Genomic DNA, 55756 nt, shown 5'->3' with positions numbered 1-55756 from the left:
GCCAGCGATTGGGTGGCACTTTCAACATCTTTTTTTTGCTGAAGGACCGCATTCGCTGGCAAGCCAGCTCCCACAGGGATTGAGGTGTTTCTGTGGGGGTGATGGTGCCTGTACTGGCCTCTTCGCGAGCAAGCCCGCTCCCACAGTTGGACATCTGGCGTGTTGCGAGAATAAAAACCGGCGGGGTCTTGGGGCCGCCGCCGGGGAGGTAACCTAGATGCCGAAGCGGTCGCGCAGCGAGTAGTAGACGGCGCCGAGGGCGGTCAACGGGGCGGAGAAGGTGCGGCCGCCGATCATTGGCATGTGTGGCAGCGAGGCGAAGGCGTCGAAACGCTCGGCGTCGCCGCGGATCATTTCCGAGATCAGTTTGCCGGCCAGGTGCGAGCAGGTTACGCCGTGGCCGCTGTAGCCCTGCATGTAGTAGGCGTTTTTCTCGATGCGGCCGAATTGCGGCATGCGTGACATGGTCAGCAGGAAGTTGCCAGTCCAGCGGTAATCGATTTTCACGTCTTTGAGCTGCGGGAAGGTCTTGAGGATCTTCGGCCGGATCAGTTGTTCGATGTCGTCCGGTTCCCGCGCGCCGTAGACCACGCCGCCGCCGTACAGCAGGCGGTTGTCGGCCGTCAGGCGGTAATAGTCGAGCAGGTAATTGCAGTCTTCGACGCAGTAGTTGTTGGTGATCAGGCTGCGCGCCTGCTTCTCGGTCAGCGGTTCGGTGACGCAGATCTGCGAGCCGCACGGCATGCTTTTCGCGGTCACGCGGTTGTCCAGACCTTGCGGCAGGTAGGCGTTGCCGGCGATCAGCAGGTACTTGGCGCGCACCAGACCTTTGGCAGTCCGCACCACGTTCGGTTCGCCGTATTTGATTTCCACGGCCGCCGATTGCTCGTAGATCTTGCCGCCCAAGCGCACGATGGCGGCGGCTTCACCGAGGGCCAGGTTCAGCGGATGCACGTGACCGCCCTGCAGGTCGAGCATGCCGCCGACGTAGGCGTCGGAGCCGACTTCGCGGCGGATGTCCGCAGCGTCGAGCATTTGCAGATTTTTGTTGCCGTAACGTTCCCAGCTGCGCTTCTGCTCTGCCAGACCGTTGAGCTGTTTCTTGTTCATCGCCGCGAAGATGCCGCCCGGGCGGTAGTCGCATTGGATGTCGTATTGCTTGATCCGCGAACGGATGATGTCGGCGCCTTCGAAGATCATGCTGCCGAGGATTTCCGCGGTCTTGTCGCCGTAGCGCTCTTCGATCACATCGACGTCGCGGCTGTAGGAGTTGACCAGTTGCCCGCCATTGCGGCCGCTGGCGCCGTAACCGACTTTCGCCGCTTCGAGCACCGTCACTTTATAGCCGGCTTCGGTCAGGAACAGCGCCGAGGACAGGCCAGTGTAGCCGGCGCCGATGATGCAGACATCGCACTCGACCGCCTGTTCAAGCACCGGGAAATCGATGACTTCGTTGCGGGTGGCGGCGTAGTAGCTGTTGACGTGTTGTTGCTTCATTTTATTGTTCTCCGAGGGTCGCCGCTTGAGGGCGACCACCGTGGTAAAAGAGTTAGAGCTTGATCCAGGTCGCTTTTAGCTCGGTGTACTTGTCGAAGGCGTGCAGCGATTTGTCGCGACCGTTGCCGGACTGTTTGAAGCCACCGAACGGCGCGGTCATGTCACCGCCATCGTACTGGTTGACCCACACGCTGCCGGCGCGCAGGCCACGGGCGAAGGTGTGCGCCTTGCTCAGGTTGCTGGTCCACACGCCGGCGGCGAGACCGAAGATGCTGTCGTTGGCGATCTGCAGCGCTTCTTCAACGCTGTCGAAGGTGATCAGCGACAGCACCGGGCCGAAGATCTCTTCGCGGGCGATGGTCATCGCATTGGTTACGCCGTCGAACAGCGCCGGCTGCACATAAAGGCCGCCGGTTTCTTCGAGGGTGCGCTGACCGCCGGCAATCAGCTCGGCGCCCTGCGCGCGACCAATGCTGATATAGCGCAGCACGTTGTCCAGTTGGCGCTGATCGACCACCGCGCCGACGGTGGTCGCCGGGTCAAGCGCGTGCCCCGGTTTCCACGCTTGCAGCGCTTCCACCAGCAGCGGAATGAATTGCTCGCGGATCGAACGCTCGACCAGCAGACGCGAACCGGCGGTGCACACTTCGCCCTGGTTGAAGGCGATCGCGCCAGCGGCTGCTTGTGCCGCCGCGCGCAGGTCCGGGGCGTCGGCGAACACCACGTTCGGGCTCTTGCCGCCGGCTTCGAGCCAGACGCGTTTCATGTTGCTCTGCCCGGCATAAATCATCAGTTGCTTGGCAATCGCCGTGGAGCCGGTGAAGGCCAGCACGTCGACGTCCATGTGCAGCGCCAGGGCCTTGCCGACGCTGTGGCCAAAGCCCGGCAGCACGTTGAACACGCCTTTCGGAATGCCCGCGTCGAGCGCCAGCTGGGCAATGCGGATCGCGGTCAGTGGGGATTTTTCCGAAGGCTTGAGGATGAACGAGTTGCCCGCCGCCAGCGCCGGGGCGAATTTCCAGCTGGCCATGATCAGCGGGAAGTTCCACGGCACGATGGCCGCGACCACACCGGACGGCTCGCGGGTCACCAGACCGAGCTGGTCATGCGGGGTGGCGGCGACTTCGTCGTAGATCTTGTCGATGGCTTCGGCGCTCCAGCGGATCGCGTTGGCGGTCGCCGGGATGTCGATGCTCATGGAGTCGCTGATCGGTTTGCCCATGTCGAGGGTTTCCAGCAGCGCCAGTTCTTCCTGGTGTTGCAGGATCAGATCGGCGAAGCGGATCAGGATGCGCTTGCGCTCGGCCGGGGCCTTATGTGCCCAGACGCCGGAGTTGAACGTGGCCCGTGCGACTTCGACGGCGAAGTTGGCGTCGGCTTCATCGGTGCTGGCCACGGAGGCGAGCAAACGGCCGTCGACGGGGCTCAGGCATTCGAAGGTCGCGCCGCTGATCGCCGGGCGGTATTCACCGTTGATGAAGGCGCGGGATTCGATGTTCAGGGACTGGAAGTGTTGTTCCCAGTCGTTGCGGGTTTTGGTCATGGAGGTGGCTCGACAAGGGGGAAATGGGGGGTGTCTGGGTTATGTGCCTGGCTTGAGATGGCTGCCCTCACCCTAGCCCTCTCCCGGAGGGAGAGGGAACCGACCGGGGGATGCTGGAGAGCTCCGCCGACCTGGAAAATCTTTGCCGAATCCATAATCGACTGGATCGTTCAGGTCGCTGAATATCTCAAGACAACTCGGTCAGTCCCCTCTCCCTCCGGGAGAGGGTTAGGGTGAGGGGCTTTTTTGAAGGCGTTACACCGTATGCAGATACCAGTTGTACTCAAGATCAGAGATCGAGTTTTCGAACTCGGCCAGCTCGCTTTCCTTGCACGCGACAAACACGTCGATGTACATCGGGTCGATGTAGCGCGCCATGACTTCGCTGTCGTCCAGCTCACGCAAGGCGTCGCGCAGGTTGTTCGGCAGGCTCTGTTCGTTCTGCTCGTAGCTGTTGCCTTCCACCGGTGCGCCCGGTTCGATCTGATTGGTCAGACCGTGGTGAATACCGGCCAGTACCGACGCCATCAGCAGGTACGGGTTGGCATCGGCGCCGGCCACGCGGTGTTCGATGCGCACGGCGTCGGCTGAACCGGTCGGCACACGGACCGCCACGGTGCGGTTGTCGATGCCCCAGCTCGGCGAGTTCGGCACGTAGAACTGCGCGCCGAAACGGCGGTACGAGTTGACGTTCGGGCAGAGGAAGGCCATTTGCGCAGGCAGGGTCTCCAACACACCGCCGATCGCGTGACGCAGCGCGGCGTTCTGCTCGGGATCCTCGCTGGCAAAGATGTTGTTGCCGTCTTTGTCCAGGATCGAAATGTGCACGTGCAGACCGTTGCCCGCCTGGCCCGGATACGGCTTGGCCATGAAGGTGGTGTCCATTTCGTGGTCGTAGGCGATGTTCTTCACCAGACGCTTGAGCAGCACCGCGTAGTCGCACGCCTTGATCGGGTCGGAGACGTGATGCAGGTTGACTTCGAATTGCGCCGGGGCGCTTTCCTTGACGATGGCGTCGGCCGGGATGCCCTGCTCTTTCGCGCCTTCGAGGATGTCTTGCAGGCAATCGACGTATTCGTCGAGATCGTCGATCAGGTACACCTGGGTCGACACCGGACGCTTGCCGGACACTGGCGAACGTGGCGACTGCGGACGGCCGTTCACGTTGTCCTGATCGATCAGGTAGAACTCCAGTTCGAACGCGGCGCAGATGGTCAGGCCCAGTTCGTCGAACTTGCGCACCACATTGGCCAGCACTTCACGCGGGTCGGCGAAGAACGGCTGGCCTTCGAGTTCGTGCATGGTCATCAACAGTTGCGCGGTGGGGCGCTTCTGCCACGGCTCGATGCTCAGCGTGCCGGGGATCGGGTAGCAGATGCGGTCGGCGTCGCCGATGTCCAGACCCAGACCGGTGCTTTCCACCGTGGAACCGTTGATGTCCAGCGCGAAGAGCGAGGCCGGCAGGTTGATGCCTTTCTCGTAAACCTTGTGAAGACTGGTGCGTTCGATGCGCTTGCCGCGCACCACACCGTTCATATCCGCAATCAGAAGGTCGACGTACAAAACCTCAGGATGATTCTTAAGGAATGCGTTTGCTTCGTTGAGTTGAACGGCACGCAGAGGGACCGACATGATGCACCTATTTAGCTGTTAATTATTATGTTCACTGCTGTTTCGCCGAGCCAGTCAATCCGAAAGGCAAAGTGAAGTCAATAGCGAACACTTGGCCGCTCAGCCTTTATTTTTCGGGCTTTTTTTAACACTTGCGTGCCAACGCAGGCGCCACAAGGCCTGGAATCATGAAGATTGGATGAACGGCGTTTAGAATTTTTTACATGGCAGTTGTTAATTAAAATCAACGAGGCTAAGCTCCGGAAAAGCTCGTTCAAGTGTCAAACTTCGAGGTGAATAAAAATGGCATTCAAGCCATTGATCGGCGTTACTGCGTGCGTCAAACAGATTGGCCTGCACCCCTATCACATCAGCGGCGACAAGTACCTGCGTGCTGTCAGCGTTGGCGCGCAGGGGCTGCCAGTGGTCATTCCTTCCCTTGGCAAACTGACCGAAATCGAAGACCTGCTCGGTCAACTCGACGGTCTGCTGCTGACCGGCTCACCCTCGAACGTGGAACCCTTCCACTATCAAGGCCCGGCCAGCGCCCCCGGCACGGATCACGATCCGGCGCGGGACGCCACCACCCTTCCTCTATTGCGTGCAGCGATTGCCGCGGGCGTTCCGGTGCTGGGCATTTGCCGTGGCTTCCAGGAAATGAACGTGGCCTTCGGCGGCAGCCTGCACCAGAAGGTGCATGAGCTGCCGGGCATGCTCGATCACCGCGAGGCCGACAGCCCGGATGTCGCTGTGCAATACGCACCGGCGCATGCGGTCACGGTGTTGGCCGGTGGCGTGTTCGAAGCGCTGGAGCTGCCGGACGAATTCCAGGTCAACTCGATTCACAGTCAGGGCATCGACCGCCTCGCCCCCGGCCTGCGTGCCGAAGCCGTGGCGCCGGATGGGCTGATCGAGGCGATCTCGGTCGAGCACAGCCCGACCTTCGCCCTCGGTGTGCAATGGCATCCGGAATGGCAGGTGCTGGACAACCCGAACTACCTGAAGATTTTCCAGGCGTTCGGCGCGGCTTGCCGACAACGGGCGGCGCGACGCAACCAGCGCTGACACCACCCGCAATTTCATCACTGTTTACTGCCCCCACGGGGTCGGCGGAGGCGTGTGTGCGCCTCCGTCATCCGTGACAACAACACACCGTAATAACAACAAGTACGACCCAGGCAGCCAGGACGGCGGCGCCGACCAGGCCGGATCGGTAAGCGCGATACCCGTCAGGACAACGCAAAACCCTGTGGGAGCGGGCTTGCTCGCGAAAGCGTCGTGTCAGGCAACAACGATGTCGACTGACAGGACGCCTTCGCGAGCAAGCCCGCTCCCACAGGGGATGTGATCCGACAGGCAATGTGCTTACAGGCCTGCAATCCACTTAAGCCCGGCCACGTTGGCCGAGCGAACGAAACCTGTTGGGAGTTTCACATGGCAAACGCCTCCAGCACTTACCGGAAGGCACTTGAAGGCCACCAGCAACCGAAAAAGGTTCTGGTGAAAGTCGATCGTGTCACCAAGAAGTTCGACGAAACCACGGCCGTGGACGATGTGTCCCTGGAGATCCATCAGGGCGAAATCTTTGCCCTGCTCGGTGGCTCCGGTTCGGGCAAATCGACCCTGCTACGCATGCTCGCCGGTTTCGAGCGGCCGACTGAAGGGCGGATTCTGCTCGACGGTGTGGACATCACCGACATGCCGCCGTACGAGCGGCCGATCAACATGATGTTCCAGTCCTACGCGCTGTTCCCGCACATGACCGTGGCACAGAACATTGCCTTCGGCCTCAAGCAGGACCGTTTGCCGGCCAGCGAAATCGACGCCCGCGTCGAAGAGATGCTGCGCCTGGTGCACATGACCCAATACGCCCGCCGCAAACCCCATCAGTTGTCCGGCGGCCAGCGCCAGCGCGTCGCCCTCGCCCGCTCCCTGGCGAAACGGCCGAAGCTGTTGCTGCTCGACGAACCGATGGGCGCGCTCGATAAAAAACTGCGTTCGCAGATGCAGCTGGAACTGGTCGAGATCATCGAGCGCGTCGGCGTGACCTGCGTGATGGTGACCCACGACCAGGAAGAAGCCATGACCATGGCCGAACGCATCGCGATCATGCACCTGGGCTGGATTGCGCAGATCGGCAGCCCGGTGGACATTTATGAAGCGCCGGTCAGCCGCATGGTCTGCGAATTCATCGGCAACGTGAACGCTTTTGACGGCACCGTGGTGGAAGACCTCGAAGGTCACGCGATCATCCACAGCCCGGATCTGCAGCAGAAGATCTACGTCGGCCACGGCGTCAGCACCTCGGTGCAGGACAAGTCGATCACTTACGCGATCCGTCCGGAAAAAATGCTCGTCAGCACCACCCAACCGGAGTTCCGCTACAACTGGTCCGAAGGCAAGGTGCATGACATTGCCTACCTCGGCGGCCACTCGGTGTTCTACGTCGAGCTGCCCGGCGGCAAGATCGTCCAGTCGTTCATGGCCAACGCCGAACGCCGTGGCGCGCGGCCGACCTGGGATGACAAGGTCTACGTCTGGTGGGAAGACGACAGCGGCGTGGTACTGCGCTCATGAGAACCTTCAATCAGCAATTCCTGCGCCTGGTGCCCAGCGGGCGAAAACTGGTGATCGGTATTCCGTTCATCTGGCTGTTCCTGTTCTTCATGCTGCCGTTCTTTCTGGTGATGAAGATCAGCTTCTCGGAAGCCGCGCTGTCGATCCCGCCGTACACCGAGATCTACACTTACGCCGAACAGAAATTCCAGCTGCTGCTGAACATCGGCAACTACAGCATGCTCGGCGAAGACGAGTTGTACCTGTCGGCCTACCTCGGTTCGCTGAAGGTCGCGGCACTGAGCACGCTGATGTGCCTGGTGATCGGTTTTCCGATGGCCTACGCGATCACCAAGGCCAGCAAGGAAGCGCAAAACGTTCTGCTGCTGTTGATCATGATGCCGACCTGGACCGCAATCCTGATCCGCGTTTACGCGTGGATGGGCATCCTCAGCAACAACGGTCTGCTCAATGCGTTTCTGCTGTGGACCGGGCTCACCGATCACCCGATCGAGATCCTCAACACCAACACCGCGGTGTATATAGGTGTCGTGTATGCCTACCTGCCGTTCATGGTGTTGCCGCTGTACGCCAACCTCGTCAAGCATGACGCCAGCTTGCTGGAAGCCGCGCAGGATCTGGGTTCGAGCAACTTCAACAACTTCTGGAAAATCACCGTGCCGCTGGCCAAGAACGGGATCATCGCCGGCTGCATGCTGGTGTTCATTCCGGTGGTCGGCGAGTTCGTGATTCCGGAATTGTTGGGTGGCCCGGAGACGCTGATGATCGGTCGCGTGCTGTGGCAAGAGTTCTTCAATAACCGCGACTGGCCGGTGGCGTCTGCGCTGGCGGTGGTGATGCTGTTGATCCTGATTGTGCCGATTCTGCTGTTCAACCGCAGCCAGGCCAAAGAGATGGAGGCACGGGGATGAAACGCTTCGGTTTTTCCAAGTTCATGTTGATCTTCGGCCTGATGTTCATTTATCTGCCGATGCTGATTCTGGTGATCTACTCGTTCAACGCCTCGAAACTGGTGACGGTGTGGGGCGGCTGGTCGGTGAAGTGGTACGTCGGCCTGCTCGACAACACGCAACTGATGGGCTCGGTGGTGCGCTCGCTGGAAATCGCCTGCTACACCGCGATTGCTGCGGTGGCGCTGGGCACCCTCGCCGCCTTCGTCCTGACGCGGGTGACGCGCTTCAAGGGCCGCACGCTGTTCGGTGGTCTGGTGACGGCGCCGCTGGTGATGCCGGAAGTGATCACCGGGCTGTCGCTGTTGCTGCTGTTCGTGGCGATGGCGCAGTTGATCGGTTGGCCGCAGGAGCGTGGCATCGTGACGATCTGGATCGCCCACACCACGTTTTGTGCCGCCTATGTCGCGGTGGTAGTCTCCGCCCGCCTGCGCGAGCTGGATCTGTCGATCGAAGAAGCCGCGATGGACCTGGGGGCCAAGCCGTTCAAGGTGTTTTTCCTGATCACCATTCCGATGATCGCGCCGTCGCTGGCAGCGGGCGGGATGATGTCGTTCGCCCTGTCGCTGGATGACCTGGTGCTGGCGAGCTTCGTGTCTGGCCCGGGGTCGACCACGCTGCCGATGGAAGTGTTTTCGGCGGTACGTCTGGGTGTGAAACCTGAGATCAACGCCGTGGCCAGCCTGATTCTGCTGGCGGTGTCGCTGGTGACCTTCCTGGTCTGGTACTTCGGCCGCAAGGCAGAAGCCAACCGCAAGAAGGCAATTCAGGAAGCGATGGATCAGACGGCGAATGAGGCGTGGCAGCAGCCGCAACGTGCGGCCACTACTGCTTGACGGCTTGATGAAGATTCACTGTGGTGAGGGGATTTATCCCCGACCGACTGCGAAGCAGTCGTAAAACCATTACACGCGGAGTGCCTGACTCAACGCATGCACAGGTTTTGGGGCTGCTTCGCAGCCCATCGGGGATGAATCCCCTCGCCACAAAGGTTCTGTGTACACCTGTAGGAGCTGCGGCACGCTGCGATCTGTTGACTTTATTGTTGAAGATCAAAAGATCGCAGCCTTCGGCAGCTCCTACATGAACCGCGTAAGTCGATCAGTTTCTGGATTTTGTTTTTGAATAAAAAGAATGGAGTTTCACCGATGAAAATGTTTGGCAGGACTCTGCTGACACTGTCCTTAATGGGCGCAATCGCCACGGGCGTCCAGGCCAACGACAAGGTGCTGCGTGTTTACAACTGGTCCGATTACATCGCCCCGGACACGGTCAAGAAGTTCGAAGACGAGACCGGCATCCGCGTGACTTACGACGTGTTCGACAGCAATGAAACCCTCGAGGCGCGTTTGCTGGCGGGCAAATCCGGTTACGACATCGTCGTGCCGTCCAACAGTTTCCTCGCCAAGCAGATCAAGGCCGGGGTCTATCAGCCGCTGGACAAGTCGAAGCTGTCGAACTGGAAGAATCTCAACCCGGTGCTGCTGAAAAACGCCTCCGCCAGTGATCCGGGCAACGCTCACGCGTTCCCGTACATGTGGGGCTCGATCGGCATCGGCTACAACCCGGCCAAGGTCAAGGAAGTGCTCGGCGCCAACGCCCCGACCAACTCCTGGGACTTGCTGTTCAAGCCGGAAAACGCAGAAAAACTCAAAGCCTGCGGCATCAGCTTCCTCGACTCGCCGACCGAAATGATCCCGGCCGCCCTGCACTACCTGGGCTATCCGGTGAACGACAAGGACAAGGCGCACATCCTCGAAGCCGAAGCGCTGTTCATGAAGATCCGCCCGTACGTGGCGTACTTCCATTCCTCGAAGTACATCTCCGATCTGGCCAACGGCAATATTTGCGTGGCGGTCGGGTATTCCGGTGACGTGCTGCAGGCCAAGGCCCGCGCGGCGGAAGCCGGCAACAAGGTGCAGATCGACTACAGCATTCCCAAGGAAGGCGCCGGCAGTTTCTACGACATGGTCGCCATCCCGCGCGATGCCGCCAACGTCGACAACGCCTACCTGTTCATGAACTTCCTGATGCGCCCGGAGATCATCGCCGAGATCACCAACAGCAACGGCTACAGCAACGCCAACTCGGCCGCGACGCCACTGGTGGACGAAGCGATCCGCAACGACCCGGGTTCGTACCCGTCGCAAGCGGTGATGGCGACGTTGTATGCAGTGCCGGATCAGCCGATCGCCACGCAACGGATCATGACACGCGGCTGGACCCGGGTGAAGCTCGGTAAATAAGCCGCCAGGTCCGGCATGACGAACCCTGTAGGAGCTGCCGAAGGCTGCGATCTTTTGACTTTGATTTTCAAAAACAAGATCAAAAGATCGCAGCCTGCGGCAGCTCCTACAGAGGAATGTGCAAGGCATCAAAGATTTCCGTTCACGCAGCGCCTTACCACCGCTGCACCCTGCAATGAACGGCCTCACCTGGCACCCTCGGTCAGGTGAATTTCAGGCGCCCTCGGGCGCCTTTTTTTGTGCGTTCAATTCAGGGGCCAGTCCTGCAGGATCCGGTAGCGGCCCTTGTGCGATTCGAACAAGGCGAAACGCTCGGCACGCAGGAAGAATTCCGCCGGCGTGGCGGCTTCCGGCTCCGCGGCGCGGTAGTCCCGGGCCAGGGTCAGGTGCGGGCGGAACTCGCGCGGCGATTCTTCGAAACCGAACGGCAGCATCGCCTGTTCCAGCGCGTACACCAGACGCAACAGCGCCGGAGGTGCCTGCTCGGGCACCAGGGACAGGATCCCGGCGCGATGCCAGACCTGCAGGCGATCCAGCGCAATCCTCAACGGTTCACCCGGCGTGCGTACGTTGCCGGCCGCCTCGCAGACTTGATGGATCTGCGCCAGCGGCACGGCACCGAGAAACAGCAGCGTCAGATGAAAGTTATCCGCCGGCACCGGTTTGCCAGTGCGCAGCCCGAGATCAGCGCGCCATTGCGCGATGGCCTTGCGCTGTGCCGGTGGGCAATCCAGGGCGAAAAACAGCCGCTTGAACGGTTCATCCCTGCGCCCATCATCGGTCATGGCCCTGCTCCTTCGCTCGTCGATCGGCCGATTCTACACAGCCTGCACTGACGACTGGCGTCGCCGGTCTATAGTTCAAGGATTGCCATCAAACCGGAGGCCGCCATGCGCGAGATCCTCAGCAAAGAACCGTGGTGGGCCCGACCACCGAACGCCGGACAGGATGAAAGCGAGCTGGAATGGGGCTGGCTGGTGCATTACAGCGAAGGCGAACCGCGCTTCGAATTCGTCCGCGAACGGCCGACAGACGAGCAGATTCGTAACCGCAAGGGCTGCCGGATTACCCCCTCTTCAGAATAAATCCGGACGACTGTGGGGGCCTGTGACCACTGGCCTGATTGTGCTGACGCCTTCGCGAGCAAGCTCGCTCCCACAGGGTTTTGCAGGATGGCGACGATCACAAGCAGGCCACAAATCACTGTGGGAGCGGGCTTGCTCGCGAAGAGGCCAGCACACTTTGCATCCCCAGCACCTGACACACCGCCTTCGCGAGCAAGCCCGCTCCCACAGGGTTTTGCAGGATGGCGACAATCGCAGGCACGCCACAAATCACTGTGGGAGCGGGCTTGCTCGCGAAGAGGCCAGCACACTTTGCATCTTCGGCGCCTGACACACCGCCTTCGCGAGCAAGCCCGCTCCCACAGGGTTTTGCAGGATGGCGGCGATCGCAAGCAGGCCACAAATCACTGTGGGAGCGGGCTTGCTCGCGAAGAGGCCGGCACACTTTGCATCTTCGGCGCCTGACACACCGCCTTCGCGAGCAAGCCCGCTCCCACAGATTTTGCGGCATGGCGACGATCGCAGGCACGCGACAAATCACTGTGGGAGCGGGCTTGCTCGCGAAGAGGCCGGCACACTTTGCATCCCCGGCGCCTGACACACCGCCTTCGCGAGCAAGCTCGCTCCCACAGGGTTTTGCAGGATGGCCACGATCGTGGGCACGCCACAAATCACTGTGGGAGCGGGCTTGCTCGCGAAGAGGCCAGCACACTTTGCATCTTCGGCGCCTGACACACCGCCTTCGCGAGCAAGCTCGCTCCCACAGGGTTTTGCAGGATGGCGACGATCGTGGGCACGCCACAAATCACTGTGGGAGCGGGCTTGCCCGCGAAGAGGCCGGCACACTTTGCATCCCCAGCACCTGACACACCGCCTTCGCGGGCAAGCCCGCTCCCACAGGGTTTTGCAGGATGGCGACGATCGTGGGCACGCGACAAATCACTGTGGGAGCGGGCTTGCTCGCGAAGAGGCCAGCACACTTTGCATCTTCGGCGCCTGACACACCGCCTTCGCGAGCAAGCCCGCTCCCACAGGGTTTTGCAGGATGGCGACGATCGCAGGCACGCGACAAATCACTGTGGGAGCGGGCTTGCTCGCGAAGAGGCCGGCACACTTTGCATCCCCAGCACCTGACACACCGCCTTCGCGGGCAAGCCCGCTCCCACAGGGTTTTGCAGGATGGCGACGATCGTGGGCACGCCACAAGTCCTTGTGAGAGCGCGCTGGCTTCAGGAATCGAGGAGATTGACGAACCCGCCAAAGATCATGCGCTGTCCATCAAACCCCATCGGGTTGACGTCCGGTTGCATGCGTGGGTCTTCCATCATTTTTGCCATCCCGCTATCGCGGGTGGCTTTGTCGGGCCAGACCAGCCAGCCGGCGGATACCGTCTCGCCGTCCTTGAGTTTTACCGCCATCGGCAATGACGTAACTTTGCCCTCCGGCACATCATCACCCCAACCCTGCACCACCTCGGTTGCCCCGTATTCCTTGAACAGTTTCGCGGCGATCTCACAGTGTTTTTTGTACTGTTCGCGATTGGCATTCGGCACAGGCGCGACAAAAATATCGATGTAAGCCATGGTCATTTTCCTTGTACGGTGGGTTCGATCTGCTGAGTAGTCGATTGCGGCGGTTGCCATTCGACACGCTTCACACCCAGCCCGACCGGCGGTTGCTCGCCTGCACGGAGGCTGCCTTCGACTTGCCCGGCAATGTGCAGCGTTGCGGCCATGACCCCGGTGGTCGGGTTCTGCAGCAATTTCGCCCAGGCCTTGTCGAAGGTCCCGCCCAGGCTGCTGCGAATCAGTGCTTCGCTGTCGGGCCGGTCATTGGCCTGGAGGACCGCGCGGATGCCCGCCACGCCAATCGAGATCACCCCGCCGACCAGCTTGCCCGCCGCAGCCGCCACCGCGCTGGCCGCACCGCGCGGAGCCATTTCCGCCTCCATTCGCTGACTGGCGCGTTTGGCCACTGGCGCCATGCCGGCGTCAGTCGAGGCAATGCCCTTGCTGCCGCCCTCGGTGTGGACCTTGTCGATCAACGCGGCGTACGCCGGCAGGGTATTCAGCGGCTCAGTGCTGATGACTTGATACAGCGATGCATCCCGCGCTGGCGGCGGGCCGAGGGCAATCGCCGGGACTTTCTGCAGATGGCCATTAAGCTGGCCCAACGGCACACCATAACGCTGGGCGATGAGCGGCATCTGCTGCGCCAACAGTTGCGCGTAGAACGCCGTGGCCTGCCCTAAAATCGCGTCCGGATCGATCTCCACCGCCACCGGCGCCAGCACCCTTTCCTGATATTGCTCAAGCAGATACGCCGCCAGTCGTTTGGCTGACGCGTCCTGCTCACCGCCGGCGTTGATCGTGTACCAACTGACCTTCATCGACAGCCATTCCTGGGTCCAGTAGCTGCTGAACCACGGAATGAAATTTTCTTCAGTTTGCTGATAGACGCGAGTGCGCCAATGTTCCATCGAGCCACGGGCGAATACCTTGACCTGGTCGGTGGCTTGCTGCGAGGCGCTGAGGATGTCGCGGTCGATCTGCTGCCAGGTTGCCGGCGACACCACTACCGCCGGCGGCGCTACCGGGGCCCCGGTCGACGGGGCGCAGCCGGCCAGGAGCAGCAAGGCGGCGACGCTCAGCACACGCAGGTTCACGGTGGTGGAGTCCTTGAAGGGGGGAATGCAGATTTGAGTATAGGTGTGAGGGTCAGGCCGTTTGTCGGTTGTGCCGGTCGGGCGCCTTCGCGAGCAAGCCCGCTCCCACAAGGGGAACGCATTTCAAAGTGGGAGCGGGCTTGCTCGCGAAGAGGCCAGCACATGTACATCTTCAGAGCCTGACACACCGCCTTCGCGAGCAAGCCCGCTCCCACAGGGGAACGCGTTTCAACGTGGGAGCGGGCTTGCTCGCGAAGAGGCCATCAGCCCCGCTGGAAGATCCGGACCATCAACGCCATCGATATCCACCATCGCCACGATTGCCTTCCGCCCGCCGCCCGGCAAAGGCACGATTGACCCATCCGAGACGCAACGAGGAGTAACCATCATGATTCGCATCATCGCACTCTCCGTGAGATTCCCGGTATTCGGCAGCAACTATTACGAACAGCACGTGGTGTCGCGCAAGGCGCAGGCGCTGGTGTTCAACGAAGATTTCGACGATGTGCTGATGCCCGCCGCGAGCAATCACTTCAGCAATGAAGTGGTCGGCATCAACGATCAGTTCCGTTTTCTGAGCGACATACTCGCCACCCATTTGCTGGACCTCGAGGCCTCCGCGCCTGCGCGTTCCAGCGTCCGGGCGAGCGCTCATTTTTAATCGCCGAGGGCGTTCCCGTTGCGGGAGCGCCCTCTTGCCATTCAGTCAGTCATCATCCCGATCACGGTAGTAACGGCGGCCGTCGCGGCGACCGTCATCACGGTCATCCCAGCGCCGGTCATGGTCGTAATAACGCCCGTGATCGCGGTCGTAATGCCGCCCGTGGCGGTAATCATCATCAAAATCCGCCACACAGCCAGCCAGTAAAACAGCGGCGGATACCGTCAACAGCAAGGTTGTTGCACGCATCATTCAAACTTCCCTAACACCAAGGTCTTGACCACGGAACGGCTGTCACTGCCCACGCCTTCAGGCGCAGTGCGCGCAGCCGCAGATACGACCGGATAAAAGGCTTTTGATTCACCGCCCATCCCCCACCATTTATCGGCTGCTTTGCAGCCCGGCACGCATCCCCCTGTAGGAGTGAGCCTGCTCGCGATAACGCCAGATCACCCACCCCACGACTGACAGACTGCCCTCCCTTCTGAAGCAACGCCCTACCCACCTGCCGCCCCCCAATTGATGAGCCAAGCGCATAACTCTATAGCGCGAATCCGCAAAAACCTTTTCCCCTGCGCACAGGTCATTCCAAGAACGAGACCGGCAAGCATGCCGGCGCGCCCAATCGGGCCTTCAATCCCTGCCGTCCTGATCAAGCCAGAGAGGAATCGAAGCATGACGATTTCCCGACGAAGATTCCTGATCCTCGGTGCCGTTACCGCCACCGCATTTGCAATGCCGCCTTTTATTAGTCTCAAGGCCTACGCGGCCAGTCTGGAGCAACCGGCCATGGCCAACATCACCCTCAACGTCAACGGTAAATCGCAAGCCCTCGAAGTCGACAACCGCACCACCCTGCTCGATGCCCTGCGCGAACATCTGCAGCTGACCGGCAGCAAAAAGGGCTGCGACCACGGCCAGTGCGGCGCCTGCACCGTCATCGCCGACGGGCGACGAATCAATGCCTGCTTGACCCTCGCGGTGATGCACGAAGGCAGTGAGATCACCACCATCGAAGGCCTCGGCATGCCCGACAATCTGCACCCGATGCAGGCCGCGTTCATCAAGCACGACGGTTACCAGTGCGGTTATTGCACGCCCGGGCAGATCTGCTCGGCCGTCTCGGTGCTCAAGGAAATCCGCGAAGGCATTCCCAGCCACGTCAGCCCCAGCCTGACCGAGCCACCGCAACTGATCGCCAGTGAAATCCAGGAGCGCATGAGCGGCAATATCTGCCGCTGCGGCGCCTACTCCAACATCATCGAAGCCATCACTGAAGTCGCGGAGGTGCCGGCATGAGAGCCTTCAATTACAGCCGCGCCGACTCCCCCGCCGCAGCCGCGGCGCTGGCGATGCAGATCGAAGGTGCGAAGTTCATCGCCGGCGGCACCAACCTGCTGGACCTGATGAAACTCGACATCGAAACCCCGCTGCACCTGATCGACGTCAATCACCTCGGCCTCGATCAAATCGAAGCCACGCCGGAAGGCGGCTTGCGCATCGGCGCGCTGGTGCGCAACACCGATCTGGCTGCCGACAGCCGCGTACGCAAGGACTATGCGCTGCTGTCCCGCGCCCTGCTCGCCGGCGCTTCCGGCCAGTTGCGCAACATGGCCAGTACCGCCGGCAACCTGCTGCAACGCACCCGTTGCCCGTACTTTTACGACACCAATCAGGCCTGCAACAAACGCCAGCCTGGCAGTGGCTGCGCGGCGATTGGCGGGGTCACTCGGCAACTGGGGCTGATCGGCGTCAGCGACGCCTGCATCGCCACCCACCCCAGCGACATGGCGATTGCCATGCGCGCACTCGATGCGCAGGTTGAAACGGTCAAGCCCGACGGCAGCACCCGCAGCATCGCCATCGCCGATTTCCATCAACTGCCGGGTAATACGCCGAACATCGAAACCAGCCTCACCGCCGGTGAGTTCATTACCGCGGTGACCCTGCCCGCGCCAATCGGCGGCACGCACATTTATCACAAGGTGCGCGATCGTTCGTCGTATGCCTTTGCTCTGGTCTCGGTCGGTCTGATCCTGCAAAAGGACGGCACTGGCCGCGTGGCGGTCGGTGGCATTGCGCCGAAACCGTGGCGGGTCGAAGACGCCGAGGCGTTGCTGCCCAAAGGCGCGAAAGCCGTGAGCGAGCGCCTGCTCGACGGCGCCACGCCGACTCACGACAACCAATTCAAACTGACCCTGGTCGAGCGCACGCTCGGCTCGGTGTTGGCGCAAGCGAGGGATCAAGCATGAAGTTCGACACGCCCGCCACCACCAACCCGATCGACCAGTTAAAGGTCGTCGGCAAACCCACCGACCGCATCGAAGGCCCGCTGAAAACCAGCGGCCAGGCGACTTACGCCTACGAGCAACACCACGCCGTGGCCAATCAGGCTTACGGTTTCATGGTCGGTGCGGCGATTGCCAAGGGCCGCATCAACCACATCGATCTGGACGCCGCCGAAGCCGCGCCGGGAGTGCTGGCGATTGTCACCGCGGCCAATGCCGGCAAGCTCGGCAAGGGTCAATACAATGCGGCGCCGCTGCTCGCCGGACCGGAGGTGCAGCACTATCACCAGGCCGTGGCGCTGGTGGTCGCCGAGACTTTCGAACAAGCCCGCGCTGCCGCGCAACTGGTCAAGGTCGATTACGTCGCGGCCGAAGGCCAGTTCGATCTGGCCAGCGTGCGCGACCAGGGTGTCGAAGACAAAGAAGAGTTGCCCGACGTGACTCACGGCGACTTCGACGCAGCTTTCGCCGCCGCCCCGGTGCAGTTCGACCAGACCTACACCACCCCCGACCAGTCCCACGTGATGATGGAACCGCACGCGACGCTGGCGGCGTGGAACGGTGACCATCTGACCTTGTGGACCTCCAACCAGATGATCGCCTGGAGCGTCGGCGATGTCGCCGCCACCCTCGGTTTGCCCGAGGAAAACGTGCGGCTGATCTCGCCATACATTGGCGGCGGCTTCGGCGGCAAACTGTTTATCCGCGCCGACGCGGTCCTCGCCGCCCTTGGTGCGCGCCTGGCCAATCGCCCGGTGAAGGTCGCGCTCGCCCGTCCGCAAATGGCCAACAACACCACCCACCGCCCCGCCACCATCCAGCGCATTCGCTTCGGTGCCACGGCGGACGGCAAGCTCAGCGCCATCGCTCACGAAGGCTGGTCGGGCAACCTCAAGGACGGCAAGGTCGAAGTCGCCGCGCAGCCTAGCCAGTTGCTCTACGCCGGGGAAAACCGCCGGGTGACCATGCGCCTGTCGCCGCTGGATCTGCCGGAAGGCAACTCGATGCGCGCGCCGGGTGAAGCGCCGGGCATGATGGCGCTGGAAATCGCCGTGGACGAGATGGCCGAGCAGCTCAAACTCGACCCGATCCAGTTCCGCATTCTCAACGACACCCAGGTCGATCCGGTGAAGACCGAACGCCCGTTCTCCCGGCGCCGCCTCATCGAATGCCTGCAGACCGGCGCCGAGAAGTTCGGCTGGGACCAGCGCAACGCCACCCCCGGCAGCCGTCGCGAAGGTCGCTGGCTGATCGGCATGGGCGTCGCCGCCGCGTTTCGCAACAACCTGCTGGTGAAGTCCGGCGCCCGGGTGCGGTTGGAGCGCGACGGCAAGGTCACGGTGGAAACCGACATGACCGACATCGGCACCGGCAGCTATACGATCATCGCGCAGACCGCAGCGGAGATGATGGGCGTGGCCCTCGCGGATGTCAGCGTGCATCTGGGCGACTCGGCGTTTCCGGTGTCCTCCGGCTCCGGCGGCCAGTTCGGCGGCAACTGCTCGACTGCGGGGGTCTACGCGGCGTGCATGAAACTGCGCGAAGCGGTGGCCGGCAAACTGGGCATGAGCGGCGATGTCGAGTTTGTCGACGGGCAAGTCCGTGCCGGCGGCAAGACTCTGGCGCTGCGCGACGCGGCGAAAGATGGCGTGATCGAGGCCGAGGACAGCATTGAATTCGGCGACCTCGCCAAGCAGTATCAGCAGTCGACCTTCGGCGCGCATTTCGTTGAAGTCGCGGTGGACGCCGCCACCGGTGAAGTCCGCGTGCGGCGCATGCTCGCGGTGTGCGCGGCAGGCCGGATCCTCAACCCGAAAGCCGCGCGCAGCCAGGTGATCGGCGCGATGACCATGGGCGTCGGCGCAGCGCTGATGGAGGAACTGGCGGTGGACAAACGGCTGGGCTTTTTCGTCAATCACGACCTGGCGGGATACGAGGTGCCGGTGCACGCCGACATCCCGCATCAGGAAGTGATCTTCCTTGATGAGACCGATCCCATTTCCTCGCCGATGAAAGCCAAGGGCGTGGGGGAACTGGGGATTTGCGGCGTGAGTGCGGCGGTGGCGAATGCGATCTACAACGCCACCGGGGCGCGAGTGCGCGAGTACCCGATCACCCTCGACAAAATCCTCGATGCCCTCCCCCCCATGACCTGACCACACTCCCCTGTAGGAGCTGCCGAAGGCTGCGATCTTTTGATTTTGATTTTTAAAAAAACAAGATCAAAAGATCGCAGCCTTCGGCAGCTCCTACAGGTTCAGCGCAAGTACTGCTCCGAACTCACCTGCTCCATCCACTCCACCACCTCACCCTCCAGCACTTCGGCAATCGCAATGTGAGTCATCGCCGTAGTCGGCGCGGCGCCATGCCAGTGCTTGACCTGCGGCGCGATCCACACGGTATCGCCGGGGCGGATTTCGCGAACCGGCTGGCCCCACTCCTGCACAAAACCGGAACCGGCGGTGACGATCAGCGTCTGACCCAACGGATGACTGTGCCACGCGGTGCGCGCGCCCGGTTCGAAGGTCACCGTGGCACCGCTGACACGCGCTGCATCGCTGCCCTTGAACGGCGCATCGATACGCACGGTGCCGGTGAACCAGTCTGCCGGGCCTTTGGCTGAGGGTTGTGAGCCGTTAGGGGTGACGGTGACGCGTGCGGGCTGCGCAGTAACAGCAATTGAATTCATGACAATCACTCCAAGGTTGCACAAGACCTGTAGGAGCTGCCGCAGGCTGCGATCTTTTGATTTTGATTTTGCTTTTCAAGATCAAGATCAAGATCAAAAGATCGCAGCCTGCGGCAGCTCCTACAGGGAACTTGCGTCACTTTAGCGAGCCGTACTCTTTAGATAATCGATAGAAATTCGAAAAGAATCATGCGGGACACTCATCAATGCTTCGAGAAAATGCCAGTGATCTGCTCGCCTTCCTCGCCGTCGCCCGCGAGCGCAGTTTTACCAAAGCGGCGGCCAAGCTCGGCGTTTCGCAATCGGCGCTGAGCCATACCATTCGCGCCCTCGAAGCGCGTCTGGGCCTGCGCCTGCTGACCCGCACCACCCGCAGCGTCTCGCCCACCGATGCCGGCGAACATCTGCTGCAGACCATCGGCCCGCGTTTCGAAGAAATCGAGGTGGAACTGGCGGCCCTGAACAACCTGCGCGAAACCCCGGCCGGCCGGATTCGTATCAGCGCCACCGACCATTCGCTGAACTGGCTGCTGCGTCCGGTGCTCAAGGATTTCCTGCCCCGATACCCGGACATCGCCGTGGAGGTGATCTGCGACTACGGTTTCGTCGATATCGCCGGGCAAGGCTTCGACGCCGGCATCCGTCTCGGCGAAGACGTCGCGCAAGGCATGATCGCCACCCGCATCGGCCCGGACATGCGCATGGCGGTGGTCGGCTCACCCGCCTATTTCGCCAGATGCGCGGCGCCGCAAACGCCGAGGGATTTGACTGACCATTCCTGCAACAACCTGCGCCTGCCCACCAATGGCGGGCTGTATACCTGGGAGTTCGAGAAGGCTGGCGAAAAGCTGAAAGTGCGAGTGTCCGGGCAAGTCACGCTGAACGGCGTCTATCCGCTGCTCGACGCCGCACTGGATGGTTTCGGTCTCAGCTACATCCCGGAAAACATCGTTGCGCCGTATCTGGCTGACGGGCGCCTGGTGCAAGTGCTGGCAGACTGGTGCCCGACATTCGCCGGTTATCACCTGTACTACCCGAGCCGACGCCAGGCGGCGCCGGCGTTTGCGTTGTTGCTGGAAGCGTTGCGTTATCGCGGTTGAGCGCCTGTTACAGCAACGCAATCAACTGATGCCGCTGCGCATCGGTGAGCATCGGCCCGAACCCGGCGCCAGCATTATCGGCCATGTAGCGCGGATTACCGGTGCCGGGAATCACGCAGGTCACCGCCGGGTGCGACAGCAGGAACTTCAGCGCCAGTTGCGGCCAGCTGCTGACCTGCACGTCCGAGACCCACGCTGGCAACGGTTTGCCCTTGAGCCGCGCGAGCAAGCCGCCACCGCCGAACGGCCGATTGCAGATCACCGCCACGCCGCGTTCGCGGCACAGCGGCAGAAGGCGCTTCTCCACGCCACGGTCATCGAGGGCGTAATTGATTTGCAGGAAGTCGAGCGTTTCGGCCTTGAGCAGCGATTCGATCTCGTCGTAAGCCGAAGGCGCGTAATGGCTGATGCCGATGTAGCGGATGCGCCCCTGTTCTTTCCATTCGCGCAAGATTGGCAGATGCGTCTGCCAGTCGAGCAGGTTGTGGATCTGCATCAGGTCGATGCGTTCGGTGCGCAGCAGACGGAAGGACTGTTCCATCTGCGCGATGCCCTCCTTGCGCCCGCGGGTCCAGACTTTGGTCGCCAGAAAAGCCGGCGAGCGCGGTTGGTGAATCGCCAGCAACTCGCCAGTGGTTTGTTCGGCGCGGCCATACATGGGCGAGCTGTCGATCAGCGTGCCACCCTTTCTGAACAGCTCGTCGAGCACCGCCGGCAGCTGTTTGTAAGCGGGTTCACCGGGCGCAACGTCGAAGCCGCGATACGTGCCCAGGCCTACCATGGGCAATAGCTCGGCGCTGGAAGGGATGGCGCGGGTCTGCATGGTCTGCCCTCCTGAGGCGTTTGGCGAGGCGGCGGTGGCCAGCGCCCGGTGCAAGGTGAAAACCGCCGTCGCCCCGGCAGCCAGGGTCAGCAGGTGCCGCCGCGAGTAACCCTCAGTGTGGCCCATGCCGATACTCCTGCTGCGGCGATCTGTTGCAGGGTATGTGACCCGGCGCTCAGCACAAAACGCTGAACTACACTGCCTCAACGCACCTGCGCGTCCCGTTAAAGTTAGTCGAATATCCCGAACCGTCCTGTCACTCGAAGAAATCGCCGAGCGCCAATACCCATGGCTGCCGGTGCGGTGGATGCTCAAGGATCGCTTCGAATCTGGCCGCTATGCCGCACACATCCAGGTGCCGACCTTGCTGCTGGCGGCCAGCGATGACCAGGTGATTCCACGGGACAGCACGCAACGGCTGCTGGAGCATTTCCCCAATGGCGTGGCGACGCTGCGGGTGGTGCCGGACTCGGGGCACAACTCGATTTCCGAGCGGGAGCAGTATCTGCAGTGGATGGGGGATGCTTGAGCGTTGATCGGGTTTGATTAACAGATCTTGTGGTGTTGCGACTGGCCTCTTCGCTGGCAAGCCAGCTCCCACAGGGTTCGCGTGTGTTCACGGATTTGTGTACACCTCGGACACTGTGGGAGCGGGCTTGCCCGCGAAGGCGCCAGCCCGGACAACCCAGGATTCAGACTTGCCCTGCCCTTAGTTACACCAGCAAAAAATCCAAATCGCCAGCATGAACCAAGCCCCAAAAGCCCAGTCCTAGTGGCGCCGCATTGCGCGGCCCTCCACTTCAGCACTGTCCTTTTCCCAGAGCCTGCCGTCCCATGCGCCAAGCCGTTCGCTCACCACGCGTCGTTCCGTTGTGCCTGCTGATCCTCATCCCGTTGTTCACCGAAACCGCCCACGCCAGCGAAGAGCGGCAACTGGTGGCCGCCATCAACGACTACCGCGCCCACCCGCAACGCTGCGAGCGTCGACCGGCGCAGCGCCTGGCACCACTGGCGATGAAATCGACGCTGGCGCTGCCGATCGGCTATGGCTACGGCGGCGGTTTGCGCGAAACGTTGAAGTCCTCGGGTTATTCGGCGGTGACGGTGCGCAGCATCCGCATTATCGGGGCCGGGGATGCGGAAGAGGCGTTCGACCAGTTGCAGGACAGCCATTGCGCCGCGCTGCTCGACGCCCAATACGCCGACATCGGTGTCAGCCGTTCCCGGGGTGAATGGCAAGTGGTGCTGGCCCGACCGGTGCTCGACAGTCGGGTCGGCGACAACCGCAGCGTCGGCCAAGCGCTGCTCGCCGAAGTCAACGCGGCCCGCGCACGCCCCCGGATGTGCGGACGCCAGCGTTTCGCCGCCGCCCGCCCGCTGAGCTGGAACCCGGCGCTGGGCGCCGCCGCCCAAGGTCACAGCAAGGCCATGGCCTACGGCAACTACTTCGCCCACCGTGACCCGGACGGTGATTTGCCTGCGGATCGCGCACGGGCCGCCGGTTATCGCGGACGGCAGATCGGCGAAAACATCGCTGCCGGGCAGAGTTCACCGAGCAAGGCGATGGCCGGATGGCTGGCCAGCCCCGGGCATTGCGCCAACCTGATGAACCCGATGTTCACCCAGGTCGGCGCCGGGTTCGCCAGCGAGGCGCGCAGTGATGAGGGGGTGTACTGGACGATGGTGTTTGGCGCGCCTTGATTTGCTTCGGGATCTTCAGTGAGGCCACTGGCGTCTTCGCGAGCAAGCCCGCTCCCACATTAGTCCGGTTAACGCTAGACCAATGTGGGAGCGGGCTTGCTCGCGAAGAGGCCGGCACAGCCACCATCAATCACCGGGTTCGACACATTCCCGCCACCCCCGCAGGCCTCATCGAGCAGGCCGATCCGCGACATCCATAACAGCTGTCAGACCGGAGAAATCGTCGCCAGCATCCCGATCAGAATGGTCAAGGTCAGAAACCCACCCAGGAAAATCGCCATCTTGTTCATGCTGCTCTCCTCAATGCTGAGCGTGCGGTGCACCGGGCGCTTCGGGATGAAGGACTGCCGCGAGTGACCGTATTGCAGGGCTATTCTGAGCGCGCGACTGAACCGGTAACAGAGGCAGATCCAAGAGAAAAATACGGATCAGATGCGCATCTGATCCGCTCGGCCCATAACCCGCTATTCAGATCGCCATACAAAGGTTCGCCTCCCGTCGCTTTGGTCTAAAGTCACTGCCGTCGCGTGAAGAACAATAACAATCCCAGGAGTGGCCCGATGTCCGAACTGAACCTGCAGCCCAACGCCGCCGAATCCCTGCAGCGCTGGCACGAGATGATCCGCACCGGCAACCTCAAGGCCCTGCCCGAGCTCCTCGACCCGAACGCGGTGTTCCGCTCGCCGATGGCCCACTCGCCTTACCCCGGCGCACAGGTGGTGTCGATGATCCTCAACACGGTGTTCGAGGTGTTTGAGGATTTCAAATACCACCGCGAACTGGCGACCGCTGATGGCTTGAACGTGGTGCTGGAATTCAGTGCCAGTGTCGGTGGCAAAGAGCTGAAGGGCATCGACATGATCCGCTTCGATGAGCACGGCAAAATCGTCGAGTTCGAAGTGATGGTTCGCCCGCTGAGCGGGTTGCAGGCGTTGGGGGAAGAGATGGGCCGGCGGCTCGGCGCTTATCTGGCAAAGGCAAAATCCTGAAAGCCTGAACGCCTGAACGCTGGATAACCCTGTAGGAGCTGCCGAAGGCTGCGATCTTTTGATCTTGCTTTAAAAGATCAAGATCAAAAGATCGTCCGATCGCGGCCCGAGCCTGCGGCAGCTCCTACAGGAAGCATGAAAAAGCCCGCTGACCGTTACCGGTTCAGCGGGCTTTTGTGTGTCTGGCGACTGGTTACAGCGCCATGTCACGTGCAGCATTTTCCTTCGGCGCTACAGCTTTTTCAGCTGCAGGTGCTGCGGGAGCAGCAGCCTGACCAATCACCGGCGGGGTTGGCAGTTCGAGGATCTTGGCGGTGTACGCCCACTCTTGTGCCACTTTGGCCGGATCGCTGTTCAGCTGGGTGCCGTAGCTTGGCACGATCTGGTGCAGCTTGGTTTGCCACTCAGGGGTAGCGACTTTGTCCTTGAAGACTTTCTGCAGCACGCTGAGCATGATCGGTGCAGCGGTCGACGCGCCTGGCGATGCGCCCAGCAGGCCGGCGATGGAGCCGTCTTGCGCGGCAACGATTTCGGTGCCCAGTTTCAGCACGCCGCCCGCAGCTTCATCACGCTTGATGATCTGCACACGCTGGCCGGCTTGCCACAGGCGCCAGTCTTCGGCTTTGGCGTTCGGGAAGTATTCCTTCAGCGCGTTCAGGCGGTCTTCATCCGACAGCATCAGTTGACCGGCCAGGTACTCGACCAGCGGGTATTCCTTGATGCCGACCTTGGTCATTGGCCAGATGTTGTGGGTGGTGGTGCTGGTCAGCAGATCCAGGTACGAGCCTTCCTTGAGGAACTTGGTGCTGAAAGTGGCGAACGGGCCAAACAGGATCACGCGCTTGCCGTCCAGAACACGGGTGTCCAGGTGCGGAACCGACATTGGCGGTGCGCCAACCGAAGCTTTACCGTAGGCCTTGGCCAGATGTTGCTCGGCGATGGCCGGGTTATCGGTCACCAGGAACGAACCACCAACCGGGAAGCCAGCGTATTCCTTGGCTTCAGGAATGCCCGACTTCTGCAGCAGGTGCAGCGCGCCGCCACCAGCGCCGATGAACACGAACTTGGCGTCGGTTTCGGTCTTGGTGCCGTCTTTCAGGTTTTTGTAGCTGACGCGCCAGGTACCGTCGGCGTTCTTGGTGATGTCTTCGACTTCACTCGACAACTTCAGGTCGAAGTTAGGCTTGGTCTGCAGGTAACCGGCGAACTGGCGGGTGATTTCGCCGAAGTTCATGTCGGTACCCAGCGGGCTCCAGGTGGCCGCGATTTTCTGGTTCGGGTCACGCCCTTCCATCATCAGCGGGACCCACTTCTTGATCACAGCCGGGTCTTCGGAGTACTGCATGCCGGCGAACAGCGGGCTCGCCTGCAGCGCTTCGTAACGCTTTTTCAGGAACTTGATGTTGTCATCACCCCACACGAAGCTCATGTGCGGCGTGGTGTTGATGAACGAGCGCGGGTTCTTCAGAACGCCTTGCTGAACCTGCCAGGCCCAGAACTGACGGGACACCTGGAACGCTTCGTTGATCTCGACCGCTTTCGGGATCGTGACGTTGCCTTTGTCGTCTTCCGGGGTGTAGTTCAACTCGGCCAGCGCCGAGTGACCGGTACCGGCGTTGTTCCAGCCGTTGGAGCTTTCCAGGGCGACGCCATCGAGACGCTCGACCATTTCCATCGACCAGCTCGGTTCCAGCTCATTGATCCACACACCCAGGGTGGTGCTCATGATGCCGCCGCCGATCAACAGAACGTCGACTTTCTTCGCTTCTGCAGCATTGGCAGACGACATCCCCATCGCCAAAGCCAGCCCGAGCAAGGCTGTGTTCACTTTCTTAAACATCCGTTGCACCTATGATAAAACGTCTTCCGCCCGCCGCTGTTGTGGGTGTGAGAGCCTTTCTCGCGACCACTCAGGCCAGGGTCGCGGGCACCTTCACACTGCAAATTTTGACGGGTGGGCACACAAGGCCGATGTACCGCATCGTCCTCAGTTAATGTCCCTTCTGAACTGACTTCTTATCATTATTGGCTTCAGCTACTTGAGCGACAGGGATTCCGTCGGCCCGCCAAAAGGCAGGCCAACCGAATAGGGTCGAACCAGATTGGCGGGAAGAATATCACGTCAGGACAAACCCGCGCGTCTGATCCCGACTTGAGAGTCTTTTTCCACTCAGGACACTATCGGCCGATGAACGCTGAACATGACCCCGACGACCAGCGCTTGGAAGCAGTGCCTTATCCCGGAATTTTCTGCTAGGTTGTACGATGACTGACGAACAAGTCACCCACTCATAACAACAAGGAAATAACTTCCATGACCAAGACTCGACTCCTGATCGGTTTTCTTTGCGCTTTCAACGGCTATGCCATGGCCGCCTCTGCCCCGGCGGAAAAGGAGGTCGCCCAGGCGGTGGATCATCTGACCCAGGCCATGCTGCACAAGAACATCGCCGAGTTGAACGCACTCACCGCGCCCAACCTGACCTACGGCCATTCCAGCGGCAAGATTCAGGACAAGAAGGAATTCATCGCCGACATCGAAACCGGCAAGAGCGCGTTCAAGACCCTGGAGATGCAGAACCAGACCATCACCCTGTCCGGCGACACCGCGCTGGTGCGCCATCATTTTTCGGCGCAGGCGCTGAAAGGCGCGGAAGTGGTACCGACGGAGATCGAGAATTTTCAGATCTGGCAGAAACAGGGTGGCAAGTGGTTGCTGATCGGGCGGCAGGCGTTCAAGTTCTGATCGGGGTTAACTGACCCTGAATGGATGTTGGCCGGGCTGGCCCCTTCGCGAGCAAGCTCGCTCCCACAGGAGAAGGAGGGAGTGAGCCTGCTCGCGATGACGGCCATCCGGACAATTCACATCTTTCCGGTCACAACCGAAACCGGTCCACCGACAAAGCCAACGCGCCCGCCAGACTCGACAATTCATCCGTGGTATTGGCCGTCTGCCCGATCACCTTGCTGTTGCCCTCGGACATGCCGGCGATCATTTCCACCTGATGGGCGATTTCGTTGCTGGCGTGGCTTTGCTCGCCAATGGTGCGGGTGATGTCGTTGACCAGTTGTGTGGTGTTCAAGGTGGCGTCGAGAATTTCGCGGATCGCCCGCTCGACTTCGGCCGTGACCGCCATGCCCTTGTCGACCTGGGCCACGCCAGCCTCCATGCTGCTGACCGCCTCGCGGGTGCTGTGCTGGATGCGCGCGACCATCGCGGCGATTTCCTGGGTTGAGGCGCTGGTACGCGCGGCCAGACTGCGCACTTCATCGGCGACCACCGCAAAGCCCCGGCCCTGCTCGCCGGCCCGCGCCGCCTCGATGGCCGCATTGAGAGCCAGCAGGTTGGTCTGGTCGGCGATGCCCTTGATCACCTGAATGATGTTGAAAATGCCTTCGGATTCCTGATCCAGCGTGCGAATCACCTGCGCCGATTGCTGCGCCGAGCGGGCAATGTCGTCCATGTCGCTGACTACCTGATGAATCACCTGCCCGCCGTTTTTGGCCAGCGCTTCGGCCTGATTCGCCATGCCCAGCGCGCGTTCGGCGTGGCGGGTGATTTCCTCGATGCTGGCGGTCATCTGGCTGGCCGCGGCGGCCATGGTGCCGGCGGCGGCGCTTTGCTGCTGACTGCTGTCGGCCACCTGATGGCAGCCCTGGTTCAGTTGCTGACTCATGCCGCTGACACCTTGGGCATTGCGCCGCACCACATCGATCATGTTGCGCAGGTCGCGCTGCATGGTTGCCAGACTGCGGATCAGCGTGCTGGCCTCGTCCTTGCCGGGCGGTTCGCTGATCGGCTCGCTGAGGTTGCCATGGGCGATGCTCTGAGCGATGTGGTTGGCGGATTTCAGCGGCCCCATGATGCTGCGGATGACCCAGCGTCCTTGCGCCAACAGCAGCAACAGGCTGGCGAGCAGGACCACGACGAGCGCGATGTTGGCAGTGCGGATCGTGCTTTCCGTGGCCTTGCCGGTGTCGGCGGTATTGCCTTCGATCAACTCGCTGAGCGCGGCCATCTGCTCTTCAAGCTGGCTGAAAGCGGCGTTGAACGTGCCCAGCTCCCGTTGCGCGCTGTCCGGGTTGTCCAGTGCCTGGCCAACAATGCGCTCGGCCGCGTCGATGTAGGTATCCAGACTGGGCTTGATGTGCTCCAGCGCCGTTTTCTGCGCCGGGTTGAGCGGCAATTTGAGGTTTTCTTCCAGCACTTCACGAAAGTGCGTCGCGTGCTCGTTGATCGAATCGCGCACCTCGGCCGCCGTGCCGGTACTTTTGCCCAGCCCCACCAGCATCGCCGAATACACATCAGCACGCAGCGCGTCGTGCATCATGTCGGCTTCCATGTGATTGCGCAGCGCGGTCATGCTCACCGCATTGTCGTTCACCGCGCCGGACATGCGCGTATTCCCCACATAGCTGACCAGACTCACGATCAGCGCGGTCAGCAGGCTGGTTGCAATCAGCAACAGCAAACGCAATTTGATCGACACCGTGAGTTCCTCCTGAGGCGGGCTGGAATGCGCCTGTCAGGATTTCATTTAAGCCTATTTGGGCAAATCCGCTGTGCAAGAACGTGTCAGCAAGTATCCATCGAGCTGAATGGAACTCCGGCAAGCGGCGCCCCTCTCACATTATGTAATCCTTCCTTTTTGCTTCGCGCTTGTGGAGGACCACCGTCATGCGCAAGTTAGTGCTCGTTTCTTCTCTCCTGTTGTGCCTGCCTGTGGGCTCGGCTCTGGCTCGTGTCGATGCCGGAGACGTTGCCACTTCGGCCGGCGTTTCCGCCTCGCTGTATTCGACCTTCAAGGATCACAAGATGGTGATTCCGGCCCGTGACGACCTGTCTGCGTTCGTCGCCAGCGGCGGTGCGATTCGTGGGGTTTATCTGGAATCGGTGCTGCAACAGGTGCGCCAGGACAACCCTGGCCTCAACGCCAGCGACGAAGACCTCGCCAACGCGATTCTGGTGCATTACGAAGGCCTGAATCAGTAGCTCTCACGACTGGCGCGGCCGATGGACGGCCGCGCACAGTGCATAGGCAAAACAGTCCGACGGCCTCTATGATGGAGGCCATGACGACCCTTGCGCCTGTTGCGCCCTTGCGCTCACCCTGCCCGCCCGGCGCCTGCGATTGCGGGCGCGACGCGTTGCTGGAAATTCCCGGTACCGATCTGCGCATCCTGCGCCTGAGCCGCGATCAGGAAAAAATCCTCCTGGCGCGCCTTGAACAGCTCAAGGACCTCGCCGATCTGCGTCATTTGCAAACGCGGATGTACGAGCAACTGGGCATACGCGTCGAGGTTGCTCCAGGGTTTCATGAAGTGCGCAGCATGCTCGGCATCGAGATTCAGATCGAAGAATTGCCGGGGCTGTGCCGCAAGACACGCAAGACCATCCCGGCGGCGATTCGCCGGGGCCTGAACCAGCGTCCGGAAATCGCCTTCGAACTGCTCAACGCCCACGACTTGCTGCGCGACACCTGATCATTTTTTCAAGCCAACCCGCTTGCGCATCTCTGCGGTGATGCTCTGGCGGGTTTTCTTCAGGTCGGCCCACGGCTCGTCGCCGACCTCGTTCAGGCGCTCATGGACATTGCTGATGTTCCATTGATTGCCGCCCTTGATCTCGGCCACTTCCTCGCGGAACAACGGCACCGACACCGGCAGCCCTTCACGGGTGCGCGCCGCATAGGCACAGATGGTGGTGGCGCCCAGGCCGTTGCGCAGGTAGTCGATGAAAATCCGCCCGACCCGATTTTTCGGCCCGGACACCGCGGAAAAGCGCTCCGGCAACAGCTTGGCCATATGGCTGACCACAGCGTGGCTGAAGTCCTTGACCTCGTCCCAGCCATGCTTGCGGGTCAATGGCACCACCAGATGAATGCCCTTGCCGCCACTGGTTTTCAGGAAGGCCTTGAGCCCCAGTTCATCGAGCACGCTGAGGGTCAGCGCCGTCGCCTCGACCATGCTTTTCCATGGCAGCGCCGGGTCAGGGTCGAGGTCGAGGACGAAGCGATCTGGCTTGTCCAGATCGACCGTCGTGGCGTTCCAGGTGTGCAACTCCACGGTGCTCATCTGCACCGCACCAATCAGCGCTTCGGCGTTGTTGATCAGCATCACCGGTTGGCCGGTGACGTCTTTATCCAGCGTGGTGATGCCGGGGATCGCCAGGCGTTCGGCGTTTTTCTGGAAGAACAGTTCGCCGGCGATGCCATCCGGGGCGCGCACCAAGGCGACCGGACGATCCTTGAGTTGCGGCAGGATCCATTCGGCGACGCTGGCGTAGTATTCGGCCAGTTGCATTTTGGTGGTCCCGCTCACCGCATCAATCACTCGATCGGGATGGGTGATGCGCACCTTGCCGCTGGCGAGGCCGAGCTGCGATGGCCCGGCTTCGGCTTTTTTCGTGGCAGTGGCTTTCTTCGCTGGAGCGGTTTTTTCGGCCGCAGCGGTTTTCTTCGCCGGGCTGGCTTTGGCTGGGGTCTTCACGGATTTCGCTCGCTCCTCGGTAATGGCCTTGGCCGGTTTATCGTTGCGCAAACCATGGAACACGGCGTGGCGCACCGAACCGTCCTTGGTCATTTCGGCGAACGCCACTTCGGCTAAAAGCGTTGGTTTCAGCCAATGCACGCCTTTGGCATCGAAGCCACTTGGCGGATTGACCACCGCGGCTTTCTTCACCTGCAGCGGTTTGAGCTGGGCGAGGATGCTTTTCAGCGTGGTCTGATTGAACCCGGTGCCGACCTTGCCGGCGTAGCGTAACTCGCCGCTGTCGCGATCATGCAGACCCAGCAACAAAGCGCCGAAGGCACTGCGCGCACCTTTCGGATCGGTGTAGCCGACGATCACGAATTCCTGCCGATGCTTGCACTTGAGCTTGATCCAGTCGCTGCTACGCCGCGACACGTAAGGCGAACCGAGACGTTTGCCGATCAATCCTTCCATCTGCATCTGGCAGGCGCTGTTGAGCAGCGCATCCGGGGTTTCGTCGAAGGCTTCGGAAAAGCGCAGCAACGGCTGCTCATGTCCGCACAGCACCGTAGACAGCGCCGCACGGCGCTCTTCAACCGGTACGTCACGCAAGTCGACTCCGTTAAGGTACGGCAAATCAAACAGGTAATAGACGATGTTGCCGCTGCGCCCGGCTTCGAAGGCGTTTTGCAGCGCCTGGAAATCCGGCACGCCTTGTTCGTTAGCCACCACCATTTCGCCGTCCAGCCACGCCGACTCAAGGCCCAGCGCCGCCAGGGCTTGCGCCTGTTGCGGCAGTTTGTGCGTCCAGTCGTGGCCGTTGCGGGTGAACAGTTGCACCTCGCCGTGATCGATGCGCGCCATGATCCGGTAACCGTCGAACTTGATCTCGTAGCTCCACTGCCCTTCAGGCGCGCTGTCGACCAGCGTCGCCAGTTCCGGCTTGAGTTGCGCCGGCAGCTTGGCCTTGCGCGCGCCGGTCAGGGTCCCGGAGGGGGCCTTGCGTGGTTTGGCCGGGGCCTTTTTCACCGGTTTGGCTTGCTCGGCGGCGAGTTTTGGTTTGCTGATCAAAGTGCGATCACTGAGCACGCTGTCCGGCTCGGCGCTGAGCACGTCGTAATCATCCTGCGGGCGCGCGGCGCTGTCCTGATGCTTGATCAGAAACCAGTTCTCTTTCTTGCCCGGCATGTGCGTGCGTACCAGGTTCCAGATGCCGGAAAGCTTCTCGCCCTGCAGCTCGAACTTGAGCTTGCCCTTGGCATAGGCCTTGGCCGGATCCTCCAGCGGAATCCACACGCCGCGATCCCAGACGATCACATCGCCGGCACCGTAATGGCCTTCGGGGATGCTGCCCTCGAATGTCGCGTAATCCAGCGGATGGTCTTCGACATGCACCGCCAGGCGCTTGACCTTGGGGTCGAGTGACGGCCCCTTGGGCACCGCCCAGCTCTTCAGCGCGCCATCGAGTTCCAGGCGAAAGTCATAATGCAGGTGCGAAGCGTCGTGCTTCTGGATGCAGAATTGCAGCGCGTGTTCAGTGGCCTTGCCGCGGCCACGTCGCTTGACCGCGGCCGGTTCCGAGGTCGCCGAGAAATCGCGCATGCGGTTGTAGTCGTCGAGGTTCCTGTTCATGGCGCACCTGCCTTGTTTCAGCCAATGCGGGTCACGGTCAGCGCGACCACGGCGATCCGGTCCACACGTTGGTAGCCGGGGTTCAACAACTCTTCACCGAACACATCGGGATCCAGTTCGCGATAGGTCCAGCCGAACCGCGTCGAGTCCAGCCGTGGCACCACCGTGTCGAGAAACGGATCGCGGCCATCGACCATCGCCACACCGGTGTACAGCAGCAACGAACCACCGGGCGCGAGTCGATTGAGCGCCTGTTCGACGATGCGCAGCGACAGCCCCGCCCCCAGCGAGCCGCCGCCATGCCGGTAGGCGCGTCCGGCCGGATCGGCCATGTACGGCGGGTTGGCGACGATCAGGTCAAATTCGCCGTCGGTGCCTTGCAGCACATCGCTGGTGCGGACTTCGACATTGCTCACCTCGGCCAGGGCCGCGTTGATCGCGGTCAGGCGCAGCGCGGCGGGATTGATGTCCACCGCCAACACCTCGGCTTCACGCCGCGCGCGGGCAATCAGGATGGCGCCGACGCCGGCACCGCAGCCGATGTCCACGGCGCGCTGGATCGGCGCGAAGCTCTGTTGCAGATGCGCGTGAATCAGTTGCGCGAAACGGTAGGTGTCCGGGCCGAAAAATACCGAGTCAGCGGCATCGGTGGGGAATCCCGAATGGACGAAAAGCAGGTCATCCAGACTCGACCAGCGCACCCGGCTTTTCAGGCGACCATCGTAAACGTCGATGACCTGCGCTTCCTGCAATTGCCGCTGTTCGTCAGCGGGCAGCAGCCCCGGTTCGAACGGGCGCGACCAGCCGAACACATCGCGCAGGGTATCGGCGATCTGCCCTTCATCGCGCTGATTGACCCGCTGATGGGTCAACGGCGTTGGCGTGATGAAACGGTAGCCGTCGGCCTGCAAGCGTCGGCCGAGCTGCAACAGCGTGAGGTCGTTGGCGGACAGTTGTTCTTCCTGATTCATCGAGATTTCCTTAACGCAGACTGGATTTGAGTTCGATAAAGCGTCGCGTCGCCAACAGCCCGGCCGGATGGGCGTGACGGGCTGGCGAAAGCCACGGGATCAATGTCGCCATTTGCGCATGGCCATCCTGACCTTGCAGAGCGGCGGTCAGGCGTTGCACATCGGGATCGTGTTCGGGCACAGCAGCTTCCGGTGTTGCGACTTGACGGCTGCGACGTGGCGCCTTGCGTTGATCGGATGGCGTCCAGTCGCCGGCGATCCAGTCGTGCAGCAATTGTTTTTCATAGGGGCTGAATACGCCGAACATCGCTGCGCCGTCGCCGTCGATCAATTGCCAGAAGCGGCTGGCCTGCGGATCTTCGTTGCGTTTGATCCAGCCTTTGTCCTGCATCGCCTGCAGGAACCCAGGCAGTTGTTCAGGGCTGGCCAGCCACTGGTTGACGGTTTTGCCTTCGAAGCGGCAGTAATCGGAATGCATGTGCTGACCGAACGGACGTTTGCGTTCGAGCATCGCCAGCACTTCAGCTTCGAGATCAAAGCCTTCGATGATCGCGCGACTGCCCTGCCCCAAATCGTTGAGCCGATAACCCAGCGACACCCGGCGCAGAAACTCGGCGCGATCAGCTTCCAGCGGCAGCAGGTCGAGCACCGCCTGCACGGCTTTTTGCGCATGGCCGGTGCTGGCGTTGTCGATGGTCACGTGGAGGGTGAAGTAATACGGGTCGATGCCCAGTTCGCTGAGTTCATAGGCGCTGATCAGCAAATGCAACGGCAACTGTTCGTAGCCGAGGTTGTAACCGATCACCTCCGGCAGCAGCGCCTCGCCACAGGCACCGAGTGCCAGTTGCAAAGCGCCTTGCAGATAGCGTTCATCGGCGATTGCGTTGGCGTCCTGCAGACCGTGCTCGGCGAGCAGTTTGCGGTAGATCACCACATGATTTTGCGCCGGGTTGCCGTCACCGAGTTCTTCCAGATAGGTGCACAGCAAGCCGTCGAAACGCGGGTCGCGCCATTGCGGCAGCAAGCCGTAGAGCCACGCACCATCGACCAGTTTGGTCGGCGCCACCGCCTGCAGAAAGTACAGCGCGTGGGCCTTGTTGCTGAAGAACTGGCGCGGCCCGCCGGCCTGGCGTTGTTGCAGGTATTCGGCGTACTGCCGGGCCACCTCGGTGCAACTCTCGGCGACCCAGTCTTGCCATGCAGACGGATCCTGCGGAAGCGCTTCCGGCAACTGCGCGGCGCGCTGCAATTGATCAGCGAGAAAATCCTGCGCGAGGTTCTCCGGCGAATCCTCAAGCAGCAGGGCCTCATAAATGCGCCGCAGGTCACCGTCGGCAAGGATGGGCTGTTGCTGCGCGCTCGGCGCTTGCAGGGAAGTCAGGGCAGTCATTTCAGTCTTCTCGGTCGGTTGGCCTGTCAGGGCGTTGTTTCACGCCTCTACAGAAGCAGAGCAGCCGCTGCGCCGAAAAATTCAATCGGCATGAAAAATGCCCTGACGGACGGCCCGATCAGTGGGTTGACGAATCCCCTGTAGGAGCTGCCGCAGGCTGCGATCTTTTGATGTTGATTTTAAAAGGCAAGATCAAAAGATCGCAGCCTTCGGCAGCTCCTACATTTACATCGTGCAACTACTTGGATTCGCGCTTGGGCCTGGAAACGCTAGTGTTCAGGAACGATGGTTACGGAGGGCAATGGAATGCCTGAAGCCGCAAGCGCATGTGATTTACGCAAGGGACGATATTCGGAGGTCGGGCGGGTTTATTCGTTGACTGTAGTGGTTGAGGAACGTCGGCCGGTTTTTAGCGATTGGCGAATGGGACGCTTGTTGGTTGCACAGATGCGTGCGGCAGATGAGGCCGGCCTGGTTGAATCCTTGGCATGGGTGATCATGCCGGATCACCTGCATTGGCTGGTTGAGCTCAAACAAGGTTCGTTGGCGCAATTGATGTGTCGGGTAAAGGCTAGAAGTTGCCGATCAATCAATTTGATGTCCGGTAGTCAGGGCAGCCTATGGCAACGCGGCTACTACGACCGAGCGCTGCGACGCGATGAAGATTTGAAAGCGGCAGCCCGGTATATCGTCATGAATCCGTTGCGGGCAGGTCTGGTGCAGCGTTTGGGGGATTATCCGTTGTGGGACGCTATCTGGCTTTAAGATCAAAAGATCGCAGCCTTCGGCAGCTCCTACATTGGAATGCGTTCCTCTGTAGGAGCTGCCGCAGGCTGCGATCTTTTGACGTTGCTTCAAGCTGTGCCTTTCGCCTGTTGTTCCAGATGCACCTGCAACTCAGGATCAATCCCCAACGCAGCCGCCAGTTCGTCAAGATAATTGCGTTCAGCGTCCTGCTGATCGTCCACCAGCATCACGCTGGCCAGGTACATTTCGGCGGCGACGGCTTTATCTCCATTCGCCGACTGTGCCACTTCTCTAGCGTCCAATGGCTTGGCGACTTCAGCGTCAAGCCATTGCTGTAACTGCGGATCGTCGGTGTGTTTACCTATTTCACTACTGATCAAATGTTTCTCTGATTCATCAATACGACCATCAGCCTTTGCCGCGGCAATCAACGCCCGCAACACCGCATGACCGTGCTCCTCGACCTCAGGCCCGGCCAGCAGGTCCGCCGTCTGCGGGATCTGTTGCGGCGCCGCCGATGCCTGACTGCGTTGCCAGGCCTGATACGCCTGGAATGCCATCATCCCCAGCGAGGCCAGCGCTGCGTAGTTAGTGCCGCCTGAGCGGCTTTGCGTACCGCCGCCGAGTGCGCCACCCAAACCACCGCCGCTACCACCGCCAAGCAGTCCACCGAGCAACCCACCCAGACCGCCCAACACACCGGCCTGTGCCCCGCCGCTGCCAGAGCCGCCGCCCAACAGACCGCCGAGCAAGCCGCCCAGCCCACCCAGGCCAGCGCCAGCCGGAGCAGCACCTTGTTGTCCTGCCGAGGCCTGGCCTCGCAGCAGTTGTTCGAGCAAATCGCTGGTGTTCATGATCGTGTCCTCAAGCGTGGGCAGTGACTGCGTCAGGCAACGATAGACCGCCGCAGCCATCGCGCCAGCACCGTCTGGCCGACATCTGCGGATTTCACCGAGGTATTTTTGGTGCGGCCAGCTAAGATTCAAAGGTGGTGAACCTTATCCCGGCCAATCCGGTCGATAGCTGCAACCCGACCCGGTTTGCCGGCGCCCTTTGCCCAAGGGTGATACCCGGCATGCTGCACTTTTCTGGAGAACGCCCCCGTGATATCGACCGTACACATCGCCAGGCTCAAAGCATGGGGCGCCCATGGCTTTACCGCGACCGGCGTGGTCACCGCCTTCCTGGCGACCCTCGCGCTGCTGGAAAACCAGGCGACCCATTGCCTGATGTGGCTGGGCGTAGCCTTGATCGTTGACGGTCTCGACGGCGCCTTGGCGCGCAAGGTCAATGTGCAATCGGTGCTGCCGAGTTTCGACGGTTCGATCCTCGATCTGGTGATCGATTACCTGACCTACGTATTCATCCCGGCGCTGTTCATCTACCGCTACATTCCCCTGCCCGATTACACCTTGTTGCTGAGCGTATCGCTGATTCTGGTGTCGTCGCTGTTCTGCTTCTGCAACGTCAACATGAAGAGCAAGGACAACTACTTTGTCGGTTTCCCGGCGGCGTGGAACGTGGTCGCCCTGTGCCTGTACATCATCGGCCCCGGGCCGTGGCTCACTTTTCTGACCATCATCGGTCTGGCGCTGCTGACCGTTACCCGGATGAAGTTCCTCCACCCGTTCCGCGTGCGCCGATTCATGCCGATCAACATCGCGGTAACGGCGATCTGGCTGCTGTGCAGCCTGTCGCTGGTACTTAACCACCCGGTGATCAACCCGCTGGTGATGGGCTTGTGGCTGCTGATGTCGGCGTACTTCCTGGGCATCTGCATCTGGCGCACAGCGCTGGAGTGGTTTGACCGGGCGCAATTGAAATAACCAGCACATCCCCTGTAGGAGCTGCCGCAGGCTGCGATCTTTTGATTTTGTTTTTGCAAAGCAAGATCAAAAGATCGCAGCCTGCGGCAGCTCCTACAGGGGTTTTATGCGGCGTTCAGCGTTTGGTAATCACCACCTCCAGATACTCGCTCGGCACCACCAGCGATCCCTCCCCTGCCCGATTCGATCGGTTCAGCAGATCCGCCAGATCACTCTCCAGCGCCTGCGCGCTTTCCGGCGGTAGCGCGGCGAAGGCTTTGTGCACCGGGCCATACCAGTGGCGGAAAATGTCGATGAAATGCGCTGCCGAGCGATAGCGGAAGTTGAAGGTACGGCGCGTCACCTGCAGCAGGAAGTCACGGCCCTGAAAATGTTCGTGCAACCATTCTTCACTGCCCCAGTTCGACGGTGGCTGGGCCACGGCGGGTGGCGGCACATGGCGCCCCAGCAGTTTGAACATCTGCCCGACGAAGCCCTCCGGCGTCCAGTTCGCCAGGCCGATGCGCCCGCCCCGCCGGCAGACCCGCGCCAGTTCTGCGGCAGCGGTGGCTTGATCAGCGGCGAACATCACACCGAAGGTCGAGAGCACCGCGTCGTAACTTTCATCGGCAAACGGCAACGCTTCGGCATCGGCAACCTGAAAAATCACCTCCAGATGCTCGGCCCGCGCCCGGTCCTGTCCGCGTTCCAGCAGCGCCGCCACGTAGTCGGTGGAGGTTACCTGACAACCACGCCGCGCCGCCGCCAACGTGGCATTGCCATTGCCGGCGGCGACATCCAGCACTGCATCATCGCAGCGCAGGTCGCAGGCCTCGGCAAGGTTTTCGCCGACGATCTGCAAGGTGGTGCCAATCAGCGCATAGTCGCCGCTGGCCCAGGCGACTTTCTGGCGTTCTTTCAGGGCCGTCAGATCAATCGGAGTAGTCATCAATTGTGCTCCACTGCAGGTGGCAGAACCCATTCAATCACTATCGCGCCGAGGGTCGTCCGCGTCCCTGCCAATCGTCCGAAGAGCCAGTAAAACCAGGGTCCGGCCGATGAATGGCGGGGATTTGTAAAGCCGCCGAAACACTGCAGGGATTGCCATTCGCCACGGCAATCGGCTTTTATGCTTGCCCGTGTTCCGAGAATGGATTCCCGTCATGTCCCTGCGCCTCGAATGGCTCGTCGATCACCTGCAGCACAGCGACACCTACGCCGCGTGGATCCACCGGCAATTTGCCTATGAATACGCCGAGCAACCCTTGGCCGAGTGGCAGCGCGAGTTCGCTGACGGCCAGAGCAATGGCGACTGGCCGTGCCTGATTGCGCTGGATGGCGACCGACTGCTCGGCGGCGCGGCGCTGGCCCGTGCGGATCTGGCCCTGCGCCCGGATCTCGGCCCGTGGCTGGCGTGTGTATTTGTCAGCCCGCAGGCCCGTGGCCAGGGTCTGGCGGAACGCTTGATCGAAGGCATCAGTCAGGCGGCGAAACAGCGTGGTTTCGCGCGACTCTACCTGCACACGCAGAACAAACAGGACTACTACGCTAAACGCGGCTGGGCAATGCTGGAGCGTTTTCAGGCCTGGGACAACGAGCAATGGCTCATGGCGCGCGACCTGTGAACCATTGATCTGCGCGACCGGCGACTGCGGATGCCGATGAACACTCAGTTCTCGCTGGTGCAGCCATCGGCGAATTTGCGGTAATCCAGCACCTGGGTCTTGCCCGCGGAATCGAGGTAAGTCATGCGTGCATCGACGATGCCACAGGCGACTGAAGTGTCCTCGGTCATCGACAGCACTTTCTGCACGTCCAGGTGTGTGCCGTAAGTGTAGGTGTGCGGGGTGGTGGCGGCTTCGGCACGGGCCGACAGGGTGCAGATGTTCAGCGCGGCGAACAGGCAGGCGGCGATGACGGATTTGTTGTTCATGGCGAGTACCTCAAGGCGGTTGGGGAGTTGAGCCGAGGCAATCTGTGGGTGGGCCTCGATGGAGCCTATTTGAGGCGCGCGAGGTATCGCGTCTGTGTCTGGAAACGCCCGCTATGACTCGCTGTGTATCTGTGCCACCCGCAGATACACTGCAATACAAACCCGGGCAGGCGAACCGGCGCAGTCTCGATAGACTGCACGGCATTGCCCTTGATAGAGGTTGTGCAGCGATGGAACATGTCGATCACATTCTGATCGTCGACGACGACCGCGAGATCCGCGAACTGGTCGGCAATTACCTGAAGAAGAACGGTCTGCGCACCACGGTGGTCGCTGATGGCCGGCAGATGCGCAGTTTTCTCGACGCCAATACCGTCGACCTGATCGTGCTCGACATCATGATGCCCGGTGACGACGGCCTGCAGCTGTGCCGCGAATTGCGCGTAGGCAAACACAAGGCCACGCCGGTACTGATGCTCACCGCGCGCAACGATGAAACCGACCGCATCATCGGCCTGGAAATGGGCGCCGACGATTACCTGACCAAGCCGTTCGCCGCCCGCGAGCTGCTGGCGCGGATCAACGCGGTGCTGCGCCGCACGCGGATGCTGCCACCGAATCTGGTGGTTACCGAAAGCGGCCGGCTGCTGGCGTTCGGCCGTTGGCAACTGGACACCTCCGCCCGGCACTTGCTGGATCAGGACGGCACGCTAGTGGCCCTGAGCGGTGCCGAGTACCGCCTGTTGCGGGTATTTCTCGATCACCCGCAGCGGGTGCTCAGCCGTGATCAGTTGCTCAACCTGACACAGGGCCGCGAGGCCGATCTATTCGACCGCTCGATTGATCTGCTGGTCAGCCGCCTGCGCCAGCGTCTGCTCGACGATGCGCGCGAACCGGCCTACATCAAGACTGTGCGCAGCGAGGGTTATGTGTTCTCGCTGCCGGTGGAAATCCTCGGGGCCTCGGCATGAGTTTCAAGCTGCAGTGGCCGCGCACCTTGGCGTCGCGCCTGTCGCTGATTTTTCTGGTGGGGCTGATCCTCGCGCAGGCGCTGTCGTTCGGCGCGCAGTATTACGAGCGTTTCCAGAGCGCCCGCAGCACCATGCTCGGCAACATGCGCAACGACGTCGCGACCTCGATCGCCATCCTCGACCGCCTGCCCGCGCAGGAACGCCCGGCCTGGCTGAGCCGCCTTGGCCGCACCAACTACGATTATCTGTTGCGCGACAGCGATCCCGGCGTGCCGTTCGACCGCGCGGCCGACGATCTGCCGGTGGCGGTGAACTCGATCACCGCGGCGGTCGACGGTAGTCATCCGCTGACCTTTACCCGGTTTGCCGGCGAGCAAAAACACTTTCAGGCCCAAGTGCGCCTCAGCGATGGCAGTCCGGTGACCATCGATGTGCGCCCCGCCATGCCGCCGCTGTCGCCGTGGCTGCCGGGGGTTTTGCTCGGGCAACTGGTGCTTCTGATCGCCTGCACTTGGCTGGCGGTGCGCATCGCCATCCGCCCCCTCGTGCGCCTCGCCAATGCCGTGGAAACTCTCGACCCCAACGCGCACCCGGTGATGCTCGACGAACGCGGCCCGACCGAAGTGGCCTACGCCGCGCGAGCCTTCAACTCGATGCAGGCGCGCATCGCTGCGTATCTGAAAGAGCGCATGCAACTGCTGGCGGCCATCTCCCATGACCTGCAAACCCCGATCACCCGCATGAAGCTGCGCGCCGAGTTCATGGATGACTCGGTGGAGAAAGACAAATTGTGGAACGACCTTGGCGAGATGGAACATCTGGTGCGCGAAGGCGTGGCGTACGCCCGCAGCATCCACGGTTCGACCGAAGAAAGCCGGCGTACCGACCTCGACTCGTTCCTCGACAGTCTGGTGTTCGACTATCAGGACATGGGCAAGGACGTGCAGTTGCAGGGCAAGAGCGCGGCGGTGATCACCACCCGACCGCAGGCCCTGCGCCGGGTGCTGGTGAACCTCACCGATAACGCGCTGAAGTTTGCCGGGGCGGCGCAGCTGCAGGTCGAGACCGGCGCCGGCCTGTCGATCAAGGTCATGGATCGCGGCCCGGGGATTGCCGAAGCCGAGTTGCAGCAGGTCATGCAGCCGTTCTACCGGGTGGAAAACTCGCGCAACCGCAGTACTGGCGGCACCGGTCTCGGCCTGGCAATCGCTCAGCAACTGGCCATTGCCCTCGGCGGCTCGCTGACCCTGAGCAACCGCGAAGGCGGCGGGTTGTGTGCGGAGTTGAAGTTGCCGCTGCACTCCTAAGCAACACAAATCCCCTGTAGGAGTGAGCCTGCTCGCGATTGCGATATGTCTGGCAACTTGTTTGTGACTGACACACCGCCATCGCGAGCAGGCTCACTCCTACAGGGGATTTGCAAACCCTGCAGATTGCCCCAGCCCGGCTAGACTGATGGATGACCCAGTCGAGGGGGCTGCAGGACGCATCATCTCGCCCTGCCCGCATCCACGACCACCGCCCGGTGGCGTCTGCCTCGACCTTCACCGCCGCCGGACTGTGATCCTGTTTCAGGAGCACATGTGATGGACGAGGCCCGACTCAACGCATTCATGGGCAAACTGGTCAACGACATGGGCGGCGCCGCGATGCTGGCGAACGTCATTGTTGGCGAAGAACTCGGGCTGTACCGGGCGATGGCCGACAGTCAGCCGACCACCGCGCAAGCCCTCGCCGAAAAAACCACCTGCAACCCGCGTCTGGTGCGTGAATGGCTCAGCGCGCACGCCGCGTCCGGCTACATGGAACATCACGATGGCCAGTTTCGCCTGCCGGAAGAACAGGCGCTGGCACTCGCCGTCGAAGACTCACCGGTGTACGTCGCTGGCGGCCTCGGCGTGGTTGCCTCGTTTTTCCACGACAAGGACAAACTGGTCAAGGCCATGCGCGGCAACGGCGCCCTGCCCTGGGGTAATCACCACCCGTGCATGTTCAGCGGTACCGAGCGCTTCTTCCGCCCCGGCTACAAAGGCCATTTGATCGCTGAATGGCTGCCGGCGCTGGACGGCGTCGTAGCGAAACTCGAAAAAGGCGCCAGCGTCGCCGACATCGGCTGTGGCCACGGCGCCTCGACGGTGATCATGGCTCAGGCATTTCCGAACTCGCGCTTCGTCGGCTTCGACTACCACGCGCCGTCGATCAGCGTCGCCACCCAGCGTGCCGAGGAAGGCGGGGTCAGCAGCCGGACGCAATTCTTCCAGAACACCGCGAAAAACTATCCCGGCCGCGACTATGACCTGATCTGCTATTTCGACTGCCTGCATGACATGGGCGACCCGGTCGGCGCCGCCCGGCATGCCTACCAATCGTTGAAGGACGACGGCACGGTGCTGCTGGTCGAGCCGTTCGCCAACGATGCGCTGGACGACAACATCAACCCGGTCGGACGCCTGTTTTACGCGGCATCGACGTTTATCTGCACACCGAATTCGCTGTCGCAGGAAGTCGGCCTCGGGCTCGGTGCGCAAGCCGGAGAAATGCGCCTGCGCAAAGTATTTACCGAGGCCGGGTTCAAGCATTTTCGCCGGGCGACGCAAACGCCGTTCAACCTGATTCTGGAGGCGCGCAAATAAATTTATCTGGACTGACCTTGTGGTGAGGGGGCTTGCCCCCGTTGGACTGCGCAGCAGGCCCGCTTTTTGAGGGTTGCTCCGCAACCCGACGGGGGCAAGCCCCCCTCACCACAAAGGTAGGTGCTAATCTGCTTGGCACTCAATTGCCCCGGAGTGCTGACCATGCTCGACAGCCCGATCCGCGAAAACCTCGACACCCTGCAACAGGTCATGGCCGATGGCGGCTTTGTGGTGCTGACCGGGGCTGGCATCAGTACGCCGTCAGGGATCCCGGATTACCGCGACAGCGAGGGCGTGCGTCGGGGTCGGCAACCGATGATGTATCAAGAGTTTCTCGCCGCCCCCGAATCCCGGCGTCGCTATTGGGCGCGGGCCATGCTCGGCTGGCCGCGGGTGCGTCAGGCGCAACCGAATGCGGCGCATACGGCACTGGCCGAGTTGCAGCGTCAGGGACGGATCAGCGCGTTGATCACGCAGAACGTCGACACTCTGCACGATCAGGCCGGCAGTCAGGACGTGATCGAATTGCACGGCAGTCTGCACCGGGTGCTGTGCCTGGACTGCGGCCAGCGCAGCGCGCGTGATGAGATTCAGCAACGGATGGTCGAGGAGAATCCGTATCTGGCCGGGGTCGACGCGGTGCAGGCGCCGGACGGCGACACCCTGCTCGATCCGGCGTTCGAAGCACGTTTCCAGACCCCGCGCTGCCCTTATTGCGCCGGTGAACGGATGAAGCCGGACGTGGTGTTCTTCGGCGAGAACGTAGCGCAGCCAACGGCAGCGCGCGCCATGGACGCCGTGGAAAATGCCGACGGTTTGCTGGTGGTGGGCTCATCGCTGATGGCGTATTCGGCGTTTCGGCTGTGCCGGGTGATTGCCGATTGCGGCAAGCCGTTGATTGCGATCAACCTGGGCAAGACCCGCGCCGATGACTTGCTGGATCTGAAGATCGAAGCGTCATGCGAACAACTGCTGCCGTTGCTGACACAACGCCTGACCACCTGACCCCACAAATCCCCTGTAGGAGCTGCCGAAGGCTGCGATCTTTTGACTTTGTTTTTTAGAAGCAAGATCAAACGATCGCAGCCTGCGGCAGCTCCTACAGGGGCACCGATTCCAAATTCAGTTCAGGCTCAATGCTCAGCCTTGAGAATATCGAACAACGCCTGCGCCGCCGCCGACAGTTCATTACCCGGTTCAGTCAGCACGCCAATCGCCCGCTCCACCGAGTCATTCAAAGTCAGGCAGCACGCGCCCAGCTCGCTCATCTGCTCGGCACACAACGCCGGCACCGCACTGACGCCCAGGCCGCTGGCGACCATGCGCCCGACCGTTGCCAGTTGATGGCTTTCAAATTCCACCGGCAGTTTCAGGCCTCGGGCCTGCAGGTGTTCTTCGAGCATCACGCGCACGGTTGACGGTCGTTGCAGGGTAATGAACGGTTCCTGCAGCAAGGTCTGCCAGTCGATCTCACCGCGCTCGGCCAGTGCGCAATCCTGCGGCACCACGGCGACAAAACGATCCAGATACAGCGGGGTGAATGTCAGCGAGGTGTTCTGCATCGGCTCGAACGCCACGCCCAGTTCCACCTGGCGGTCGCGGACCATTTCCAGCACTTGCTCGTTGATCACGTCGTTGACCGTGACGTTGACGTTCGGATAGCGCGCGCGAAACGTCTTGAGGATCGGCGGCAGCAGGTTGCCGGCAAACGATGGCATGGCCGCCAGCGTCACCCGTCCGCGTTGCAGGCTGAAGCGCTGGCGCATTTCATCTTCGGCGTTGTCCCAGTCGGCAATCAGGCGCCGCGCCAGCGGCAGCAGCGACTCGCCCTCGGCAGTCAGCGCCACGTTGCGCGTGTTGCGGCTGAACAAGCGCCCGCCCAGGCCCTCTTCCAGCGCCTTGATGGTCAGGCTCAGCGCCGACTGCGACAGGTGCAGGCGCTCGCAGGCCACGGCGAAGCTCAGGCTCTGGGCCACGGCGAGAAAGGCGCGGATCTGTTTGATGGTCATACTGGATAGCGTCCCATGGTAATCGCCATACAACCTGTAGGAGCTGCCGCAGGCTGCGATCTTTTGATTTTGTTTTTAAAGATCAAGATCAAAAGATCGCAGCCTTCGGCAGCTCCTACAGGGAAATTGTCGTTGATGAACGTTTCCACAAAACGATCAAAGCGGCGAATTGTTGAGTTTTATCTATCAATCAACCTTAAAAATCAACTTAACAAATATATCTTCCAGCGCGACACTCCAGTCATTCGGCTAGCCAGCCGCCCGACAGACAATAAAAGAGGTGCATATGGCAGGTTTCGACAAGCGTGTGAGTTCCTACGAGGAAGCCTTGGCCGGGCTTGAAGACGGCATGACCGTGATCGCCGGCGGCTTCGGCCTGTGCGGCATTCCGGAAAACCTGATCGCCGAGATCAAGCGCAAGGGCACCCGCGACCTTACCGTGGTTTCCAACAACTGCGGCGTCGACGGGTTCGGCCTCGGCGTGCTGTTGACCGACCGCCAGATCAGCAAGGTCATCGCCTCCTACGTCGGTGAAAACAAACTGTTCGAAGAGCAACTGCTCAAGGGCGAGATCGAGGTGATCCTGACCCCGCAAGGCACCCTCGCCGAGAAAATGCGCGCAGGCGGTGCCGGCATCCCGGCCTTCTTTACCGCCACCGGCGTCGGCACCCCGGTCGCCGAAGGCAAGGAAGTGCGTGAATTCAAGGGTCGCAAGTACCTGATGGAAGAATCGATCATCGGCGACTTCGCCATCGTCAAAGGCTGGAAAGCCGACCATTTCGGCAACGTCGTCTACCGCCACACCGCGCAGAACTTCAACCCGCTGGCGGCCACCGCCGGCAAGATCACCGTGGTCGAAGTCGAAGAAATCGTCGAACCCGGCGAGCTGGATCCGTCGCAGATCCACACCCCCGGCATCTACGTCGACCGGGTCATTTGCGGCACGTTCGAAAAACGCATCGAACAGCGCACCATCCGCAAATAACTCAAGCCCAGACGGAGAACAACAACATGGCACTTTCCCGCGAACAAATGGCTCAGCGCGTCGCCCGCGAAATGCAGGACGGCTTCTACGTCAACCTCGGTATCGGCATTCCGACCCTGGTCGCCAACTACATTCCCGACGGCATGGAAGTCATGCTGCAATCGGAAAACGGTCTGCTCGGCATGGGGCCGTTCCCCACCGAAGACACGATTGATGCCGACATGATCAACGCCGGCAAACAGACTGTCACCGCGCGTATCGGCGCGTCAATCTTCAACTCCGCCGAATCCTTCGCGATGATCCGTGGCGGGCATGTCGACCTGACCGTGCTCGGTGCGTTCGAAGTCGACGTCGAGGGCAACATCGCCTCGTGGATGATTCCCGGCAAACTGGTCAAGGGCATGGGCGGCGCGATGGACCTGGTGGCTGGCGCCGACAACATCATCGTGATCATGACCCACGCGTCCAAGGACGGTGAGTCGAAACTGTTATCCAAGTGCAGCCTGCCGCTGACCGGCGCCGGTTGCATCAAGCGCGTGCTGACCGACCTCGCCTACCTGGAAATCGAAAATGGCGCTTTTGTCCTCAAGGAACGCGCACCTGGCGTCAGCGTCGAGGAAATCGTCGCCAAAACCGCTGGTAAACTGATCGTCCCGGATCACGTACCGGAAATGCAGTTCGCTGCCCAGTGAGGAATTCGAAAAATGCAAGACGTCGTAATTGTTGCCGCCACGCGCACCGCGATCGGCAGTTTCCAGGGCTCCCTGGCCAGTGTGTCCGCGGTTGATCTGGGCGCGGCGGTGATCCGCCAATTGCTTGAACAGACCGGTCTGGACGGCGCGCAGGTCGATGAAGTGATCATGGGCCAGGTGCTGACGGCCGGTGCCGGCCAGAACCCGGCGCGTCAGGCCGCAATCAAGGCCGGCCTGCCCCACGCCGTGCCGGCCATGACCCTGAACAAGGTCTGCGGCTCGGGCCTCAAGGCCCTGCATCTGGGCGCGCAAGCGATCCGTTGCGGTGACGCCGAAGTGATCATCGCCGGTGGTCAGGAGAACATGAGCCTGTCCAACTACGTCATGCCGGGCGCACGCACCGGTCTGCGCATGGGCCATGCGCAAATGGTCGACACCATGATCAGCGACGGCCTGTGGGATGCATTCAACGACTACCACATGGGCATCACCGCGGAAAATCTGGTCGACAAGTACCAGATCAGCCGCGAACAGCAGGACGCTTTCGCCGCTGCCTCGCAGCAGAAAGCCGCCGCCGCCATCGAAGCCGGGCGCTTCATTGATGAGATCACCCCGATCCTGATTCCGCAGCGCAAAGGTGACCCTGTTGCGTTCAAAGTGGATGAGCAACCGCGCGGCGACACCACCGCCGAATCCCTGGCGAAACTGCGCCCGGCGTTCAAGAAGGACGGCAGCGTCACCGCCGGCAATGCCTCGTCGCTGAACGATGGCGCCGCTGCAGTGATCCTGATGAGCGCGGAAAAAGCCAAGGCTCTGGGCCTGCCGGTGCTGGCGAAAATCGCTGCCTACGCCAACGCGGGCGTCGATCCGGCGATCATGGGCATCGGCCCGGTCTCGGCCACCCGCCGCTGCCTGGACAAGGCCGGCTGGAACATCGGCCAGCTCGACCTGATCGAAGCCAACGAAGCGTTCGCCGCGCAATCGCTGGCAGTGGCCAAGGATCTGCAATGGGATCTGAACAAGGTCAACGTCAACGGCGGCGCCATCGCCCTCGGTCACCCGATCGGTGCATCGGGCTGCCGGGTGCTGGTGACCCTGCTGCACGAGATGATCAAACGTGATGCGAAAAAAGGTTTGGCGACCTTGTGCATCGGCGGCGGTCAGGGTGTGGCGCTGGCGCTGGAACGCGGTTAACCATCGAGTTCAACGGCGGGCGGTGGATCCACGACATCCGCCGCTCGCTGGCGACAAAACACCCGGTGTGACTTGCGTTGCACCGGGTGTTTTTTTGTCTGTTCCAGATATTCGCTGAATGTTCTGACGCCTTCGCGAGCAAGCCCGCTCCCACAGGGGATTTGTGAACCCGATCCAATGTGGGAGCGAGCTTGCTCGCGAAGAGGCCGGCGCCGGCAACACAAAAGCTGGGTTCACACCACCATTTGCAAAATCAACCACGCATTCGCCCCACTGATCACGGCAAACAGCCCCCACGCCAAAACCCGCGTCGGCAGCCGGTTCACAAACGGCCCCATCAGTTGCTTGTCACTGGTCATGCGGATCAACGGGTACAGCGCAAACGGCAGTTGCAGGCTCAGCACCACCTGACTCAACACCAGCAGCTTGCCCACCGCGTTATCGCCCATCAGCCACACGCCGATGAATGCCGGGATCAACGCCAGGCCGCGAGTGATCAAGCGTCGTTGCCAGCAGGGAATCCGCAGGTTCAGATAGCCTTCCATGATCACCTGCCCGGCGATGGTCCCGGTGAAGGTTGAGCTCTGCCCCGACGCCAGCAACGCCACACCGAACAGCACACTGGCCAGGGCGCCGCCCACCAGCGGATCGAGCAGGTGATAGGCGTCCTGAATATCGACCACGTCGGTGTGCCCGGACTGGTGAAACGCAGCCGCCGCCAGAATCAGGATCGCCGCGTTGACCAGCAGCGCCAGGGCCAGCGAACCGATGGTATCGATGCGCGCCAGCTTCACCGCGTCCTGCTTGCTCGGCAGATCCTTGCCGATCATCCGCGTCTGCACGATCGAGGTGTGCAGGTAGAGGTTATGCGGCATCACCGTGGCGCCGAGAATGCCGATCGCCAGGTACAACGGCGCCGCATCGCTGATCGCCGAGAGCGACGGCTTGAAGCCGCCGAACACGTCCGGCCAGTAAGGTTTGATCAGCACCAGTTCGACGAAGAAACACACGCCGATGGTCGCCACCAGCACCAGCATGATTGCTTCCAGGCGGCGGAAGCCACGGTTTTGCAGGGCCAGCACCAGCAGCGTGTCGAACGCGGTCAGGGCGATGCCGAAGGTCAACGAACAACCGAGCAACAGGTGAAACGCCAGCGCGCAGCCAAGCACTTCGGCGAGGTCGGTGGCGATGATCGAGATTTCCGCCAATACCCATTGCAGGCGCGCGGTCGGAGTGCTGTAGCGTTCGCGGGACAACTGTGCCAGATCGCGCCCGGTGGCGATGCCCAGGCGCGAACACAGGCACTGCACGACCATCCCCGCCAGACTCGCCAGCAGCACCACAAACAGCAGGCTGTAACCAAACCGCGACCCGGCCTCGATGGCGGTGGCCCAGTTGCCCGGGTCCATGTAGCCAATCGACACCAGCAACCCGGGGCCGGCAAAGCGCAGCACACGCTTGAAGAACGAGGCGTTCGGGTCAACCGCGACACTGCCGGCCACTTCCGGCGGGCAGAACGGCGCGGTGGCGATTTTGGGTAAGCTGAATTTCACGCACACATCCAGAAACAAGTCAAAAAGACGCAGCTTAGACGTTTCAGTTGAAGCGTTGAAGCAGCAGTTCCGACATTGGAATGCGTTCCCCTGTAGGAGCCGCCGCAGGCTGCGATCTTTTGATCTTCAACGACTCTCACCAAGCAACTGCTCCCGCAACTGCGGATTGCGCGTACGCGGATCCAGCCAGATATCAAAAAACGCCCGGGCAAACTGCGGGTCATCAATCTCGTGCCGCAACTGCTGCCCCACAAAAAACCGTGCGCCCTGCCCCGGCAAATACACCCCGGTAATCCGCGTCCCTGCCTGCACATCGACAAACGACTGCTGCATTTGCGTCTGCCACTTCGCCAGTTGCGCCGGGCTGACACGGGCGCCGGACAGACGTTTGATTTCATCGACGCTGGCCTGCACCAGATCCTCGCGGGCGATCTTGCGCCGGTAGATCAGTTCCAGCGCGAATGGCTGTTCGGTGGACAACGGGCGTGCCGCGCTCCACAAGCGCGCGTTGTACACGTCAAACCCAAACACGCTGAAATCGCCACTGCCGATGATCTGCGCGCCGGGCACCGCGTCCTGCCAGTTGGCCCAGGTAGGTGTCAGCAGCAACGCCCATAAACCGATGCCACAACAGCCACGCAGCAACTTCGATGGTCTGCTCATCGCCGCAACAACTCCCGGTTAAACCTTGATAAGCCAAGCATAGCGGAAGCCGGCCCAGATCTTTGTATACAAAAATTGTCGACTGATGCACCAATCGGTTACCGTGGCCTTTCCCCTGCCCGAGGCCTCCCGCGTGCTCATCCTCAAACTGTTGCTGATCCCCGGTTTTCTGTTGCTGATTTCCCTGGCGGGCAAGCGCTGGGGGCCGAGCGTGGCCGGGTGGCTGTCAGGGTTGCCGGTGGTGGTCGGGCCGATTCTGTTTTTCCTCGCCATCGAACAGGGGCCGCAGTTCGCCGCGCAGTCAGCGGTCGCGGCGCTGTCGGCGATGTTTGCGATGATCGCGTTTTGCGTCACCTACGCGCAGATGGCGCAGCGCGCGAGCTGGCCGTGGGCGCTGATGGTGTCACTCTCGGTGTGGGCGTTGCTGGCGCTGGGGTTGTCGCTGATTCCACCGTCGCTGACGTTCTCGGTGGCGGCGGCGGCCACTGCCCTGCTGGCCGCGCCGTACCTGTTTCCCGCTGTGCAACCGGTGCTGAACGGCCCGGCGCCGAAGTCGGACAAACTGATCTGGCGGATGATTGCCGGGGCGGCGCTGACGCTGCTGGTGACGATGCTCGCCAGTACCGTCGGCGAACGCTGGAGCGGCTTGCTCGCAGTATTCCCGGTGCTTGGCAGCGTGATGGCAGTGTTCTCGCAACAGACCCGTGGCCCGGCGTTTACCGCAGCGTTGCTGCGGGCGACGGCGACCGGCATGTATGCGTTTTCGGCGTTTTGCCTGGTATCGGCGCTGACCCTGCCCAGCCTCGGCCTCAGCGGGTTTATCGCCGGTGTGGCGGTGTCGGTGGCGATGCTCGGGGTTACGCGCAAGCTGCTGGCCCGGCCGGTCACGGCGAAAGCACGCGAGTCCAAGGCGGACGCGAGCGTCTGACAACCCGCGCTGGAACCCCACGCACGCTCCGTGGGATCATCGCCGCCCTGGCGCGACCATTCTTCGGAGATTCACATGTCATTGCTCAGCAAAAAAGCCGTCGTCCTGATGCTGGCGGTAGTCGCCGGTCTCGGCGCAATCAACGCCCAGGCGGCCAAGGCCAAGGACAAAGCCCCGACCGACAAGGTGTCGATGCTCGACGGCAAGTTCACCTTCGTCCTGCCCAAAGGCTTCACCGCTGATCCGCTGCCCGCCGGCCCGACCGGGGCCAAGGGCACGATGTACACCAATCAGGCGACCAAGACCGTGGTGATCGCCGCGGAAAACCAGATCGCCGGGGGCACCAGCGTCAAGGACAACGACAATGAATTCCTCGACGGCAGCCTGGCGAGTTTCATCGATGACCAGCGCAAGGCCCTGCCGGACTTCAACAAACTCAGCGAAAAAAGCCTGACCCAGAAAAGCAGCGGCCTCGGTGTGCGTCAGGTCGACAGCACCGCCACCCAGGGCGGCGGCCAGACGCTCAACACCACCCTGCTCGCCGCGTCCGGCAAACGCATGGCGCTGGTCCAGGTGATTTCCCGGGCAAGCGACAAGAGCGGTCACGATGCGCTGGTGAAAACCATCCTCAAGGACAAGTGATCCTCACGGATTGAGCTGCTGCAGCCAGGCGTTCAAGTCTCGCAGTTCGGCGGCACTGATGCTGTGGCCGACGCCGGGATAGGCATGGAACTCGGGGGTGTAGGCGAGTTTCTGCAGCAGCGCATTGGCCTCGGTGCCGTCGTGATACGGCACTCGATCATCGGCAGTGCCGTGGCCGATGAAGATCTTCATCGGCAACGGTTGTTTCTGCGTCTTGAGCTCGGCTTTCAACACCGGCAACAAGCGCCCGCTCAACGCCGCGATCCCGCCCACCGCCACGGGCGGACGCAAACCCACTTCGTAGGTCATCATCGCGCCCTGGCTGAAGCCGATCAGGTACACCTTGTCCGGGCTGGCGTGATATTTCTGCGCCGCCTGCGCGACAAATTCCCGCAACTTCTGGCCGCTGGCCTTCAGGTCATCGGTTTCACCGTTGTAGGCGCCTTCGCCTTTCTTGCGAAACCACTGGAAACGCCCTTCACCCAACGCCAGCGGCGCCTGCACCGACAGGTAGTTGTATTGCGCCGGCAGCTGAAATTTCATGCCGATCAGGTCGGCTTCGTTACTGCCGTAACCGTGCAGGAAAATCACCAGCGGCCGGGTTTCCGCATCGGGGTGAACCTGGGCGAGGTACTTCAGTGGCAGGTCGCTTTGCAGCGTGGTTTGCGCATGGACGGCACTGGACGCCAGCAGGGTTAACAGGGCAAGCACCTTCAACATAAAGTCTTCCTTCACGGGGTGTCGGGTTAGCGGTTGAGCCTAACAGGCTTAACTGCCAACCCAAACCTGTAGGAGCTGCCGCAGGCTGCGATCTTTTGACTTTGACTTTGACTTTTAAAAGACAAGATCAAAAGATCGCAGCCTGCGGCAGCTCCTACAGGGGGGCGTGTTGGCGCGCGCTCAGTCGTTGATCAGTTTGCCCGCACGTATCGGCTCGCGCCCCGCGACCTTGGCCTGCCAGATCCCCGGCTGGGTGTACCGCCCGCGATCAATGGCAAACAGCACGCCGCTGGTCCCGGCGCGGACGGTGGTGAGGCGGTCATTGAGCGGATCCACCACTTCGAACAGCGCATCGCCCTGCTCGACCCATTCCCCGGCCTTGCGCAGGAAACTGACCACACCATGGTGCGGGGCGAACAGGTATTCGGTGCCTTCGAAGGGCATGCCTTCGCAACATGCCTGCGGTGCCGCCGGCCATTCGCCGCTGATGAAACCCTGTTCGGCGAGGAAGCCGAGAATCGCTTCGCAATTGGCCTGGGCCTGATCGACCCGAGTGTCGCCCATGCTGCCCAGCTCCAGGGTGGTAGCAAGGTTGGCCGGGGGAATCGCCGCGTGCGGGAACGCTCGCGCCAGCCGCAACCACGGCGACGAGCACGACTCGTCGAACGAACTGCCGCCCGAGTCTTCGCACAGCAGCGCCACGCCGGCCTTCAATCGCGCCGCCAGGGATTGCCAGCGCGGCCAGTGTTGCGGCAACGCGTAGAGATGGATCGCCGCCTCGAAATCGCAATGCAGGTCGAGGGTAATCTCGGCATCGCAGGCGTGGCGCAGCAGCAAGCGGTGCAGCGCTTCGAGTTGCGAGGCCGGGGCTGGCAGTTGATCGAGCACGTCGCCCATGGTCTGGCGGATCAGCGCGATGTTGGCCTCGGCATCGCTGCCCAGTTGCTCGCCGATTCGCGCCGCCACCGGCGCACTGAGCTCGACAAAGCTGCGGTTGAAATTCTTGCCGCTGCCCAGCTCGAAGCGGCCCATGTGGCTGCCTTGCAGGTGCTGGTCGAGACCGATCGGGTTGGCCACCGGCACCAGCTCGATCACGCCTTGCAGACGGCCCTGCTGTTCCAGCTCGTTGAGGCGTTGTTTAAGCTCCCACGCGGTGCGCATGCCCGGCAGTTCGTCGGCGTGCAGGCTGGCCTGGATGTAGACCTTGCGGCTGCCCGCGCCGTAACGAAATACGCTGAGGGAACGTTCGCTGCCCAGATGGCTCCAGGGCAGGACATGGTCGATGCGTTGCATGGGGAAACTCCTGCTGATCGGGTAAGTCTGGATCAATGAGATCCCTGTGGGAGCGGGCTTGCTCGCGAATGCAATTCGACAGTCAATAAAGATGTTGAATGTTAAACCGTATTCGCGAGCAAGCCCGCTCCCACAGTGAATCTCTATCAGTAGAAAGAGAGCACAAAAAAAGTGGCCACCGTCTGCACGGGGCCACTTTTTCTACGGCTGATTAATGGCCGTACACGTCAAAGTCGAAGTACTTGTCCTGCACTTTCTTGTACTCGCCATTGGCGCGGATTTCGGTGATGGCCTTGTTGAATTTTTCGGCCAGCTCTTTATCGCCCTTGCGCACCGCAATACCGGCGCCGCCGCCGAAATACTTGGCGTCTTCGTAGGTCGGGCCGACGAATTCGAAGCCTTTGCCGGCGTCGGTTTTCAGGAAACCGTCGCTCAGGTTGACCGAGTCGGCGAGCATCGCGTCGATACGACCGGACACCATGTCGAGGTTGGCTTCCTGCTGCGAGCCGTAACGCACCAGTTCGATCCCGGCCGGCACCAGCACTTCGGTGGCGTAACGGTCGTGGGTGCTGGCGCGCAGCACGCCGACTTTCTTGCCCTTGAGCTCGGTCAGCGGGTCTTTGACACCGGAGCCTGCCTTCATCACGAAGCGCGCCGGGGTGTGGTAGTACTTGATGGTGAAATCGACGTTCTTCTTGCGATCGTCGGTGATGGTCATCGAGGACAGGATCGCGTCGATTTTCTTCACTTTCAGCGCCGGGATCAGACCGTCGAATTCCTGCTCGACCCACACGCATTTGACGTCCATCTGCTTGCACAGGGCATCGCCGATATCGACATCGAAACCGGTGAGTTTGCCGTCAGGGGTTTTCATCGAGAATGGCGGGTAACCCGCTTCGATGCCGATGCGAATCGGCTTGGCGTCTTCGGCCACAGCGGTAAAGGACAACATCGACAGTGCCAGGGCACCGAACATCACTAGCTTCTTCATTTATTACTCCTGTGTGCGGAGGCTTTTATTGGCAGCTTTCGATTGGCGTTCGGTCATGGCCGTTGAGCAGCAAAAACCGAAGTGGCCGGCAGTCTATGGCGGCGCGCACAGGGTAAATTGTGTATAGGCGACAAATGCTTACAGAAAATCGGCGCATGCGTTGACCGGGATCAACGGTGCGCCGATATGGTGCAAAGGCTGTAGGACAAATCAGCAAAATCCCTGTAGGAGCTGCCGAAGGCTGCGATCTTTTGATCTTGCTTTTTAAAAAACAAAGTCAAAAGATCGCAGCCTTCGGCAGCTCCTACAAAAGCAATCAGCGACCCGCAATAGCGTTCAGCGTTCAGCGTTCAGCGTTCAGCATTCGCAGCCGATTGGGGCTTTGACGGTTTGCTCGACACTCAAACTGAAGCCCTCATCCAGCCACCCCGCCACACCACCGATCATCTCCTTCACCGGATAACCCAACGCCGCCAGTTTCACCGCAGCCTTGTTGGCGCCATTGCAGTGCGGGCCGGCGCAATAGACCACAAACAGCGTGCTCTTCGGATAACCCGCCAAGCCTTCGGCCGTCAGCAAGCGGGTCGGAATATTGATTGCCCCCGGCACATGGCCGCGCTCGAACGCCAACGGTCCACGCACATCCACCAGCACAAAATCGACCTCGCCGGCCTCTTGGCTGCTGAAGACGTCGGAACAATCGGTTTCAAAGGTCAGACGGTTGCTGAAGTGCATCAGGGCAATCGCCGACGGCGCGGCGGGAATTTCGCGAACCAGGCTGGTCATGCTGAGTAGCTCCTGTATCGATTGGGGTGTAAGCAGACTTTATCGGGCCGACACTTGGCGCTACAGTGGCGCGCAAGACACTCACCGGGAATTTTCCGCCAAATGCCTGATTCACCTGGACTGGTCGCGATTCTGGCCTACGACGGCCTCTGCACCTTCGAATTCGGGATTGCCGTGGAGATCTTCGGCCTGGCCCGACCGGAGTTCGATTTCCCGTGGTACGAGCACCGCATCGTCGCCGTCGATCAAGGGCCGATGCGCGCCATGGGCGGCATTCAGGTGCTGGCCGACGGTGGTCTGGAATTGCTGGCGCAGGCTCGCACTATCATCATTCCCGGTTGGC

53 protein-coding genes and 2 pseudogenes (1 of these 55 only partly in view) are annotated in these 55756 nt (G+C 61.5%); 30 read left to right on the top strand and 25 right to left on the bottom strand.

Going from position 1 to position 55756, the window contains the following annotated elements:
* Positions 1-213: 213 nt before the first annotated feature.
* The 3 genes from ACXR0M_RS15550 to ACXR0M_RS15540 form a co-directional block, all read right to left on the bottom strand.
* A complete protein-coding gene (locus ACXR0M_RS15550) occupies positions 214-1497 on the bottom strand; it encodes an NAD(P)/FAD-dependent oxidoreductase (RefSeq protein WP_458832684.1) in 1284 nt (427 codons plus the stop codon).
* Between the two features lie 52 nt (positions 1498-1549).
* Positions 1550-3040 (bottom strand): aldehyde dehydrogenase, encoded by a 1491-nt coding sequence (locus ACXR0M_RS15545; RefSeq protein WP_458832683.1) that lies wholly within the window; start codon positions 3038-3040, stop codon positions 1550-1552.
* A 255-nt stretch (positions 3041-3295) separates the two neighbouring features.
* Complete coding sequence (locus tag ACXR0M_RS15540) at positions 3296-4672, bottom strand: glutamine synthetase family protein (RefSeq protein ID WP_458832682.1); 1377 nt, start codon at positions 4670-4672, stop codon at positions 3296-3298.
* Positions 4673-4954: 282 nt separating this feature from the next.
* Between ACXR0M_RS15540 and ACXR0M_RS15535 the strand changes: the two genes are divergently transcribed.
* The 5 genes from ACXR0M_RS15535 to ACXR0M_RS15515 all read left to right on the top strand — a co-directional run bounded on the left by ACXR0M_RS15535 (position 4955) and on the right by ACXR0M_RS15515 (position 10424).
* Positions 4955-5716, top strand: a complete 762-nt coding sequence (locus tag ACXR0M_RS15535) for a gamma-glutamyl-gamma-aminobutyrate hydrolase family protein (RefSeq protein ID WP_458832681.1) — start codon at positions 4955-4957, stop codon at positions 5714-5716.
* Between the two features lie 369 nt (positions 5717-6085).
* Entirely contained in the window at positions 6086-7228 is a 1143-nt protein-coding gene (locus tag ACXR0M_RS15530; RefSeq protein WP_458832680.1) for an ABC transporter ATP-binding protein, read from the top strand.
* Positions 7229-7257: 29 nt separating this feature from the next.
* Positions 7258-8139 carry an ABC transporter permease subunit gene (locus ACXR0M_RS15525; RefSeq protein WP_458832713.1) on the top strand — a complete coding sequence of 294 codons (882 nt, stop codon included), beginning with the start codon at positions 7258-7260 and terminating at the stop codon, positions 8137-8139.
* Positions 8136-9014 (top strand): ABC transporter permease subunit, encoded by an 879-nt coding sequence (locus tag ACXR0M_RS15520; RefSeq protein WP_458832679.1) that lies wholly within the window; start codon positions 8136-8138, stop codon positions 9012-9014. The genes ACXR0M_RS15525 and ACXR0M_RS15520 overlap by 4 nt, the downstream gene beginning before the upstream one ends.
* 312 nt (positions 9015-9326) lie before the next feature.
* On the top strand, positions 9327-10424 hold the full coding sequence (locus tag ACXR0M_RS15515) for a polyamine ABC transporter substrate-binding protein (RefSeq protein WP_458832678.1): 1098 nt from the start codon (positions 9327-9329) through the stop codon (positions 10422-10424).
* Positions 10425-10669: 245 nt separating this feature from the next.
* Here ACXR0M_RS15515 and thpR read toward each other — a convergent pair whose 3' ends face one another.
* Complete coding sequence (gene thpR / locus ACXR0M_RS15510; RefSeq protein WP_458832677.1) at positions 10670-11209, bottom strand: RNA 2',3'-cyclic phosphodiesterase; 540 nt, start codon at positions 11207-11209, stop codon at positions 10670-10672.
* 105 nt (positions 11210-11314) lie between these two features.
* On the opposite strand from thpR, the gene ACXR0M_RS15505 reads away from it, so the two are divergent.
* On the top strand, positions 11315-11509 hold the full coding sequence (locus ACXR0M_RS15505) for a hypothetical protein (RefSeq protein ID WP_458832676.1): 195 nt from the start codon (positions 11315-11317) through the stop codon (positions 11507-11509).
* A gap of 1208 nt (positions 11510-12717) precedes the next feature.
* On the opposite strand, the gene ACXR0M_RS15500 is transcribed toward ACXR0M_RS15505, so the two are convergent.
* Entirely contained in the window at positions 12718-13071 is a 354-nt protein-coding gene (locus ACXR0M_RS15500) for a DUF1428 domain-containing protein (protein ID WP_458832675.1), read from the bottom strand.
* Positions 13072-13073: 2 nt separating this feature from the next.
* Complete coding sequence (locus tag ACXR0M_RS15495) at positions 13074-14153, bottom strand: hypothetical protein (protein ID WP_458832674.1); 1080 nt, start codon at positions 14151-14153, stop codon at positions 13074-13076.
* Between the two features lie 388 nt (positions 14154-14541).
* Here ACXR0M_RS15495 and ACXR0M_RS15490 point away from each other — a divergent pair, with 388 nt between their 5' ends.
* A complete protein-coding gene (locus ACXR0M_RS15490; RefSeq protein WP_458832673.1) occupies positions 14542-14814 on the top strand; it encodes a hypothetical protein in 273 nt (90 codons plus the stop codon).
* A gap of 45 nt (positions 14815-14859) precedes the next feature.
* Here ACXR0M_RS15490 and ACXR0M_RS15485 read toward each other — a convergent pair whose 3' ends face one another.
* Positions 14860-15066: a hypothetical protein gene (locus ACXR0M_RS15485; RefSeq protein WP_458832672.1), complete on the bottom strand. Its 207-nt coding sequence runs from the start codon at positions 15064-15066 to the stop codon at positions 14860-14862.
* Positions 15067-15336: 270 nt separating this feature from the next.
* Between ACXR0M_RS15485 and paoA the strand changes: the two genes are divergently transcribed.
* From paoA to paoC, 3 genes are read left to right on the top strand one after another with little or no spacing between them, the layout of a single operon-like run.
* The gene (gene paoA, locus ACXR0M_RS15480; protein WP_458832671.1) at positions 15337-16113 is read left to right on the top strand and encodes an aldehyde dehydrogenase iron-sulfur subunit PaoA; all 777 of its coding nucleotides are present in this window, start codon (positions 15337-15339) and stop codon (positions 16111-16113) included.
* Positions 16110-17066 (top strand): FAD binding domain-containing protein, encoded by a 957-nt coding sequence (locus ACXR0M_RS15475; protein WP_458832670.1) that lies wholly within the window; start codon positions 16110-16112, stop codon positions 17064-17066. Before paoA ends, ACXR0M_RS15475 begins: the two co-directional genes overlap by 4 nt.
* Positions 17063-19258 (top strand): aldehyde oxidoreductase molybdenum-binding subunit PaoC, encoded by a 2196-nt coding sequence (gene paoC, locus ACXR0M_RS15470; protein WP_458832669.1) that lies wholly within the window; start codon positions 17063-17065, stop codon positions 19256-19258. Before ACXR0M_RS15475 ends, paoC begins: the two co-directional genes overlap by 4 nt.
* A gap of 101 nt (positions 19259-19359) precedes the next feature.
* Here paoC and ACXR0M_RS15465 read toward each other — a convergent pair whose 3' ends face one another.
* Positions 19360-19791 carry a (R)-mandelonitrile lyase gene (locus ACXR0M_RS15465; protein ID WP_458832668.1) on the bottom strand — a complete coding sequence of 144 codons (432 nt, stop codon included), beginning with the start codon at positions 19789-19791 and terminating at the stop codon, positions 19360-19362.
* A gap of 206 nt (positions 19792-19997) precedes the next feature.
* On the opposite strand from ACXR0M_RS15465, the gene ACXR0M_RS15460 reads away from it, so the two are divergent.
* Positions 19998-20891 (top strand): LysR family transcriptional regulator, encoded by an 894-nt coding sequence (locus tag ACXR0M_RS15460; RefSeq protein WP_458832667.1) that lies wholly within the window; start codon positions 19998-20000, stop codon positions 20889-20891.
* A gap of 7 nt (positions 20892-20898) precedes the next feature.
* Here the strand turns inward: ACXR0M_RS15460 and ACXR0M_RS15455 are convergent, their stop codons facing one another.
* The gene (locus tag ACXR0M_RS15455) at positions 20899-21840 is read right to left on the bottom strand and encodes an aldo/keto reductase (protein WP_458832666.1); all 942 of its coding nucleotides are present in this window, start codon (positions 21838-21840) and stop codon (positions 20899-20901) included.
* A 127-nt stretch (positions 21841-21967) separates the two neighbouring features.
* Between ACXR0M_RS15455 and ACXR0M_RS15450 the strand changes: the two are divergent.
* The 3 genes and pseudogenes from ACXR0M_RS15450 to ACXR0M_RS15440 all read left to right on the top strand — a co-directional run.
* Positions 21968-22243, top strand: a pseudogene (locus tag ACXR0M_RS15450) (alpha/beta hydrolase); the annotation flags it as partial.
* Positions 22244-22548: 305 nt separating this feature from the next.
* Positions 22549-23415, top strand: coding sequence for a CAP domain-containing protein (locus ACXR0M_RS15445; protein ID WP_458832665.1), 867 nt, complete (start codon positions 22549-22551; stop codon positions 23413-23415).
* Between the two features lie 560 nt (positions 23416-23975).
* The gene (locus ACXR0M_RS15440) at positions 23976-24404 is read left to right on the top strand and encodes a nuclear transport factor 2 family protein (protein ID WP_458832664.1); all 429 of its coding nucleotides are present in this window, start codon (positions 23976-23978) and stop codon (positions 24402-24404) included.
* 193 nt (positions 24405-24597) lie between these two features.
* Here the strand turns inward: ACXR0M_RS15440 and mqo are convergent, their stop codons facing one another.
* A complete protein-coding gene (gene mqo / locus ACXR0M_RS15435) occupies positions 24598-26244 on the bottom strand; it encodes a malate dehydrogenase (quinone) (protein ID WP_458832663.1) in 1647 nt (548 codons plus the stop codon).
* Between the two features lie 474 nt (positions 26245-26718).
* Here mqo and ACXR0M_RS15430 point away from each other — a divergent pair, with 474 nt between their 5' ends.
* Complete coding sequence (locus ACXR0M_RS15430) at positions 26719-27150, top strand: nuclear transport factor 2 family protein (protein ID WP_458832662.1); 432 nt, start codon at positions 26719-26721, stop codon at positions 27148-27150.
* A gap of 130 nt (positions 27151-27280) precedes the next feature.
* On the opposite strand, the gene ACXR0M_RS15425 is transcribed toward ACXR0M_RS15430, so the two are convergent.
* Together ACXR0M_RS15425 and ACXR0M_RS15420 are read right to left on the bottom strand one after the other, a co-directional pair.
* Positions 27281-28006 carry a methyl-accepting chemotaxis protein gene (locus ACXR0M_RS15425; protein ID WP_458832712.1) on the bottom strand — a complete coding sequence of 242 codons (726 nt, stop codon included), beginning with the start codon at positions 28004-28006 and terminating at the stop codon, positions 27281-27283.
* A gap of 132 nt (positions 28007-28138) precedes the next feature.
* Positions 28139-28894: pseudogene (locus tag ACXR0M_RS15420) on the bottom strand (HAMP domain-containing protein); the annotation flags it as partial.
* A 188-nt stretch (positions 28895-29082) separates the two neighbouring features.
* On the opposite strand from ACXR0M_RS15420, the gene ACXR0M_RS15415 reads away from it, so the two are divergent.
* Both ACXR0M_RS15415 and ACXR0M_RS15410 read left to right on the top strand, forming a co-directional pair.
* On the top strand, positions 29083-29397 hold the full coding sequence (locus ACXR0M_RS15415) for a DUF2388 domain-containing protein (protein ID WP_122594408.1): 315 nt from the start codon (positions 29083-29085) through the stop codon (positions 29395-29397).
* Positions 29398-29465: 68 nt separating this feature from the next.
* A complete protein-coding gene (locus tag ACXR0M_RS15410; RefSeq protein ID WP_458832661.1) occupies positions 29466-29888 on the top strand; it encodes a hypothetical protein in 423 nt (140 codons plus the stop codon).
* Here ACXR0M_RS15410 and ligD read toward each other — a convergent pair whose 3' ends face one another.
* From ligD to ACXR0M_RS15395, 3 genes are read right to left on the bottom strand one after another with little or no spacing between them, the layout of a single operon-like run.
* Positions 29889-32507 carry a DNA ligase D gene (gene ligD / locus ACXR0M_RS15405; RefSeq protein ID WP_458832660.1) on the bottom strand — a complete coding sequence of 873 codons (2619 nt, stop codon included), beginning with the start codon at positions 32505-32507 and terminating at the stop codon, positions 29889-29891.
* Positions 32508-32524: 17 nt separating this feature from the next.
* Positions 32525-33478, bottom strand: coding sequence for a methyltransferase (locus ACXR0M_RS15400; RefSeq protein WP_458832659.1), 954 nt, complete (start codon positions 33476-33478; stop codon positions 32525-32527).
* Between the two features lie 10 nt (positions 33479-33488).
* Entirely contained in the window at positions 33489-34868 is a 1380-nt protein-coding gene (locus tag ACXR0M_RS15395; protein ID WP_458832658.1) for an iron-containing redox enzyme family protein, read from the bottom strand.
* A 306-nt stretch (positions 34869-35174) separates the two neighbouring features.
* On the opposite strand from ACXR0M_RS15395, the gene ACXR0M_RS15390 reads away from it, so the two are divergent.
* The gene (locus tag ACXR0M_RS15390) at positions 35175-35633 is read left to right on the top strand and encodes an REP-associated tyrosine transposase (RefSeq protein WP_458832657.1); all 459 of its coding nucleotides are present in this window, start codon (positions 35175-35177) and stop codon (positions 35631-35633) included.
* A gap of 89 nt (positions 35634-35722) precedes the next feature.
* Here the strand turns inward: ACXR0M_RS15390 and ACXR0M_RS15385 are convergent, their stop codons facing one another.
* Positions 35723-36469, bottom strand: coding sequence for a tellurite resistance TerB family protein (locus tag ACXR0M_RS15385; protein ID WP_458832656.1), 747 nt, complete (start codon positions 36467-36469; stop codon positions 35723-35725).
* A gap of 249 nt (positions 36470-36718) precedes the next feature.
* Between ACXR0M_RS15385 and pcsA the strand changes: the two genes are divergently transcribed.
* On the top strand, positions 36719-37441 hold the full coding sequence (pcsA, locus tag ACXR0M_RS15380; protein ID WP_458832655.1) for a phosphatidylcholine synthase: 723 nt from the start codon (positions 36719-36721) through the stop codon (positions 37439-37441).
* 115 nt (positions 37442-37556) lie between these two features.
* Here pcsA and ACXR0M_RS15375 read toward each other — a convergent pair whose 3' ends face one another.
* Positions 37557-38369, bottom strand: a complete 813-nt coding sequence (locus ACXR0M_RS15375; protein WP_458832654.1) for a class I SAM-dependent methyltransferase — start codon at positions 38367-38369, stop codon at positions 37557-37559.
* Positions 38370-38583: 214 nt separating this feature from the next.
* Here ACXR0M_RS15375 and ACXR0M_RS15370 point away from each other — a divergent pair, with 214 nt between their 5' ends.
* Positions 38584-39045 (top strand): GNAT family N-acetyltransferase, encoded by a 462-nt coding sequence (locus ACXR0M_RS15370; protein WP_458832653.1) that lies wholly within the window; start codon positions 38584-38586, stop codon positions 39043-39045.
* A 44-nt stretch (positions 39046-39089) separates the two neighbouring features.
* On the opposite strand, the gene ACXR0M_RS15365 is transcribed toward ACXR0M_RS15370, so the two are convergent.
* Positions 39090-39353 carry a DUF2790 domain-containing protein gene (locus ACXR0M_RS15365; protein WP_458832652.1) on the bottom strand — a complete coding sequence of 88 codons (264 nt, stop codon included), beginning with the start codon at positions 39351-39353 and terminating at the stop codon, positions 39090-39092.
* A 230-nt stretch (positions 39354-39583) separates the two neighbouring features.
* On the opposite strand from ACXR0M_RS15365, the gene ACXR0M_RS15360 reads away from it, so the two are divergent.
* The 4 genes from ACXR0M_RS15360 (at position 39584) to ACXR0M_RS15345 (ending at position 43962) form a co-directional block, all read left to right on the top strand.
* The gene (locus tag ACXR0M_RS15360; RefSeq protein ID WP_458832651.1) at positions 39584-40324 is read left to right on the top strand and encodes a response regulator; all 741 of its coding nucleotides are present in this window, start codon (positions 39584-39586) and stop codon (positions 40322-40324) included.
* Positions 40321-41631: an ATP-binding protein gene (locus ACXR0M_RS15355; protein WP_458832650.1), complete on the top strand. Its 1311-nt coding sequence runs from the start codon at positions 40321-40323 to the stop codon at positions 41629-41631. The genes ACXR0M_RS15360 and ACXR0M_RS15355 overlap by 4 nt, the downstream gene beginning before the upstream one ends.
* Positions 41632-41910: 279 nt before the next feature.
* On the top strand, positions 41911-42957 hold the full coding sequence (locus ACXR0M_RS15350) for a class I SAM-dependent methyltransferase (RefSeq protein WP_458832649.1): 1047 nt from the start codon (positions 41911-41913) through the stop codon (positions 42955-42957).
* A 162-nt stretch (positions 42958-43119) separates the two neighbouring features.
* Positions 43120-43962, top strand: a complete 843-nt coding sequence (locus ACXR0M_RS15345) for an NAD-dependent protein deacetylase (protein WP_458832648.1) — start codon at positions 43120-43122, stop codon at positions 43960-43962.
* Between the two features lie 128 nt (positions 43963-44090).
* Here the strand turns inward: ACXR0M_RS15345 and ACXR0M_RS15340 are convergent, their stop codons facing one another.
* Positions 44091-44966: a LysR substrate-binding domain-containing protein gene (locus ACXR0M_RS15340; RefSeq protein ID WP_458832647.1), complete on the bottom strand. Its 876-nt coding sequence runs from the start codon at positions 44964-44966 to the stop codon at positions 44091-44093.
* Positions 44967-45252: 286 nt separating this feature from the next.
* Here ACXR0M_RS15340 and ACXR0M_RS15335 point away from each other — a divergent pair, with 286 nt between their 5' ends.
* From ACXR0M_RS15335 to ACXR0M_RS15325, 3 genes are read left to right on the top strand one after another with little or no spacing between them, the layout of a single operon-like run.
* A complete protein-coding gene (locus ACXR0M_RS15335) occupies positions 45253-45951 on the top strand; it encodes a CoA transferase subunit A (protein WP_458832646.1) in 699 nt (232 codons plus the stop codon).
* Positions 45952-45977: 26 nt separating this feature from the next.
* Entirely contained in the window at positions 45978-46643 is a 666-nt protein-coding gene (locus ACXR0M_RS15330) for a CoA transferase subunit B (protein WP_397483878.1), read from the top strand.
* Between the two features lie 12 nt (positions 46644-46655).
* On the top strand, positions 46656-47837 hold the full coding sequence (locus ACXR0M_RS15325) for an acetyl-CoA C-acetyltransferase (RefSeq protein WP_458832645.1): 1182 nt from the start codon (positions 46656-46658) through the stop codon (positions 47835-47837).
* A gap of 233 nt (positions 47838-48070) precedes the next feature.
* On the opposite strand, the gene ACXR0M_RS15320 is transcribed toward ACXR0M_RS15325, so the two are convergent.
* Together ACXR0M_RS15320 and ACXR0M_RS15315 are read right to left on the bottom strand one after the other, a co-directional pair.
* Positions 48071-49390, bottom strand: a complete 1320-nt coding sequence (locus tag ACXR0M_RS15320) for an Nramp family divalent metal transporter (protein WP_458832644.1) — start codon at positions 49388-49390, stop codon at positions 48071-48073.
* A gap of 126 nt (positions 49391-49516) precedes the next feature.
* Positions 49517-50053, bottom strand: coding sequence for a chalcone isomerase family protein (locus ACXR0M_RS15315; protein WP_458832643.1), 537 nt, complete (start codon positions 50051-50053; stop codon positions 49517-49519).
* A 133-nt stretch (positions 50054-50186) separates the two neighbouring features.
* On the opposite strand from ACXR0M_RS15315, the gene ACXR0M_RS15310 reads away from it, so the two are divergent.
* Together ACXR0M_RS15310 and ACXR0M_RS15305 are read left to right on the top strand one after the other, a co-directional pair.
* On the top strand, positions 50187-50981 hold the full coding sequence (locus ACXR0M_RS15310) for a hypothetical protein (protein ID WP_458832711.1): 795 nt from the start codon (positions 50187-50189) through the stop codon (positions 50979-50981).
* A gap of 75 nt (positions 50982-51056) precedes the next feature.
* Positions 51057-51623, top strand: a complete 567-nt coding sequence (locus ACXR0M_RS15305; protein ID WP_458832642.1) for a DcrB/PsbP domain-containing protein — start codon at positions 51057-51059, stop codon at positions 51621-51623.
* Positions 51624-51626: 3 nt separating this feature from the next.
* Here the strand turns inward: ACXR0M_RS15305 and ACXR0M_RS15300 are convergent, their stop codons facing one another.
* The 4 genes from ACXR0M_RS15300 to ACXR0M_RS15285 form a co-directional block, all read right to left on the bottom strand.
* Entirely contained in the window at positions 51627-52343 is a 717-nt protein-coding gene (locus ACXR0M_RS15300) for an alpha/beta hydrolase (RefSeq protein WP_458832641.1), read from the bottom strand.
* 180 nt (positions 52344-52523) lie between these two features.
* Complete coding sequence (locus ACXR0M_RS15295) at positions 52524-53636, bottom strand: M14 family metallopeptidase (protein WP_458832640.1); 1113 nt, start codon at positions 53634-53636, stop codon at positions 52524-52526.
* 211 nt (positions 53637-53847) lie between these two features.
* A complete protein-coding gene (locus ACXR0M_RS15290) occupies positions 53848-54627 on the bottom strand; it encodes an ABC transporter substrate-binding protein (RefSeq protein WP_458832639.1) in 780 nt (259 codons plus the stop codon).
* Between the two features lie 357 nt (positions 54628-54984).
* On the bottom strand, positions 54985-55413 hold the full coding sequence (locus tag ACXR0M_RS15285) for a rhodanese-like domain-containing protein (protein ID WP_458832638.1): 429 nt from the start codon (positions 55411-55413) through the stop codon (positions 54985-54987).
* 102 nt (positions 55414-55515) lie between these two features.
* Here ACXR0M_RS15285 and ftrA point away from each other — a divergent pair, with 102 nt between their 5' ends.
* Positions 55516-55756, top strand: partial view of a transcriptional regulator FtrA gene (gene ftrA / locus ACXR0M_RS15280; protein WP_458832637.1) — the 5' portion only. Its footprint extends 734 nt past the window's final position; 241 of the gene's 975 nt are visible here — the first part of the coding sequence; its start codon is at positions 55516-55518; its stop codon lies beyond the right edge, outside the window.

This window comes from Pseudomonas sp. Eth.TT006 (assembly GCF_054456575.1).
The sequence above is the reverse complement of the archived record's forward strand: the minus strand, read 5'-3'. Positions and strand labels throughout refer to the sequence as shown.

Bases quoted from the DNA above. Each gene is read 5' to 3' on its own strand.
- ACXR0M_RS15550 (WP_458832684.1), bottom strand. From the start codon at position 1,497: ATGAAGCAACAACACGTCAACAGCTACTACGCCGCCACCCGCAACGAA.
- ACXR0M_RS15545 (WP_458832683.1), bottom strand. From the start codon at position 3,040: ATGACCAAAACCCGCAACGACTGGGAACAACACTTCCAGTCCCTGAAC.
- ACXR0M_RS15540 (WP_458832682.1), bottom strand. From the start codon at position 4,672: ATGTCGGTCCCTCTGCGTGCCGTTCAACTCAACGAAGCAAACGCATTC.
- ACXR0M_RS15535 (WP_458832681.1), top strand. From the start codon at position 4,955: ATGGCATTCAAGCCATTGATCGGCGTTACTGCGTGCGTCAAACAGATT.
- ACXR0M_RS15530 (WP_458832680.1), top strand. From the start codon at position 6,086: ATGGCAAACGCCTCCAGCACTTACCGGAAGGCACTTGAAGGCCACCAG.
- ACXR0M_RS15520 (WP_458832679.1), top strand. From the start codon at position 8,136: ATGAAACGCTTCGGTTTTTCCAAGTTCATGTTGATCTTCGGCCTGATG.
- ACXR0M_RS15515 (WP_458832678.1), top strand. From the start codon at position 9,327: ATGAAAATGTTTGGCAGGACTCTGCTGACACTGTCCTTAATGGGCGCA.
- thpR (WP_458832677.1), bottom strand. From the start codon at position 11,209: ATGACCGATGATGGGCGCAGGGATGAACCGTTCAAGCGGCTGTTTTTC.
- ACXR0M_RS15505 (WP_458832676.1), top strand. From the start codon at position 11,315: ATGCGCGAGATCCTCAGCAAAGAACCGTGGTGGGCCCGACCACCGAAC.
- ACXR0M_RS15500 (WP_458832675.1), bottom strand. From the start codon at position 13,071: ATGGCTTACATCGATATTTTTGTCGCGCCTGTGCCGAATGCCAATCGC.
- ACXR0M_RS15490 (WP_458832673.1), top strand. From the start codon at position 14,542: ATGATTCGCATCATCGCACTCTCCGTGAGATTCCCGGTATTCGGCAGC.
- ACXR0M_RS15485 (WP_458832672.1), bottom strand. From the start codon at position 15,066: ATGATGCGTGCAACAACCTTGCTGTTGACGGTATCCGCCGCTGTTTTA.
- paoA (WP_458832671.1), top strand. From the start codon at position 15,337: ATGAGCCAAGCGCATAACTCTATAGCGCGAATCCGCAAAAACCTTTTC.
- ACXR0M_RS15475 (WP_458832670.1), top strand. From the start codon at position 16,110: ATGAGAGCCTTCAATTACAGCCGCGCCGACTCCCCCGCCGCAGCCGCG.
- paoC (WP_458832669.1), top strand. From the start codon at position 17,063: ATGAAGTTCGACACGCCCGCCACCACCAACCCGATCGACCAGTTAAAG.
- ACXR0M_RS15465 (WP_458832668.1), bottom strand. From the start codon at position 19,791: ATGAATTCAATTGCTGTTACTGCGCAGCCCGCACGCGTCACCGTCACC.
- ACXR0M_RS15460 (WP_458832667.1), top strand. From the start codon at position 19,998: ATGCTTCGAGAAAATGCCAGTGATCTGCTCGCCTTCCTCGCCGTCGCC.
- ACXR0M_RS15455 (WP_458832666.1), bottom strand. From the start codon at position 21,840: ATGGGCCACACTGAGGGTTACTCGCGGCGGCACCTGCTGACCCTGGCT.
- ACXR0M_RS15445 (WP_458832665.1), top strand. From the start codon at position 22,549: ATGCGCCAAGCCGTTCGCTCACCACGCGTCGTTCCGTTGTGCCTGCTG.
- ACXR0M_RS15440 (WP_458832664.1), top strand. From the start codon at position 23,976: ATGTCCGAACTGAACCTGCAGCCCAACGCCGCCGAATCCCTGCAGCGC.
- mqo (WP_458832663.1), bottom strand. From the start codon at position 26,244: ATGTTTAAGAAAGTGAACACAGCCTTGCTCGGGCTGGCTTTGGCGATG.
- ACXR0M_RS15430 (WP_458832662.1), top strand. From the start codon at position 26,719: ATGACCAAGACTCGACTCCTGATCGGTTTTCTTTGCGCTTTCAACGGC.
- ACXR0M_RS15425 (WP_458832712.1), bottom strand. From the start codon at position 28,006: ATGGCCGCCGCGGCCAGCCAGATGACCGCCAGCATCGAGGAAATCACC.
- ACXR0M_RS15415 (WP_122594408.1), top strand. From the start codon at position 29,083: ATGCGCAAGTTAGTGCTCGTTTCTTCTCTCCTGTTGTGCCTGCCTGTG.
- ACXR0M_RS15410 (WP_458832661.1), top strand. From the start codon at position 29,466: ATGATGGAGGCCATGACGACCCTTGCGCCTGTTGCGCCCTTGCGCTCA.
- ligD (WP_458832660.1), bottom strand. From the start codon at position 32,507: ATGAACAGGAACCTCGACGACTACAACCGCATGCGCGATTTCTCGGCG.
- ACXR0M_RS15400 (WP_458832659.1), bottom strand. From the start codon at position 33,478: ATGAATCAGGAAGAACAACTGTCCGCCAACGACCTCACGCTGTTGCAG.
- ACXR0M_RS15395 (WP_458832658.1), bottom strand. From the start codon at position 34,868: ATGACTGCCCTGACTTCCCTGCAAGCGCCGAGCGCGCAGCAACAGCCC.
- ACXR0M_RS15390 (WP_458832657.1), top strand. From the start codon at position 35,175: ATGCCTGAAGCCGCAAGCGCATGTGATTTACGCAAGGGACGATATTCG.
- ACXR0M_RS15385 (WP_458832656.1), bottom strand. From the start codon at position 36,469: ATGAACACCAGCGATTTGCTCGAACAACTGCTGCGAGGCCAGGCCTCG.
- ACXR0M_RS15375 (WP_458832654.1), bottom strand. From the start codon at position 38,369: ATGACTACTCCGATTGATCTGACGGCCCTGAAAGAACGCCAGAAAGTC.
- ACXR0M_RS15370 (WP_458832653.1), top strand. From the start codon at position 38,584: ATGTCCCTGCGCCTCGAATGGCTCGTCGATCACCTGCAGCACAGCGAC.
- ACXR0M_RS15365 (WP_458832652.1), bottom strand. From the start codon at position 39,353: ATGAACAACAAATCCGTCATCGCCGCCTGCCTGTTCGCCGCGCTGAAC.
- ACXR0M_RS15360 (WP_458832651.1), top strand. From the start codon at position 39,584: ATGGAACATGTCGATCACATTCTGATCGTCGACGACGACCGCGAGATC.
- ACXR0M_RS15355 (WP_458832650.1), top strand. From the start codon at position 40,321: ATGAGTTTCAAGCTGCAGTGGCCGCGCACCTTGGCGTCGCGCCTGTCG.
- ACXR0M_RS15350 (WP_458832649.1), top strand. From the start codon at position 41,911: ATGGACGAGGCCCGACTCAACGCATTCATGGGCAAACTGGTCAACGAC.
- ACXR0M_RS15345 (WP_458832648.1), top strand. From the start codon at position 43,120: ATGCTCGACAGCCCGATCCGCGAAAACCTCGACACCCTGCAACAGGTC.
- ACXR0M_RS15340 (WP_458832647.1), bottom strand. From the start codon at position 44,966: ATGACCATCAAACAGATCCGCGCCTTTCTCGCCGTGGCCCAGAGCCTG.
- ACXR0M_RS15335 (WP_458832646.1), top strand. From the start codon at position 45,253: ATGGCAGGTTTCGACAAGCGTGTGAGTTCCTACGAGGAAGCCTTGGCC.
- ACXR0M_RS15330 (WP_397483878.1), top strand. From the start codon at position 45,978: ATGGCACTTTCCCGCGAACAAATGGCTCAGCGCGTCGCCCGCGAAATG.
- ACXR0M_RS15325 (WP_458832645.1), top strand. From the start codon at position 46,656: ATGCAAGACGTCGTAATTGTTGCCGCCACGCGCACCGCGATCGGCAGT.
- ACXR0M_RS15315 (WP_458832643.1), bottom strand. From the start codon at position 50,053: ATGAGCAGACCATCGAAGTTGCTGCGTGGCTGTTGTGGCATCGGTTTA.
- ACXR0M_RS15305 (WP_458832642.1), top strand. From the start codon at position 51,057: ATGTCATTGCTCAGCAAAAAAGCCGTCGTCCTGATGCTGGCGGTAGTC.
- ACXR0M_RS15300 (WP_458832641.1), bottom strand. From the start codon at position 52,343: ATGTTGAAGGTGCTTGCCCTGTTAACCCTGCTGGCGTCCAGTGCCGTC.
- ACXR0M_RS15295 (WP_458832640.1), bottom strand. From the start codon at position 53,636: ATGCAACGCATCGACCATGTCCTGCCCTGGAGCCATCTGGGCAGCGAA.
- ACXR0M_RS15290 (WP_458832639.1), bottom strand. From the start codon at position 54,627: ATGAAGAAGCTAGTGATGTTCGGTGCCCTGGCACTGTCGATGTTGTCC.
- ACXR0M_RS15285 (WP_458832638.1), bottom strand. From the start codon at position 55,413: ATGACCAGCCTGGTTCGCGAAATTCCCGCCGCGCCGTCGGCGATTGCC.